Source organism: Pseudomonas fluorescens (genome assembly GCF_002837185.1).
GTDB lineage: Bacteria > Pseudomonadota > Gammaproteobacteria > Pseudomonadales > Pseudomonadaceae > Aquipseudomonas > Aquipseudomonas fluorescens_AM.
The window spans coordinates 52,195-105,350 of record NZ_KZ478002.1; the positions used below are offsets into that span (position 1 = coordinate 52,195).

Consider the following 53,156-nt stretch of genomic DNA (forward strand, 5'->3'; position numbering starts at 1 on the left):
GGACTTCTTGGCCTAACTATAGGTATCTATTTTAATCCTGAATCCACAATCACATTTGTCCCGGTCTGGGGGAGTTTGGGAGACTGGGCATCCGCTATAGGTGCCTTCTCCGCAGTTGCCTTTGCATTGTGGCAGTCTCATAGACAGCAACAAAAAGAACTTCCAAGAGTAAAAATAATCAATCAATTTACGCCTGATGAATGGCTACTTAGGGTTGTCTCAGAGGGGATTGTTCCTGAGAGTGTTCTGGGTGCTGAGCTGATATCCAAAAAAGATGGTTCTAAGATCGACCTGTTGACGTTTAGTCGAATCCCAAAAGGTGGCGCAACGACAAAACTTCAGAGGGGAGAATATCTTGATATCCTTGCTTTGAATAAGCACGACCTACTTCAGTTTATTGAGCAATGGGTTGCAAACCCCATAAATCAAATGCGTCGAAGTGAAATTCATCCAGGTAACGGCTATTTTAAGTTGAACAAGGTGTTCTTTGATCGGCTTGAGGATTTCTTTGAGCAAGAGCTAAAAATCCTAATTAGGCTGGTTAGCAAGGATGTAACAGTTGAGGTCTCTCCAGAGTTTTCATCGGTAGCTAAGAGCTACGTTATAAATACTAGGAAGACTGAAGAAACAGAGCGAGCGGCATCTAGGAATGGCGAGGCGCGAGCAAGATATGACGCAGGACTTCACCTTGAATACGGTGATCCAGAGACGTAAGTTTCAAGAGTGATTAATTAACCTCAAGCCGCCCAATGGGCGGTTTTTTTATGCCCGCAAAGCGGGCCGATCAAACCCAAGGGGTGCACCAAGTGGCAGTAGAAAACCAGATTGATCTTGAAGACCCAGCAGTTAAATCCGCGATCGCCGAAGCGGTGGAAGCGGCCACCCTGGGCCTCAAGAACAAAAACACCGAGCTGCTTGGCTCGCTCCGGACCACCAAAACCGAGCTGGACGGCTTCAAGTCCCAGTTCGAAGGCCTGGACATTGCAGCAGTGAAGGGGCTGCTGACCAAGGTTGGCCAGGATGAAGAGACCAAGCTGATTGCCGAGGGCAAGCTGGACGAGGTCATCACCCGCCGTACCGAGCGCCTGCGCACCGACTACGACACCAAGTTGGCAGCCGAGAAGGCCCGAGCCGACAAGGCCGAACAATTCGCCGCCAAGTACAGCGACAAGGTGCTTGCTGATTCAATCCGCGCCGCCGCCATAAAGGCCGGCGCGCTCCCCGAGGCCGCCGAGGACATTATCCTGCGCGCCCGGGGCACTTTCAAACTCAGTGAGGACGGCGAGGCGATTGCCACCGACCGTGACGGCGAGGTCGTTTACGGGAAGGACGGGAAGACCCCTCTGTCGCCGCTCGAATGGGCGGAATCGCTGCGCGAAACAGCAACACACCTGTGGCCAAGGGCTCAGGGTGCCGGGCAGACCGGCGACAACGGTGGCAAGGCCACGAAAAAGTGGGGTGAGTACACGGAAACCGAGCGTGCCGCGATCGCCCGTGACAACCCTGAGCTCTTCAAGAAAATCCAGGCCACCAAAGGAACCTAATCCATGGCAACTACCCAACTGACCGATATCTTCGTCGGCGACTACTACGCCTCCCTGGCGCCGGTTAACAGCCCGGAAAAGACCGCTGTATACGAGTCGGGCATCGTGACTCGCTCCCCTGTGCTGGACGCGATCGCCTCCGGCAGCCAGGGCACCGCCGAGATCAGCTACTGGCAGGATCTCAACGCCGATGAAGCGCCGAACATCAGCAACGACGACCCGAACGACCAGGGCGAAGTTGGCAAAGTCACCCAGGACAGCATGCGTGCCCGCGTCTTGTACCTCAACAAAGGCTACGGCGTGACTGACCTCACTGCTGAGCTGGCAAACAGCGAGCCACAGCAGCAGATTCGCAACCGCTTCGGCACCTACTGGACCCGCCAGTGGCAGCGTTACACCTTGGGCGCGGCTCGCGGCATCATCGCGTCGAACATCGCCAACAACGGCGGTGACATGGTCATCGACGCGGGCGCGACCATCAGCGCGAACGCCTTCCAGGATGCTGCATTCACCGCGGGCGATGCCGCTGACCAGTTCGGCGCGATCGGCGTGCACTCCGTGGTGATGAACCAGATGGTCAAGCAGGATCTCATCGAGTACCTGCGTGACTCCGACGGCAAGATCATCCTGGCAACCTACCTCGGCAAACCAGTCTTCATGGACGACGCCCTGGTGTACGGCGCTGGCAAGTACCTGTCCGTGTTCTTCGGCCAGGGCGCTTTCGGTTACGGCGAAGGCACGCCGAAGGTTCCGGTAGAACTGGAGCGTAAGCCCGGCGGCGGTAACGGCGGCGGTGCCGAAGTGCTGTGGGAGCGGAAGACTTACATCCTCCAGCCTGCCGGCTTCAGCTGGAAGGGCTCCGAGGCTCAGAACCTCAGCCCGACCGCGACCCAATACGCCGCTGCTGCCAACTGGCAGCGGGTGTTCAGCCGCAAGCAGGTTCCGTTCGCCGCTGTGATCAGCGGTACCACCACGCCGTAACTCGGCCCACACAGCCTGGCGCCCACATGGCGCCGGGATGCTTTTGAGGTGACTTATGAAAGTGATCTACACGGACAAGCCGGGCAAAGAGCGCGGCGTGTGCTACCGCCTGCTGAGCGAGTTTTTCGGCGTCATCGGTTCCGCGACGGAGGTAGTCGTTGATGGCGATGCACCGGATATCTCCGATGCTTACCAGGCCGCCGGCATCAAGGTTTCCGACGACAAGGAGCCAGAGAGCAAAGAAACCGACCCGCTGAAAATGAAGGTCCCCGAGCTGAAAGAATGGCTAACCGAGAAGGGCATTGCCTTCGACCCGTCCGCCAAGAAAGAAGACCTGCAGGCCCTAGTGCCGGCGGAATAAGGACAAGCATATGACCGACTTCATCACCGTTGCCGATGTTGACGCCTCGCTGGGTTCTGGTTGGGCTGGCACCGGTGATCCGGTCCGTGCTGTGACCATGGCAAACGCCTGGCTCACGGCCAAGATTAAGCGGGCTGTTCCCGATCCGGTTCCGGCCGAGATCAAAACAGCCGGTGCCCAGGTCGCCAAAGAGGCGGCGGCGGGCAAGCTGTACACAGCAACGCAGAAAGAAGTGCAGAGCAAGACGGTCTCGGCTCAGTCCGGTACATCGGTGAGCAAAACCTACGTGGCAGGCACTACCGATCAGTCGGCGGGCGTCAACTTCGCCCTGGCGCTGCTGGCGCCTTGGATTAAGCGCTCCGGCGTGATGATGCTGAAAAGGATCTGATCATGGGCATGCGCGAAGATATCCAGGCTGAATTGGCCGAGTCGTTCGATGATCCTGATGGGCTGGCTGACGCGGTAAAGACGGTGACAGGCGTGCGCAAGGTTGCGGGCGAGTATGACCCCGACCTAGGCGGCGAAACGCCGGAGACCATCGTGACGTACTCCGGGCGCGGTGTCCTCGGCAGCTACCTGTCCAAGGAAATCGACGGCTCCCTCATCCAGACGACCGACAAGAAGCTGCTGGTGCTGCAAAACGAGCTTTTCGTGTCGGAGGCCGGCGTTCCGACGGCGGTACTGGCTGCCCCGGCCATTGGCGATATCGTCAACGGGCTGCGGGTTATGAATGTGTCCGCCGATCCGGCAGATGCGACGTGGACAGCTCAGATGAGGAGGTGACATGGCTATCCAATCCGGCAGCTTCGCACTGAGCCTCGCCGAGTTTGCGGCCCAGACCGGCGAAGCCATCGACGCCAGCGTGCGCGAGATCATCATCGAGGTCGGCAGTAGCCTGATTCGGATGTCTCCCGTGGGCAATCCGGAGATCTGGGCGCAGAACGCAGTGGCCACCCAGTACAACAAGGCCGTCGACGACTACAACAGCGCGCTGCGCAGCGATCCAGCCAACCTTACCAAGGGCGGCAGGCTCAAGAAGGGCCGCAAGCTCAACGACGGCATGGATATCGTCGCGCCGGAAGGCTACGTCGGGGGCCGGTTCCGTGCGAATTGGCACATCTCGCTCGGCGTGGTCGAGAACGTCACCTTTGACGAGGTAGACCCGAGCGGCGCAGAAACCACTGCCGCGCTGGTCGCAGCAATGAGCGACTTCACCGCCGGCCAGATGGCCTACCTCATCAACAACTTGCCCTACGCGATCCCGCTGGAGTTCGGCCATTCCACCCAGGCCCCCGGCGGCATGGTCCGGGTAACCGTGGCTCGCTTCCAGCAGATCGTGCTGGAGGCCATCAGGAACAACCAGGTATGAGTCACGCAATCATCGCTTCGATCTACGAGGCAAAGCTGATCGCCTGGAACGCTGCCAGGTCGGAGAGGCTCAAGATCGTTTTCGAGAACACGGCCTACACGCCGGCGGAGGGCGAGACGTATCTGCGGGCTTTCACGATCCCGGGTGATACTGCGAGCAACACGCTCTGCGGCGATCACCGGCTGTTCACCGGAGTGTTCCAGGTGAGCATCATCGCGCCGGCCGGCACAGGCAAGACCATGACGAACCCGATAGCGGCCGAACTGACAGGCCTGTTCCTGTTGTACGCCCGGGACACGAAGGGCCAACTTACCGTGGTGACCATGTCGCCTGTTGATCCAGGACCTGGAATCACCAGCGACTCCACATACACCGTGCCGGTTTCGTTCTCGTACCGAGCAGACACCGACTGATCCCGACCATTGGGCAAAACCACGAACCCGCCATCGAGCGGGTTTTTTCATATCTGCAAAGGGGAAATACCCATGGGCTACAAAATTCCGGACGGCGGCACCTTTCAGCACGGCGCCACTTATGGCCCGGACGTCCCGTTTTCGGCGCTGAGCAACACGGCCGAAGCCGTGGCCACTGTAACGGGTGGCACGCTGTCGGCTGGCGACATTGTGATCGTCACTTCCGGCTGGACGCGCCTGGGTAATCGAGTTGTGCGCGTCAAGGCTGCGACCGCTACCGCAATCACACTCGAAGGCATTGATACCACCGACCTGCAGGTTTACCCAGCAGGCTCCGGCATCGGCTCGCTAAAGAAGGTGCTGACTTGGGTGCAAATTCCACAAATAACCAATATGGATTTCACTGGTGGTACCCAGAACTATCTGGATGTAGTGTTTCTGGAGGACAAGCAGGGCCGCCAGATGCCTACCGATAAAGCGGCGGCCAGCTTGGCTCTGACCATTGCTGATGACCCGGGCCAGGCGTTCAACGCCATTCTGCGCGCTGCAGATGCCAGCCAGGCAATTCAGGCGGCGCGCCTTAACCTGCCAGGCAACGACACTCTGTTCTACGGCGCTTTCACTTCGTTCTCAAACCAGCCGACGGTATCCCGCAGCAACTTGCTGACCCGCACTGTCAACTTGGCACTGCAGGGCGAGCCTACCCGCTACCTGACTGTTGTGGTGTAACTCATGGCCAAGATCCGTATCGCGCAGAACGCCACGTTCACCGCGCCGGTGTTGATCCCGATCGTCGGCAGCACGCCCGAAAAGGTCGAGTTCACCTTCAAGTACCGGGATCGCGCCGAGCTTGCCGCTCTGTTCGACGAATGGAACGAAAAGCGTAAGAAGGCACAGGCCGCACTGGGCGATAAACCGTCCTGGTCGGAAATTGTTGCTGTGGATACCGAGCAGCAAGCCCAGCAGATTAAAGACCTGGTGGTCGGCTGGGGCTTCGACGACGAATACAACGACGACAATATCGTCGCATTCGTGAAGTCCTGCCAGGGCGCCGCCGAGGCTGTCGTGAAGGCTCATGAGGGCGCATACAGCCAGGCCCGATTGGGAAACTGATCGACGCCGCCCGCGCCATGTATTCGCCGAGTGTGCCCGACGCGATTATCGGCATGTTCGGACTCTCCCCAGGTGATCTGGTTGAGGAAGTAGAGGTCTGGCCATGCAACTGGCCAGCCTTCCTCCTTTTCAACCGCATGTCCACCCAGTGGCGAGCAGGCGCCGGCGGAGCAATCGGTCTCGACTACAGCTGCATCCGCGACGTGGCCGGTTTCCTCGGTATCAAGAAAAAGAAACTCGCTGAAATCTTCCCTGACCTTCAGGTGCTGGAAGGCGAAGCCCTGCGCGTCATGGCGGAGGAAAGGGAAAACAGCCCGTAACCAAGGGCACTTATTCAAGGTGAGTCGATGAACATTGCAGAACTCGGCGTCAAGATCGACTCGGCCGATGCAATCCAGGCTAAAACGAGCCTGGATGAGATGGCGAAGGCCGGCGGCCGGGCCGAGCAGTCCGCCGTTTCGCTGATGAACGAAATGCAGGCGCTGGAGAAGTCGCTGTCCACCAGCGCCAAAACCACCCAGGACCTGGCAAAGCAGCGTGATGCACTCGCCAAGCTGACAAAGACCGGCGCCTATGGCGAGGCTGAGGCGGCAAAGATCTCGGCTCAGCTCGATAAGCAGCAAGTGGCCTTGGCCAAGTCCGCTATGGACGAGCAGAAGGCCCTCAACAGCCTGCTGGGGGCTATTGACCCTGCCCGTGCCGCGCTGGCTAAGCTGGACACGCAGGTCGAGCAACTGGGTAAGCATCTCGACGAGGGCCGAATCAGCCAGGACCAGTACAACAGCGCCCTGGCCAAGATCGACAAGGATTACGGAAAGCTCGAAAAGACCACCACCGGCTTCGACAAGCTGCGCCTCGGTACCCGCCAAGCCCAGGAAAACGTCGTGCAGTTGGGTAACGCGCTGTCGTCGGGTGACTGGGGTAGCGGCGTTCGCGCCGTGGCTCAATTGGGAGCGGGTGCTGGTGCGGGTGCTGCCGGATTGCTGGCTATCCTGGCGCCGTTGGCACTGGCCACCGCCGCGGTTGGTGGCCTGGCCGTTGCCTACTACAAGGGAAGCGAGGAACAGGACCGCTACAACAAATCGCTGATTCTGACCGGTAACTACGCCGGCGTGAGCTCTGGTCAACTGGGCGACATGGCGCGGCAGGTGAGCGCGACCGTGGGTTCCACAGGCCAAGCTGCTGCAGTTTTGGCCATGCTTGCAGACAATGGAAAGATCGCCGGCGAGAGCTTCGAAGGCATCACCCAGGCCGCCGTATCGATGCAGGAAGCCACGGGTAAGGCAGTAAGCGAGACGGTTGCCGAGTTCGTGAAGCTGGCCGATGACCCGGTCAAGGCATCCGCTGCGCTCAACGAGCAGTATCACTACCTTACTGCCTCGGTTTACTCGCAAATTGCCGCGCTGGAAGAGCAGGGCGACCACGCCGGCGCCGTAAAGCTGGCGACCGAGCAATATGCCGACGCGATCAACGAGCGCACGCCGAATATCCTGGAGAACCTGAGTTTCTGGGAGAAAGGCTACAACGCCGTCGCGCGGGCTGCCGACAGCCTCAAAAATATCGGCCGACCGGATATCGGCGCCGATATCGAGCAGGCCCGGCGCGACCTGGCGAGCGCTCAGTCTGGTGATGTTGGTCTGTTCCAAAACAAGCAGGTGATGGTTGATTACTACACTAACCAACTGAACATGCTGGAAGACCAGCGCGACGCTGAAGCCGACATTGCCAAGCAAGAGGGTGAGCGTGCCAAGGCTCAACAGTCCGCGATCACTTCGATGCAGAAGGTGGACGCGCTCACCAAGTCGTCGCTGACCAATGAACAGAAACGCGCCGAAGCCCTGAAGGATTATAAGCAGCAGCTCGAAGACATCCGCAAGGTAGCGCCGAACGATCCGCGCCTAGCCCAGGCGGTGATCGATAAAAATATCTCCAACATCAACGACAAGTTCAAGGATCCGAAAGCCGCTGGCACCCAGGTCGACCTGACCACCTTCAACAACGCTAAAAACGACTTGGCGGCGATCACCGATACCTACAAGAACTACCAGAAGGAGTTGGAGGCCGCGCAGAAAGCCGGTCTGCTATCCGAGGAAGACTACCTGCTTCGTCGCCAGGCCCTGATCGGCAACGAGCTTGATCAGGTGACAGCAGCCTACGAGGCCGAGATCACTGCCCTGGAAGCATCCAAGGCCAAGAAGACAACATCGGCCACGCAAAGCATCCAGCTGGATCAGAAGATCGCCGATGCGCGCGCGGGTATGGTCAAGGCGCAGAAGGATGCGGATAGCCAGCTTGAAGTACTAGCTACCAACGAGACCGGGAGGCTCGCCAAGCAGGAGCGCTCGATTAGTTCCTACGTGCAGGCACTGGGTCAGCAACAGCGCGCGCTGGAGCTTGCTGGGCAGCGCGCAGTATTGGGCGTGGGCCAGGGTGATCGTCAGAACGCATTGAACGGGCAACTGAACAGTCAGCAAGACCGGTTTGCTCAGCAGTCGCTGGAACTGGAAAACCAGCGATCCGACCCGTCGCGAAAAATGTCGGATGAGGAATTCACCCGCAAGTCGCAGGCGCTCGCTGACGCGAACAAGAAAGCCACCGACCAGATCAGGCAGAACTACGCGGACGTGGAAAGTGCCCAGGGCGATTGGACCAAGGGCGCTACGGCTGCCTGGGAAAACTACTTGGACTCGGCAAAGGACATTGCAGGACAGACGAAGAGCCTTTTCGGCAACGCTTTCAGCTCCATGGAGGATTCCATCGTCAACTTTGCCATGACCGGCAAGGCGTCGTTCTCGGACTTCGCCAAATCGATCCTGGCCGATATGGCGCGCATCGCCACCCGGCAAGCGGCATCGGGACTGCTCGGTTCTCTCGTGGGGCTTGGCGTTTCGGCGGCAGGCGCGTATTTCGGAGGAGGCGCGACACCAGCATCGGCTGGCTCAACCGCTGCAGGCTACAGCCCTGAAGTGCTGGCGGGCTGGTCTGGAGTCACCCAGGCCAAAGGTGGTGCATGGGCGAGCGGCGTCCAGATGTTCGCCGACGGCGGTGCGTTCACCAACTCGGTCGTAAGCAAGCCCACGGCATTCGGCATGGCCGGAGGCAAAACAGGCGTCATGGGCGAGGCGGGGGCGGAGGCGATTATGCCGCTGACTCGCACGTCGAGCGGGAAGCTTGGCGTCATGGCAATGGGTGGAGGTGGTGGATCCGGTGGCACGCAGATCAACGTTGAGGTGCATATCCACGGTGACGGCAACGCTTCCTCCACCGCTGACGCACCTGGTTACGACCTGTTCGGCAAAGAACTGGCGAACTTCGTAGAGCAGAAGTATCAAGAGCTGCGCTCGAAGGACATGCGCCAGGGCGGCGTCATCAACAAAGCAATCAAGGGGCGCTGATGGCAATCGAACGATTCACCTGGGCAACGGAGAAGGGCGCGGAGGGCGATATCACCCAGCGCGCTCGCTCCAAACAGTTCGGTGATGGCTACGAGCAGTCGGTCGAGGATGGCCTGAACAATCGATCGCAGTCCTGGCCGGTGACCTTTACCGGTCTGAAACCGCGAATCAAGGAAATCATGGCCTTCATCGACCGGCACAAAGGGGCGAAGGGCTTCCTGTGGGAGCCACCCCTTGGCGAGCTTGGCCTCTACAAGTGCAATGGCTACAAGCCGATTCACCGCGGGGGCCAGGTCTACGCCATCACCGCCACCTTCCAGCAAACCTTTCACCCCTGAGATAACCGCCCATGGCACTGATCACGGACATCCAGAAACTGGAGCCCGGCGGCGAGATTCGCCTGTTTGAAATCGACGGGACTGAATACGGCGCCGATTACCTGCGCTTCCATGGCCACGCCATTCCGCATACCGCGGAGGAACTGCTCGCCTACGAGCACTCAGAAGTCGAACTGCCCGCCAAGTCGATTATCTGGCAGGGCCAGGAGTACGCAGCGTGGCCCGTGCAGATTGAGGGGATTTCCTCGAGCAGCGACGGCACCGCCTCTCGGCCAACGTTCGCCGCCGGCAACGTCAACGGGCGTGTCACGGCATTGTGCCTGGCCTTCGAGGACATGCTGAAGTTCAAGCTGACGGTTCGCGAGACCCTGGCCCAGTACCTGGATGCGGCCAACTTCCCCGATGGCAACCCAACTGCTGACCCGACGCAGGAGGCGCTGGAAATTTGGTACATCGACCAAAAAACCAGCGAGGACGGCGAGGCTGTGGTCTGGGAACTGTCTTCCCCGGGCGAGATCGACAACCACGGGCTGCCTGGCCGGCAGATGACGACGTTCTGCCACTGGGCCATGACCAACGGTTACCGGGGGCCGGACTGCGGCTACACCGGCGCGGCCATGTTCGACGACGAGGACAATCCCACGGATGATCCAGCACTGGATCAGTGCAAGGGCTGCCTGTCGTCCTGCAAGTTGCGCTTCGGCGAGAACAACGAACTCTCCTTCGGTGGATTCCCCGCCGTTTCCCTGATAGCCCGGAGCTGACCATGCGCAAGCACATCATTGCGGCGGTCCAGGCGCATGCGGCAGCCGAATATCCGCGCGAATGCTGCGGCCTGCTGCTGGCCGTCGGCCGGGCGCAGAAGTATTTCCCCTGCCGGAACATCGCCACGGAGCCGAACGAAGAGTTCCGGCTCGATCCCGAGGACTACGCCGCAGCGGAGGACATGGGTGATGTGATCGGCATCGTTCACTCGCACCCGGACGCCACCAGCAGGCCGTCACCGCATGACCTTGCCATGTGCGAGGCCACGGCCTTGCCCTGGCATATTCTGTCCTGGCCAGAGGGCGACATGCGCACGATCACGCCCACGCGCATTACGCCGCTGCTCAATCGTCCGTTCGTGCATGGAGCATGGGATTGCTGGCAGGTCTGCGCTGACTGGTACGCCCGCGAATGGGGTTTGGAGTTCGAAGCCTTCCAGCGCACCGACGGCTGGTGGGAGAGTGCGGAGAACGCGAGCCTGTACGAGCAACATTACGACGCGGCCGGCTTTGTGCGAGTCGACCGGCCGCAGCGCGGCGATCTGATCGTTATGCATGTGGGCCGGACAGTTCACCCGAACCACGCTGGGATTTACCTCGGCACAGATCCGGCATTGCCTGGTGAAGATTCGGGCGCTTTCGGCCCCGGGCCGTTCCTGCTGCACCACCTTTACGGAAGGCCGTCGGAGATCATCGTCTATGGCGGTCCCTGGCATGACCGGACACGCCTGATCCTCAGGCACAAAGATGCAAAATAACCAACATGACGCGGCAGAGCCGCAGGATATGCCTATGAAGCATTCAATTGAGGTGACTACAGCTGAGAAAAGGAGCATTGCCGAGCCTGTAATCCTCGACAATGCCGCGTTCCGTTGGCGCGCAGTGATTTCGGTAGGTCCAAATCAGCGTTTACTGGGATTTATTTCCGGGCGTGCTCAATCCTTGAAATGAACAGGTCGATCAGATTTCCATAGAGAGTTGGCTCAACGCCCTGAGTGGGCAATGACTTCAGCTCAGTAAGATCTTTTTCCAATTGACTAACGTCTGTTTCAGGCAAATTGCATATCGCGGTAATAATGCTTGCTATAGCGTTGGTGTGTGCGGTAGCGGTGGTACTTACAGCGCTCTCAAGTGCAGCCAGTCGCTGATCGAGAGTTAGCATGCTGATGCCGCCTTTATTATCACTCATTTGACCTCCAGGTCATAGTCGCGCCGATATTGGCGCTGTCCCAGTCCTTGGGCTTGCAGGTGTAGGACTGGAGAGTCCCTCAGTTCTTCTTGTTGCCATCAGCAGGCGGTGGCGGTGGCGGAGTGGGAGCGGTAGTTGGCATTGGCTGACGGACGTTGGTCGGCATTAAATGCTCGTTTCCAACAAAAACTTCGCCGTCGAGAAACTGCTGTTGCAAGTCTTTATTTTCATCATTAGCCATTTGATTCTCCTTGTGTGAATTCTACCCAATTGACTTTGTCTGCGTTGATCATGAAAGAGGCGGTACCCTCGCATTTAAATATGTTTGAGCCATTTATCCAGTGCGGCTCATCTAATAGATAGAAGCTCTCTGGGTCAGTTGATGGATGAGCGGCTATGTAGCCCATGATTCGTCGGCCATCATTAAGCTGAAGAACAGCGGCGACCTCACCGTATTTTCTAAAAACGTGAATGTGGCTACTGTGAGACGCCTTAGGAGTGATTTTTAGCTTTCTGGCTAATGAGAAAAATATATCTTTGTTACACGCAAAAGCCAGAAGAGTACCGAAAACCAGTGATGTGCAAATTGAGTAATAAATAATATTAGATTCTTTCCAAACCCCAACTGAAACGAACTGGCCGATAAAAATCAAAATCCATCCAATCGTGCCCACGAGTAAGTTAATGATTGGGGTGCATACAAGAGCCTGCAAAATTCGCTCAAATTGAGATGGCTTAGGCACATCTGCAAACCAATAGAATATAATTGTGGCCAAGAAGCCAGGCAGCAGTAGTTGCAGCGTCGGCAAAAGTTCTTTTGTTGCTTCTTCCATTGAAATTTCAGATCCTTTTCTTGCTAGGTAGTGGCGAAATGCTACGCGATCCATGCCTCGATACGGTACTGGCATTCCATCCACGCTGGATGCTTGGACAGGGTGTCCTTGATAGTTAGCTAGGGATAGGGAATTATAGTCAGCCTCAGTTTCGGGCAGACAATGGAGAGGATAATGCCGAAGTCATATGAAAAAGGTCAGTGGGGAATTTATAAGGACCGCGTATCTACGACGGTAATCGGCCTTTTGGTCGATGGTAAGGGAAAAGAGATACGCTTTGGAGAGCGACCGTATGAGGTTAGGGATGGTGTTCTTTTTTGCCCTGAAGGAAAGAGACTAGGGACGCTGGCTGCATTACAGGATAGCTGGGTTGTGAATTATGGCGACCATGACATAGGGCACGTCCTGCGAGCTCTTCCGTAACTACCAAGCATTTTTCTGAGCTTTCTGCGTCAACCTCGCAGTGCTACAGTCCCGCCAAACCAAAGAGTGAACGACATGCGGATTTTGATAGCGGCGGCAGCGGTGGCGATGCTGGCGGGGTGCATGGCGCCAACGATGAATGAAGCTCGCAACGAAGGCCCATACAAGGTTCTTGCATCGAAGAAGACCGATGCTGCACTAGCTAAGTGTGTGCAGTACGAATGGCAGAACCAGTCGATCTTCGGCGGCACACCTGGCGCAACCCTTCAGCCCGGGCGTGACACCGGATACACGGTGTTCACTGAGGGGTCGCAGTACTTCGTTGACATCCAGCCCAAAAGCTCGGGGTCCGAAGCGAAGTATTACGTGGTGGTCGGCAACTGGATTGCGAATAAGCGATTAGCGGCGCTGCAAAGCTGCCTATAGGCCGCAACACTTCATCAAAGGCTCGCTTCGGCGGGCTTTTTTATTGTCCGGAGAAAACTCAATGGCAGCACTCGCTATTAACTATCAGCCAATGACCACGATCATGCTTTACGGCCAACTTCGGCAGTTTGGCCGGTCCTTCCGCATGGCTGTGAGGTCACCAGCGGAGGCGATCAAGGCGCTTTGTGTGCAGATCCCCGGATTCGAACGTTACCTGTCGAACGCCAAGTCTAGAGGGATTGAGTTTGCCGTATTCCGAGGGAAGACGAACCTGGCAGAAAAGGAGTTGGGGTTTGCTGGCGGCGGAGATATTCGAATTGCCCCGGTCATCACCGGCAGTAAGCGCGGCGGGGCGCTGCAAACCATCATCGGCGCCGTACTGATTGTTGTCGGTCTTGTCATCACCGGCGGCACGTTCGGTGCCGGTGCGCCTTTCGGTTCTGCCTTGGTAATGATGGGCGGCTCAATGGCTCTGGGAGGCGTAATCCAAATGCTCAGCCCACAGGCCGGCGGCCTGAAGACCAGCGCCGCGCCCGAGAACACCCCCGGCTACGCCTTCGGCAGCGCCAAGAACACCACGGCATCGGGTAACCCGGTTCCGCTCTGCATCGGCGAGCGCCGCTGGGGCGGCGCGATTATCAGCGCCTCTATCTACGCCGAAGATCAGATGTAGCTAATTCCCGCAGCAACGCAGCCGCCCATGAGGCGGTTTTTTATTGCCTGGAGAAAAGCATGGGCGCAGCACGCAAGATTGACATCCACGGCGCCAAGGGCGGCGAAGACAAGCCAAAAACGCCGACGGAAGCTCCGGACAGTCTTCGCTCTGTCGCCATTGCCAAGATGCTCATCGCCATTGGAGAGGGCGAGTTCGAGGGTACGCCGACTGCGCGCGATATCTACCTCGACAACACGCCTCTCCAGGATCCCCAGGGCAACATGAACTTCCCGAATGTGAAATGGGAGTGGCGCACCGGGGCGGTGGACCAGACCTACATCCAGGGTATACCGTCGGTTGAGAGCGAAACCACGATCAGTACCGAGCTGCGCAGTGGAACTCCGTGGGTTCGAGCTATCAGTAACACTCAGCTTTCCGCTGTGCGTGTGCGCTTTTCTTGGCCAGCAATTCAATCCGTTGATGCCGGCGGCAACATTAATGGCTACCGGATCGAATACAAGGTTGAGCTGGCCACCGATGGCGGCGCCTATCAGCAGGTGCTTAGCGAGGCTGTCGACGGGAAGAAAGCCAGTCTTTATGAGCGCACACGCCGAATTGATCTACCAAAGGCGACCACTGGCTGGCTGATTAAAATCACACGCCTGACCGTAAACCAGAACAACAACAAAATATCCGACACTATGCAGATCGCCGGCTTCACCGAGGTGATCGACGCCAAGATTCGATACCCGAACACCGCGCTGTTGTACATTGAGTTTTCTGCCGAGCAGTTCCGTAGCATTCCCGCCGTGACCGTGAGCTGCAAGGCTCGCAAGTGGCAGGTGCCCAGCAATTATGATCCAGTGTCGCGTACGTACAGCGGAATTTGGGACGGAACGCTTAAAGAGGCCTACACCAACAACCCCGTCTGGGCTACGTATGGGATCACCCTGAGCGACCGCTTCGGCCTGGGCCGTCGCATCAAGCCGTGGATGGTGGACAAGTGGGAGCTGTACCGCATCTCGCAGTACTGCGACCAGCTGGTGCCGGACGGTAAAGGGGGGCAGGAGCCGCGCTTCATCTGCAACCTGAACCTGCAGAGCAAGGCCGACGCCTGGTCGCTGCTTCAGGACATCTCGACCATCTACCGCGGCATGACCTACTGGGCCCAGGGCCAGGTATTCACGCTGGCAGATATGCCGCGCGCCACCGACTTCGACTTCGCCTATACCCGTGCGAACGTCATCGACGGCAAATTCACCTACTCCAGCGCGTCGGAACGCACCCGCTACACCCGAGCCCTGATCAGCTACGACAATCCGCTGAACAACTACGACACTGACGTCACGGCGGTGACCGACCAGAAGCTGCAGCGGCGCTACGGCGACAACCCGCTGGAGATCAGTGCCATCGGCTGTACCCGCGAATCCGAGGCCCAGCGCCGCGGCAAGTGGGCGTTGCTCACCAACTCCAAGGATCGGGCCGTCACCTTCAAGGTAGGCTTGGACGGGCGCATTCCGCTGCCTGGCTACGTGATCCCGATCGCTGACGAGCTCCTAGCCGGTCGGCCTGTGGGCGGACGCATCTCGGCAGTGAATGGCAAGGTCATCACTTTGGACCGCGACACTCAGGCCAAGCCCGGCGACCGGTTGATCCTCAATCTGCCTGACGGCAAGTGTGAAGGGCGCACCGTGCAGTTGGTCAGCGGCAGGCAGGTCACTGTGACGGTCGCCTATTCCGTGCCGCCTGAGCGCGAGCTGGTGTGGGCGCTGGATGCTGACGACTTGGCCATTCCGCTCTACCGCGTGGTGAGCGTGGCCCGGCCAGAGCCAGGCGTGTTTGAGATATCGGCAGTTCAGTACGACCCGAGCAAGTTTGCTCACATTGACACTGGCGCGCGTCTGGAAGAGCGCCCGATCAGCGTGATTCCGATCACGGTGGTACCGGCACCGGCCAGCGTCACGTTGACGTCGAGCTACTCGGTCAATCAGGGCGTCGCGATCACCACCATGAACATCACGTGGCCGGCCGTCACCGGCGCCGTCGCTTATGACGTGGAGTGGCGCAAGGACAGCGGAAACTGGATCAAGGTGCAGCGCACCGGCTCGACGAGCGTCGATGTCACCGGAATCTATTCGGGTGCCTACCTGGCCCGGGTGCGCGCGGTGAGTGCCTTCGACATTTCGTCGGTTTGGAAAAACTCCATCCTGACCAACCTGGAAGGCAAAACCGGTTTGCCGCCGGCGGTGTCTTTCCTGACCACCACCAGCCTGGTTTATGGCATCGGCATTCAATGGGGCTTTCCACCAGGTGCAGAGGACACCCAGCGGACGGAGATCTGGTACAGCCAGTCGGCCGACCTGACCACCGCGATCAAGCTGAGCGACTTCAGTTATCCGCAGGCGAAGCACGAGATGCACTCGCTGTTGCCTGGTGCGACCCTGTTCTTCTGGGCGCGCCTGGTGGATCGGACCGGCAACATCGGCCCGTTCTGGCCGGTACCAGGTGCAGTCAATGGACAGGCCAGCACCAAGCAGAGCGACTATGAGGCGTACTACGCCGACAAAATCGGCAAGGGTGCCCTGTACCAGAGCCTGCGCGAAGAGATAGAGCTGATCACCGGTGACGGGCCAGGCTCTGTAAATGAACGCCTCGAGGAAGCCAAGCAGGAACTGGAGGACCTGATCAAGCAGGTGAACGACGCGCTCGCCTACGACCCTGCGAAGCCTTATCTGAAGGGCGATATTGTCCGGCTCGATCAGCATCTGTACCAAGCAAAAGGCCCTGTCCCGGTTGGGGCAGCACCGCCGGACGCTGCGTATTGGATCGATATCGGAACCATTCTTGAGACCACTGATGCACTGGTGTCTCAGGTCAAGATCATCGAAACCACCATCGAAGAAATCGACGGCAGGGTGTTGGCCACCGCCACCTCTGTGGAGGCGTTGCGTTCTGCCGCTCGAGGTGACGATGGCGCGGGCGATCTGGCCGACGCAATCAAAGGGTGGACATCCACGGCAGATCTCGCCGTCGAGCGCAAAACGCGAGCCAGCGAGAATGAAGCGGCGGCCCAGCAGCTGCTCACCCTCAGCGCTCAGGTCGGCGACAACAAGTCGTCGCTGACCGTTCTGGAGCAAGTAGTGGCCAGCAACCGCGAGGTTTCAGCAGCGCAGATCAACCAGATCAAGAGCGATCTGTCTGTTGTCGAGCAGAAGGCGACCGGTAATGCCCAGGCGATCACGGGCCTCAACACCAAAGTCACAAACCTCGACGGAAAGATCACTTCCCAGGCTTCGAGCAACGAGGCGTTGCGCGCTTCCGTGCGCGGCGATGACGGGGCCGGGGAACTGGCGGGGGCTTTGAAAACGTATGAGTCCGTCGCGAGTATTGCCCAGCAAATTCGTGTAGAAGCATCCCGCGAATTAGCAACTGCTGAGCGTATCAACACCTTGCAAGCTGGGGTTGATAGCGCGAAGGGGCTTATCCAGCAGGAGGAGCTGGTCAGGGCCACTGCGATAGATGTTCTGTCCAAACGGACTGATACGGTCCAGTCGAGTCTCGGGCAGACAAACGCCTCGGTTCAGCAGGTGAGCCAGACTCTGGTTGGCCTGGACGGAAGGGTGTCCTCTCAGGTCACCTTGAAGGCCCAGACAATCGTGGATGGGCGCAGGGTCACTACGGGCATGGCATTCGGATCGAATGGTGAGCAATCAGAGTTTCTGATCATGGCTCAACGGATGGCGGTCGTGAACGAGATCGATGGAAAGGTCATTCCGATGTTTGTTATCGAGAACGGCCAGGCCGTGTTCAATACCGCGATCATCAGCAAGGCGATCATTCAGGAAATCATCCTGGGCATGGTGCTTCGTTCGCCGACGGTGGATTCGAAAGGGCGTCCATTGCTGGAAATCAACATTCCGGCAGGCACGCTCAATCTTCGTGGTGAGGGCACGGATGGCGCTAGCTTGCTCGATAACAGCGGTATCTCGGTGTTCGATGCGAACGAGAAACGCCGCGGCAAGTTCGGGAGACTTTCCTGATGGCTGAATACGGCTTGGCTACGTGGGACGAGAACGGGGTCCAGCAAATTGGCCCCGCTTCTTTCACTCTGCGCACTGTTTTCTCAACGCTCGTTACGTTCTCCGGTGCAGCAACTGGCACAGGTGCATCACAGACGTTCTCTGTACCAGGGGTTAATCCACAAAACTGCACCGCTGTCGTCGTACCGATTGGCCCATACACAACCGACCAACACATCTTGGTTCAATATGAGCCAGAAATACTAACGGATCAGATCAGGGTGTGGAGGGGGCATAGAACAGCTTTCGAAGGACAGTTCGGAACTGGCACTCAAAGGCTTATTGTTTCGAGGTTCAAATAATGAGTTGGGGATTTGAGTTTAAGAATAATGATGATGTGGTTATTCTCGATTCCGAGTACGCACGTCTTTCAATTTTGTCTAAAGGTCGCTTTGTCCCTACGCAAGAATCTGGCCTAGGGTCTGCGACGAATTTCGAGAGGGTCATAACTACTCAAGAACCGCCGCTGGTGTTTGTTAAACCTGACAATGTCGGAATCGTTGCTGGGCTTTGTAGGGTTCTTATCCTTGGATCGCCCGGCAATTGGACGGGGTTCTACGTTCGAGCGTATGACGTGAGAACCGCCCAGCCCCGAGGAAGTTACTTTGCCGCCGCATACGTTGCTAGCCCTACAGCTCTGTGGGGCGGTCGGCTCTACGATCAGAATGAGTCGCTGATCTTCGACACAGGCACACCCAGCGCGGTATTTAGCCGTTCGTTGCCATCTTGGAACTACGTTACATCGGGGCGGGACTCTCAAGGATTAACTATCGTTTATTTCAGCGTGCCCTTTGTTTTCTCCAGCGACGAATACATGCTAATAAATAACTTCGGTATGGACGTCGCCGGAAGTTCACGGCGCGCCGCCTCCATATATTGCTGGTGGGATTTTACCGGTAATAGGTTGTGGGCTCTTACAGCAGGCGCAACGCCTCAGAACACGTTTTACATACCGGCAGTTTTCGCAAAAATGCAGGCTTGATTCCCTGATTCAAGTAGTGATGCACATAAATTTAGACTGGAGGTAAACATGCCATCTTGGTTTTCAGAAGGAACGGTCACCGTTACTAATGGAAGTACCGTTGTAACAGGTGCAGGTACGAAGTTTTCAAATTGCCGATCTGGCGATATGTTTGTCGGGCCGGACAACGGTATATACCAAATCATCAATCCGGCGAACGACACGTCGGTGTCGATCTCGCCCGCGTACCGGGGTCCCACTTCAGCAGGCGCTGGTTATGGGATTGTTCCGGTGAACGGCTATCCCAAAGCGCTCGCTGACGCCGTCAACCTGTTGGTGCAGCAGTGGGGGGCGACTCTCGCGGGTCTGGGGTCAGTATCTGTTGAGAACATTGTGCCGGTCGCGAAGGGCGGTACCGGGAGCTCAACTCCAGCTGCTGCCCGCACCGCTCTGGGTTTGGGCAACGCTGCCATTGCCACCATCGGCGTTAACCCAGGCAACGTAATTGGCGTCGGCGCATTTGGCGACGGCGCCGACTACAACATGGGCCTGGTCCTTTGCACCGACATCAGTGGCAGCCAGGTATCCAAAACTGGCACCTATCGTTACTCGTCTACCACTGCTGGGCGGCCTGATTTTGGTTCGGGCTTTGGGGTGTTACAGCAATTTTCGGCGAACTTCGACGGCACCTACAATTACGGTGGGCAGTTGGCAATTGACTATGCGGCTACAGAAGCGGGCATGCGCAGGCTGACAGGTTCTGCCGGCTGGTCTGGCTGGGCGAAGTTCTACAGCACCGCAAACACCACTCGCGCCGCTGACGGCACACTGAAGGCGATCTAAATGAAAACTCGCGCAGCAGTAAACATCCTCGGCGCTACCGGCGCTGTCATCGACATCACTTCCCTGGGGGTCAACACCATCACCACGGAACACCCAGGTCCAGGACAGTACCTGGTCTACGGCACGCTTGGGATGGTGCCGGCTCCTGAAGGTTGGGGCTACGTCGTGAACCAGATCGATGCGGCCTGCTCGGTCGCGATCAGCTACCACGACGGGGTGCTGGCGGTCAGCATTGCCAAGGACGGCGAGCCTGCCGACCTGGTGCACAGCATCACCCTTCATGTGGCCGTCGAGGCCTTGCCCGTTCAGGAGATGCCCGAACTGCCCCCGACGTCAGCTGATCCTCTGGAAGTTGCCCAAGAAGAAATCGCCCGTTTACGCTCCGCCGCCGACTACGCGATCGTGCCTCTCCAGGATGCGGTTGATGTCGACGAAGCCACCGATGCAGGCATGGCCGCCCTGAAGGGGTGGAAGAAATACCGCGTGGCGCTCAGCCGGGTTCCCGACCAAGCGGATTACCCTCAAACGATTGAGTGGCCAGCCGTTCCCGCGTAAACGCTGAAGCAGACCACCGCCCGCCTTGTGCGGTTTTTTTTCGCCTGGAGAAAGCCATGCCTATCACCGAGCAGCAGTTGCTGCAGATACTCCCGAACGCCGGCCGCGATGCCGGCGTTTTTGTTCCTGTGCTGAATACGGCCATGCGCCGGCACGCGATCGTGACCCAGCTGCGCATGGCGGCATTCATCGCCCAGGTCGGGCATGAGTCGGGGCAGTTGCGATATGTGCGTGAGATTTGGGGGCCAACGAAGCAACAGGCCGGGTACGAAGGTCGGGCCGATCTGGGCAACACCGTGAAGGGGGACGGTTCCAAGTACCGCGGGCGTGGCCTGATCCAGGTCACCGGGCGCGCGAATTATGCCGCGTGCGGCGAAGCCCTGGGCCTGGACCTGATCAACAAGCCTGAGCTGCTGGAGATGCCGCAGCACGCCGCCATGTCAGCGGCTTGGTTCTGGTCGACCAAAGGACTGAACACGCTGGCGGATCAGCGGCAGTTCGAGAAGATCACCAAGCGCATCAATGGTGGGCCCACCGGACAGGCCGACCGCCAGGCGCTGTACGACAAAGCGCTGAAGGTGCTTGCATGACGCCGGTGCAGAAGCTGGTCGGCCTGGTCGTGCTGATTTTGGTGCTGATGGCCAGTGCCGCCGGCGGCGCCTGGCAGATTCAGGACTGGCGCCTGGGCAAGCAGCTGTCTGAACAGCTATCCGCGCAGAGCTCTGCGCACCAGGGGCAGCTCGACGCCATCACCAACGAGGCCAGGCGGCTGCAGAAGGCCGAGCAGGACAAGCGCCTGGTCACCGAGCAGCGGATCGCAATGCAGGACCAACAACACACCAAGGAATTGACCGATGCCCAACGTAACCAAGCTGCTCTGCGCGATCGCCTTGCCACTGCTGATGTCCGGCTGTCAGTCCTCCTCGACGCCACGGACACAGCCAGTCGCTGCGACGTGCCTGCCACCCCCGGCGCCGCCTGCGTGGTTCATGCAGCCCGTCGAGCCCAACTTGACCCAGCGCATGCGCAACGAATTGTCGCCATCACCGATGACGGAGACAACGCCATAATTGCTTTGCGTGCGTGCCAGGCATATGTCAGGGCTATTGCGCGCTGATCGCGCTGAACTACTCTTTCACGGCACGTTAGTATCGCGATCATCGGGGGTTTCGACAGGGCATCATGGATAAGCGGCTCGCAGGTCTTTCATTTCTGCTCACCCTTGGCTGGGTGGTCGCCGTCATATCTGTGATTTGGTATTTCTCCTAAAGCTAGGCGATAGGCACTATCAGTTCGCTGCCTTTGTTTCTGACGTTACCAACGGCTGTGTCAACCTTGAACCACTCAAACACCTCAGTCGGCTCGCCCTGGTGCAACACCATCTGTTCGGCGCGCTCTTTAGGCGTGGCAGGATTCAGCCACTCCCAAGCGAGGTCAGCCGTCAGCACTATGGGCCGTCGGTCGTGAATGTCCACCATGCCCCCGGCGCTGTCCGCGGTGATGATCACAAAACCGTCATGCTCGCCTGGGCCTTCATCGGCATCCGGCAGTTGGCCGATGGCAGCACAGAATATCGGTCCACCATCCCGCCGGCGGATCAAGTAGGGCTGCTTCTTGGGGCCTCCTTCATCCACCCACTCAAACCAGTTGTCGATAGGCGTGATTGCTCGGTGCGGCCAGATCGCCCGAAAGAATGGGCCGTGGGCGACCTTTTCCACACGCGCGTTGATCGGCGCGGCGCGGTCCTTGGCCCAATGCGGTCGCCACCCCCAGCGCACCGGGTCGGCGTGGAGCAAGTCGTCTTGCAGATGTAGCAGCGCAACTGCGGTCGTCGGCGCCACGTTGTATCGCTCTATCGGCTCGTCGCCCAAGGAGTTCGCCAGAGCATGGGGCATGCTTAGCGCCGCAACGAAGTCATGAATCCCGCTGTATTGTGAAAGCCTTCCGCACATAGGCGCCGCTCCGTCTGTCGAAATCCCCTACAGAAAAATTGACCACAAGCCTTCTGCAAAGTTAACTGTACATTCATACAGTTCGTGTAAAGGCTGCATCATGAGCTTCACCATTTTAGGCCCTATATCCGAAGGCGGCACGAAGCTGCCTTTCTGCTCGTTTCGGGTGCCAGCTGGGTTTCCATCACCAGCAGCCGACCATATCGAGCAGCACATCTCATTGGATGAGGTCCTAAATATCCGCGCGCCTCACGTTTACTTGATCGCCATTACCGGCGAAAGCATGCAAGGCGCTGGCATTTTCGAGGGCGACCTGGCTGTTGTGGACCGCTCTATTGAGCCAGCTCACGGGCATATAGTCGTGGCCCTGCTCAATAACGACCCGATGTGCAAGCGCCTGTGCAAGCGTGGGGCCGAGGTTATCCTGCTGTCAGAAAACCCTAAGTACCCAGCGCGCTACATCCTCGAAGGTGACGAGCTATCGATCTGGGGCGTGATCACCAGCACCGTGCGCAGTCATGTCTAACCCGCCGGTCTTTGCCCTTATCGATTGCAACAGCTTCTATGCAAGTTGCGAGCGGGTATTCCGGCCCGACCTGGCCAAAACCCCAATCGTCGTGCTGAGCAACAACGATGGCTGCGTGATCGCCAGGAGTTATGACGCCAAGCCATTTATCAAAATGGGCGAGCCGTACTTCCAAATCAAGCACAAGCTGAAGCAGCACGGCATCGTGCCTTTCTCGTCGAATTATGCGCTTTACGGCGATATGAGCGAGCGCGTGATGACGCTGATCGAGACCTTGGTGCCCGCGGTTGAGATTTACAGCATTGATGAAGCGTTCGCCGACCTCACGGGTATATCGGGGCTCGATGCCCTGGGGCGCCAGATCAGAACAAAGGTGCTGCGCGGCACCGGTATCCCCGTCGGCGTCGGCATTGCAAACACCAAGACCCTGGCCAAGCTGGCCAACCACACCGCAAAGCGCTTACAGGCGCAGACCGGCGGGGTGGTGAATATCACCGACCCGGTCAAGCGCGATTGGGTGTTGCGCAATACCGACGTCGCGGAAGTGTGGGGCGTCGGGCGGAAAATGAAACTGCACCTGGACGCAATGGGGATCAAGTCGGCAATGGACTTGGCCAAGGCCGATCCTCGGACGCTCCGCAAGAAATTCAGCGTAGTGATCGAAAAGACGGCGCGGGAGCTGGCCGGCACATCGTGTCTGGAACTGGACGAGCCCGACCCACCCAAGCAAGAAATATGCTGCAGCCGAATGTTCGGAAGACGCCTGACCGAGCTACCCCCCATCAAGGAAGCGGTGGCCACCTACATGATGAGGGCATCCGAAAAGCTGCGCGCCCAGAACTCTCTCTGCAAGAAGGTCCGCGTCTGCATTCGCACCGGGATGTTCAATCCCGAGGAGGCGAAGTATGCCAACGGCGTGGTGGTCGATATGCCGTACCCTACCGATGACGTGCGCCTGCTCACGAAAGCCGCTGTCGATGCGCTCGACAGGATCTTCCGACCGGGCTTCAAATACAGCAAGGCCGAGGTAATGCTGCTCAACCTGTATCAGCCAGGAGAATACACGGACGATCTGTTCGCGATATCGCAGGCGGCCGAGGCAACCCGTGTAATGACTGTGCTGGATCAGATCAATGAGCGGTGGGGCAGAGGTACGCTTCGGTCTGCCAGCGTGCCGACCAACCCCGACTGGGGGATGCGTCGAGAGATGATGAGCCAGAGCTATACCACCAAACTGGACCAGCTCTGGACGGTGGCATGCAAGTAGAGCTCAGTCCTGCGTCATAAGGACGGCCAGAGACATTTTGATGAATTCTTCATTGTCGCCGATCGTGAAAAGGGCGCCGCGCACATTGTCTGCCACTTCAGCGGAGCCGCGCTGCTCCACCCAGTTGGACAGTTCCATGATTGAGGCTTCGAGGGCGAGTTGGTTCTCGTAGAGTTTGGATAATAGGGAAGGGATCAGGTCAGAATTTGGCATCGTTGTTCCTCCTTGGAGTGGACAGCGTAGCAGGCAAATTATGGAGTTGGGAGATCGGTTGGCAGGACGCCGGAGGAGGGGGGTATGCAGTTTCGGCATGAGCTTGAATTTACCCGTTGGGACCAGTCTTGGAACCAACGGGTGCATTTCGGTGCGTTATTGTTGCTTACTCATGACGACTTGGCCCAGTAAACACTGATCACCAGTAATCACCATTATGCGTTTCATACCGCATGGTGATGTTAGCTGTGGAGATCAATTACTTTACCTATCAATGGGTTGCGAGCGTGACGGCAGGTGCCTTCAGGCATGCGTCAACAGCGACATCAAGGCGCGAAACCCGGTCGCTGAGCGGAAAATTCGGGATGTGTGTTGGAATTTGGCGCGCCTTTTCGCATATGTCAGGCAACAGTTGTATGGCCAGCGAAGGTTGGTTTGGCCAATGTCTCCGGCATGGCCAGCCACAGCAGCAGCAATGCGGCGGCGGCCACCCCGGCCAGGGTCAGGAAGGCGGCGTTGTAGCCGGCCATTTGCACCACGAAGCCGGCCAGGCTGCTGCTCAGTGCCGCGCCCAGGCCGAATACAGTCGACAGTGCGCCAAGGCTGACGTTGAAGCGGCCGGTGCCTTGGGTCAGGTCCTTGACGATCACCGGGAACAACGCGCCGAAAATGCCTGCGCCGATGCCATCGAGCATCTGCACGGCAACCAGCCAATAGGGGTCGTTGGAGAAGGTGTAGAGCACGCCGCGCAACGGCAGAATCATGAACCCGGCCAGTAGCAGCGGCTTGCGTCCCCACACGTCGGCCTTGATCCCCACCAGCATCGCCGTTGGCACCATCACCAACTGCGCAGCGACGATGCAGGCCGAGGTCAACGGCGTGGCCATCTGCAGGTTGATCTGCGACAGCTTCTGACTGACCAACGGCAACATCGCAGCATTGGCCAAGTGAAACAGCGCGCAGCAAATGGCGAACAGCAGCAACGGGCGGTTGGCGAGCAGCACGCTCAGCCCCGAGGGCTGCTCATGGTCAGTGTGATGAGCCGGGTCGAAGCCACGGGCCACTTCGTGGTCGATGGCCTTGGCCGGGACGCAACTGACGGCGATGACACTGGCGACGGCCATAAACGCCATGAGGTAGAACACCACTACCGGCCCGAACAGATACGCCAGGCCGCCGGCCAGCAATGCCGCTGCGGCGTTGCCGGCGTGATTGAAGGTTTCGTTGCGCCCGGTACGCCGGGTAAACGCACGCGGCCCGGTGATGCCCAGGGAAATCGCGGAAATCGCCGGGGCGAACACCGAGGCGGCGATGGCGCTGGCGGCCTGGGTCAGCGCCACCCAGCCGAATGAACTGACGAAAGGCAGCATCAGGCAGCTGAGCGTGACCAGCAGCGCAGCAATCGCAATCACCGCGCGTTTGCTGCGGGTACGGTCGATCAACGCACCCGCCGGGCCCTGGGTGAGCAACGCGGCGACCCCGGCAAGGGTCATGACCACGCCGATACTGGCCGGATCCCATTGGTGTACCGCCAGCAAGTAAATCGCCAGGTACGGACCCAGGCCGTCGCGCACATCCGCGAGAAAGAAATTCAGGCTGTCCAGGGACAAGGCAGTGCGCAGGTCTGAGTGATGGGCCACGATGCTATCTTCCAGAGCGCAGTCCGGGGCTGGACACGCGTTGGGGTAGTGACCTGCACGCCGGGTCATTAGTTCGCTGTTGCCTGGCAATTGCAGGCGCAAAAAAAAGCCCGCAAGCAGAGGCGGGCCAAGGGATTCACTGGAGTAGGTAGGCTTCACCTTAGAGGTCGGAAAGTGAAGGCCTTGTGAAAATGCTGTGATCAAACCGGATAAGCAGGCCGTTCATGCCCGACGCACGAAGGTGCGCATGGTCTGCCCCGGGCCTGTGCTGAATACAGTGGGCCGGGGCATGCCTTCATCGGCGGCGATGAACACAAAATGATCGCCCTCGAGGCGGTAGCTGGCCGGTAGCGACTTGCCGGCGTCCGCGCCGATGGCGTCCACCCAGGTAATGCTCTTGGGCGTGGTGTCGGCGTCCAGTACAAAACGGCCTGACAGCAAGATTTCCCCCTCGACGGTGACGACTTCGAATGTATCCGCGCTGATAGTGGTAATGGCACCTGGCGCGCTGTGCGCGTCGGGAGGGTTGAGCACGCCATTGTCTTCCAGGGCGATTTGCTCCCAGGCACCTTGCAGGGCGCGATAGTCCGTGGCTGAAGGGGATGGCATGCAATTTCCTTGTGCTGGGGTGGGGAGGCGGGCAGTGGTACTGGCAATGTAACAGCACTGCAGATAACGGGATTTTTTTCTTTATGGGACAGCCATTTGACAGCTTTTTCATGTTGTATTGACTACGCTTGTAGCGTGATTAGTCCCACATCGAAATATGTTTGTGACTACACGTCGACATGAAGCAGAAATAATCCTTAAAGCAGTGGGATTTTTCATCAGCCTAAGTGGTCAGACTGCCATTGGTCGGCCGTGTTCAGGGCGTTGTCCCTGACTTGAAGCCGCTAGGGCTTCCGCTAAGTGATGGCCTTTTAGTATTAATTTAAGGTGTTCTTATTTTGAATCGAAGTTCCTCGCTTACGCCTGCTGTAGCGTCTGATGAAATGGATCTGTTTGAATTGTTTAATGCCATATGGCGGCAAAAGAAGCTGATCGTGGGGTGTACGGTTCTGGCGGGGATTCTGGGTGCGGGATATGCCTTTCTCGCGCCCAAGACGTACGAGGTCAGCAGTGTGCTGCGACCTGCGGCAATCAATGAGTTGGACGCGCTGAACCGCTCGGAAGTGTATAAGTTGCCGCCCGCTGATGCGTTGCTCAAAGTGGGCGCGCAGTTGGACTCGTACGAGGCGCGTCTGGGCTTCTTCAAGGACCATGAAGAATTGTTCAAGGCGTTCAAGAAGCCAGGGCAGACCCTGGAGCAGAGTTTTGAAGACTTCAATCGCAATTCGGTCAATCTGATCCTGCCGGACCCGAAAAAATCCGACTCGCTGAGTAACTATATCCGCCTGGAATTGCAGTACCCGACCGATGTCGACGGGGTGAAGATTCTCAACGGGTTTGTCGACTACGCCATTGCCGCAGAGCGTCAGCAGGTGGGGGCCGACCTCAAAGTGATCGTGAACAACCGCCTCAATGAGCTCAAGGGCAAGATCGGCGCGGCCCGTGCCAACTACGACACCGACAAGGAATCTAAGATCGCCAAGCTGCTCGAAGCCGACCGGCTCAAGCGCGCCCAATTGGAGGATGAGCTCAGCGCCCTGCGCTTGCAGATGAAAATGGAGCGGACCAACCGCCTGGCCGAATTGGCTGAAGCAATCGGCATCGCCCAGTCCATGGGGATCAGGACACCGACCACGCCATCCTCGATGGCCGACTCCACGCGAACCGGCTCAAGCCAGGTGATGCGCACTGAGGTCAACAATCAGAAGATTCCGCTGTACTTCATGGGTACCGAGGCGCTGGAGGCTGAGCGCGTCGCGCTGCAAAAGCGCACCAGCGATGACTTCACCAACCCGCGTATTGCTGAAATCGGCAAGGAACTGCGGTTATTGGACGCCAACCGGGAAGTTGAAGTGCTGCGCAAACGTGGCAATGAAGACATTTTCCTGCAGGACGTAGAGCCACTGCGCGCCGAAGTCGCCAGGCTGCGTGGTTTGAACATCGACATGAGCAACCTGAAGCTGGTGACGATCGACCGCCGCGCCCAAGAGCCACTGTCACCGATCAAACCGAAAAAAGCCCTGGTCATTGCATTGAGCCTGGTGGGCGGTCTGCTGCTGGGCCTGATGGTCGCGCTGGTCCGCCACCTGGTGCTGACTCGACGCGACGTCGTGCCTTTCTCGGCATTGGAAGACAGCAGTTTTTCCCGCCGTGAGCGTAAGGACGATCAACTGTAAGCCATGGCACTGCCCTCCAGTGGGCGGGTCTTGAGGCCCGCCTGCTCATCCCCCCAGCACACTCAGTAGACAGCTTTTCACAATTCTTAGTTAACCTTTGGTTACAAAGTATGGCTAAATAACCGCCAATGGTCACACATCGCATGGTCCTCCAGCCGGTCGTGTCACCTGTATGTGAATTGTGATTTCAGGTGCTGCTATCCATCCTCGGCCGTTGTGGGCACGCAGGAGCAGCCTGTTTTCTCCCAGACGTGTGACGAATCCCTTGAAACTCATCATTGTTGCTCTCTACGTTGCCTCCATCGCGTATGTACATCTGCGTGGCCGGGTGCGACACAAGCTGGGCCGCCAACTTAGCGACCATTCGACGTTCCTGGCGCCGATCAACTGCTTCCTGTACCTGTTTTCCAGGCAACCCAGCCGCCCCTTTCTGTCGCCCAGCGACTTTCCGGACCTGAGCCCGTTGCAGGAGCACTGGGAAGAGATCCGCCAGGAAGGCCAGAACCTGATGCGGGCCGGAGAAATCAAACGTTCGCAGCAGTACAACGATGTGGGGTTCAACTCGTTCTTCAAGTCCGGCTGGAAGCGCTTCTATCTGAAATGGTATGGCGACAGTCACCCTTCAGCGATGAAGCTGTGCCCGCGCACCACCGAACTGGTGCAAAGCATCGGCTCGATCAAGGCCGCGATGTTCGCCGAGCTGCCGCCGGGCTCCAGGCTCGTGCGTCACCGTGACCCTTACGCCGGTTCCTATCGTTATCACCTGGGGCTGGACACGCCGAACGATCCGGGCTGCTATATCAATGTGGACGGCGAAAGCTATTACTGGCGCGACGGCGAGCCGGTGATGTTTGACGAGACCTACATTCATTATGCGCAGAACACCACATCGCATAACCGCATCATTCTGTTCTGCGACATCGAACGACCGATGAAATACCGCTGGGCAGCCGCATTCAACCGTTGGTTCAGCCGCAATGTGATGGCCGCTGCGGGGTCGCCCAATGACGAGGGCGACAAGACCGGCGCCCTCAACCGCGCCTTTACCCGATTGTATAAAATCAGGTTGCGTGGCAAGGAACTCAAAAAGCGCAATCGCACGCGCTATTACCTGGAAAAATGGGCAATCTTCGCCGGGTTGGCACTGATCTTCATCCTTATCTGAGCTGCGCGGGCGCGAATCACTTCGGTGGCTTCGCGCCTAGCTTGTCCCACATCTGCTTGCTGATCTTCTGACGATTGGCATAGCCGGCCCAAGGGTCGGCCTTCAAATCCCGCAACCGTTCGTGCAGATTGGCCACCGTCCATTGCTGGGCGCCGCGCAAGCTACTCAGTTCATCCCGACTGATGGGCACCGACACCGGCAGGCCTGGCCGTGCCCGCACGGAGTAAGCCGCTACGGTGCTGGCGCCGCGGGCGTTGCGCAGATAATCGATGAAGATTTTGCCTACGCGGTTCTTCGGGCCGCTGGTGGCGGTAAAGCGCTCCGGCAGTTGTTGGGTCATGAATTGGGCGATGGCTTTGGCGAAGGCTTTGACGGTGTCCCAGTTATCCCGTCGCGCCAGCGGTACGATCAGGTGAAAGCCTTTGCCACCGCTGGTTTTGACGAAGGCCTGCAAACCTATTTCATCCAGTACCGACAGCGTCAACTGCGCAGCTTCCAGCATGGACTTCCAGGGCAGGGCGGGGTCCGGATCCAGGTCAAGGACGAACAGGTCGGGGGTTTCGATCTTGTCCGTGGTCGCGCCCCAGGTGTGCAGTTCAACCGTGCCCATTTGCACCGCGCCGATCAGGGCATCGGCGCTGTCTATTTCCATCAGGCGGGCGTGGCCGGGGTCAAGTGTCGGGTCCAACTGCTTGATGTGCGGGATGGTCATGCGTTCGGAATGCTTCTGGAAGAACTGTTCGCCTTCGATGCCCTCTGGCGCCCTGAGCAGCGAGACAGGCCGGTTGCGCAGAAAGGGCAGGATGGATGCACTGATATCGGCGTAGAACTGCGCCAATTCCTGCTTTTGCGTGCCGCTCTGCGTGTCGATGACACGATCAGGGTGGGTGATTTTCATGGCTTTCACGGTTTTCACCGCCTTCCCGGGTTTTTTCGTCTTTGGCGCCTTCACCGATTTGGCCGTACGCGGCTGTTCATGAATGATCTGCGCAGCCGGCTTGTCGGTGCGCATGCCCACAAATGCAGCCTGGCGCACCACGCCTTCTCGGGTCCACTCGGCAAACTGCACCTCACCCACCAGACTCGGCTCGACCCAGTGCACGCCGCGCGCCTGGGCACTGGTCAACGGCTTTTGCAGCGGCGAGTCCGTGCGCTCAAGCGCGGTGAGCTTGGCATAGATGGCGTTGAGCGACGCCTGGTCGAAACCGGTGCCCACACGCCCCGCATACACCAGCCCGGCGTCGTCGTTGACCGCCAGGAGCAGCGCGCCAAACCCGGTGCGCGAGCCTTGGGGGCGGGTATAGCCGACAATCACGAATTCCTGGCGCAAACGGCATTTGAGCTTGATCCAGTCGGCACTGCGGCTGGACACATAAGGGCTGCCGGCACGCTTGCCGATGACACCCTCCAGGGCCAGGTCGCAGGCGCTTTCGAAAATGTCGCGGTGGTCGGCGGCAAAGGCTTCAGAGAAGCGCAGCAGCTTGCTCTTGCTGGCAGACAGGGCGGATTTAAGTGCCGCGCGACGGCTTTCTACCGGCTCTTGGCGCTGATCGCGACCGTCAAGAAACGGCGCATCGAACAGGTAGTAAACGATGTCGAGGCTGCGGCCGATATCGAAGGCATTCTGCAAGGCGTGGAAATCCGGCAAGCCGTCGCTGTTGAGGCTGACCACTTCGCCATCCAGCCAGCTGTCCTTGAGCTTGAGCGCTTGCAAGGCTTTGGCCTGGCGCGGCAGGCGCTCGGTCCAGTCGTGGCCGTTGCGGGTGAACAGGCGGACTTCACCGTCGCGAATGCGCGCGAGGATGCGGTAACCGTCGAATTTGATCTCGTAATGCCAGTCACCTTCGGGTGCCCGGTCGACCAGGGTTGCCAGCTGTGGGGAGAATGCTTCGGGGACGGCGGTTGCTCGCTTGCGCGTGCTCGCCTTGGGGGCTGTCTTGGGTGCCGCTGCAGTTTTGGCCTTGCCCTTGGCCTTACCCACCACCGCGTTGCTGAGCACGCTGGCGGGTTCGGCCTCGACGACATCGTATTGCGCCGAGGGGCGCGCCTGTTGATCCTTTTCCTTGATCAGCAGCCATTGCTCCTTGTCACCGCTGCCTTTGAGCCGCGTGCGCACCAACGTCCAGTCCCCTGCGAGTTTTTCGCCGACGAGGCTGAATTTCAGTTTGCCGGCGGCGTAGGCCTTGTGCGGATCGTCATGGGGTTGCCAGATGCCGCGGTCCCACACGATGACATCCCCGGCGCCATATTGCCCGGCAGGAATACTGCCTTCGAAGCCGCCATAACTCAGGGGATGGTCCTCGACGTGCACCGCCAGGCGTTTCTGGCTCGGGTCCAGGCTCGGGCCCTTGGGCACGGCCCAGCTCAACAGCACGCCGTCCAGCTCCAGGCGAAAGTCGTAGTGCAGGTTGCGCGCAGCATGCTTCTGAATCACAAAACTCAGGGCCGAAGCGTTGCGCTTGCCGGCCGCTGACTTGCCGGCCGGCTCGGCGGTGATCTCGAAGTCGCGTTTGCGGTTGTACTCGCTCAGGGGCTTTGCCATGTCGTTCTCCAGCCTATGGCAGGCTCAAGAGGCCTTTTTATTGGATTTTTTTGCCGCTGGTTTTTTCGCCGCAGGTTTACCCGCCAGGCTGCGCTTGAGCAATTCGGTCAAGTCGATCACATCGGCGGATTTGCGCTCTTCGCTGCCTTCGCTCGATTCGACGTCCTCGATCTTGCCGGCCTTGGCCTTCTTCTCCACCAGCGCCATGATCTTTTCCTGGAAGCTGTCGCGGTATTCCTCGGGTTGCCAGTCTGCGCTCATGTCTTGCACCAGACGCTTGGCCATGTCCAGCTCACCCTTGGCCAGGGTCGGCTTGGTCACGTCGCTGCCCAATTCCAGTTCATCCAGGCTGCGCACTTCGGCGGGCCAGCGCAGCATCACCAGCACCAGGGCCGATTCGAGCGGCATCAGTGCAGCCAGGTGTTGCTTGGTGTGCAACACCACATTGGCCAGGGCAACTTTGCCGGTTTTTTTCAAGGTTTCGCGCAGCAGCGCGTACACCTTGCCGCCGCGTTTATCTGGCGCCAGGAAGTAGGGCGTGTCGATGTTCTGCAGGGGAATCTGGTCGCTGGCGACAAAGGCGATGATTTCGATGGTCTGGGTCGACTTCGGGTGGGCCGAGCGGATTTCTTCTTCGCTGAGCACCACGTAGCGGCCCTTCTCATACGCCACGCCCTTGACGATATTCTCTTTGTTGATCTCTTTCCCGGTCGCCTTGTTGATGCGCTTGTAGCCCACCGGGTCCATGCTGCGTTTATCCAGCCAGTCGAAATCAACGCCTTGGGAGGCTGTCGCCGACACCAGCGAGACCGGGATGTGAACCAGACCGAAGCTGATGGCGCCTTTCCAGATTGCCCGGGGCATAGATACCTCTCCTTCAAAGAATAAGCCTGTGTTCTGGTGACTCATGGGCCCGGGCAAAAGTTTCGGCGGCTGGATGCTCGGACAGATCCTGTTACACGTGATGAGAAACAATTTGATGTCCCCAGCCGAACCCCTGGGGTAGCGTGTTATCGAAAGCACGAGCACTACTCGACATAGCACTACTCGACAGAGAGAGGCAGAGTCATGAACAGTTGTATGCGTTATCTGGCAGTGCTGGCATTGGGGCTCATCCTGGCCCCCGTAGCGCTGGCGCAAAACTTGCCGGGCCAATACGATTCCAACAACAGCCCCATTCATCGGGCCAACCCCAACAGCATGCAGGGCACCCAGCCCAATGCGCCGGCCGTTCGCGGTATCCAGACCGCCCCGAGCAACCCTCGGCCTACGGTGCAAAACGGCGGGATCGGCAATAGCTATCCCAAGCGCGACACCGCGCCCAGTCGCCCGACCACCGAGACCCAAGCGCCCACCTATGATGCCAACGGCAATCGCCGGTAAGGATCCGTCTTATGTTTCTACGCAAAACCCTGCTAGCCGCCCTGTGCGCAACTACGCTGCTGCCATTGGCCGCAGTCCATGCCGCCGAGGTCCGACAGTTTCCCAGTGAGCAAGGCAGCATCACAGCGACGCCGGTCGCCAAGGGCCTGCATCATCCCTGGGCGGTCGCTTTCCTGCCGGACAGGCAAGGCTTCCTGGTGACCGAGCTTCCCGGCCAGCTGCGTTTTGTCAGCCAGGACGGCAAGCTTTCCGCGCCGTTGACGGGCGTGCCGCAGGTGTGGGCCAAGGGGCAGGGCGGTTTGCTTGACGTGGTGCTGTCGCCCGACTTCAAGCAAGACCGTCTGGTCTACCTGTCCTACGCCGAAGGGGGCGGTAAGGATGGCCAGGCCGGGACCGCCGTAGGGCGAGGGCGCCTGGCCGATGACTTGAGTGGCTTGAAGGACTTTACGGTGATCCTGCGCCAGGAGCCCAAGCTGTCCACCGGCAATCACTTTGGCTCGCGCCTGGCGTTTGACCGTGACGGCTACCTGTTCGTGACCCTGGGCGAAAACAACGACCGGCCCACCGCACAGGACCTGGACAAGCTGCAAGGCAAGGTCGTGCGCATCTACCCGGACGGTCGCGTGCCCGACGACAACCCGTTTGTCGGCCAACCCGGGGTACGCCCCGAAATCTGGTCCTACGGCCAGCGCAACCCGCAGGGCCTGGCGCTGAATCCGTGGAGCGGGACGATCTGGGAAAACGAACACGGGCCACGTGGCGGGGATGAAATCAACATCATCGAGCGCGGCAAGAACTACGGTTGGCCGTTGGCCACGCATGGCATCAACTACTCCCTGACGCCGATTCCCGAGGCCAAGGGCAAGACCGTCGAAGGCACCGTGGCGCCGCACCATGTGTGGGAGAAATCACCGGGGATCAGTGGCATGGCGTTCTACGACGCCGACCGCTTCAAGGCCTGGCAGCACAACCTGTTTATCGGCGCATTGGCCAGCCAGGAGCTGATCCGGTTGCAGTTCGACGGTGACAAGGTTGTCCATGAGGAGCGTTTGCTGGGTGATTTGAAAGCACGCATTCGCGATGTGCGGCAGGGGCCGGATGGGTATCTGTATGTGCTGACGGATGAAGATGATGGCGTGCTGTATCGCGTCGGGCTGGATCAGGACTAGGCAATCAGGACTAGGCAGATATAGCTGACGTTCCGAGATCCAAATGTGGGAGGGGGCTTGCCCCCGATGGCGGTGTATCAGTCACTGATGGACTCACTGACCGGTCCTCATCGGGGGCAAGCCCCCTCCCACAGGTTACAGGCCCAGCTCGGACAAACCCGGATGATCATCCGGACGCCGCCCCAACGGCCAGTGGAACTTGCGCTCGCTTTCCTTGATCGGCAGGTCGTTGATGCACGCAAAACGGTTGGCCATCAGGCCGTTCTCATCGAACTCCCAATTCTCGTTACCGTATGAGCGAAACCAGTGGCCGGAGTCATCGTGCCATTCGTAGGCATAGCGCACGGCAATGCGATTGTCGGTAAACGCCCATAACTCCTTGATCAGTCGATAGTCCAGTTCCCTGGCCCATTTGCGCGTGAGAAAAGCCTTGGCTTCTTCGCGGTTGTGGGCGAATTCGGCGCGGTTGCGCCATTGGGTGTCCAGCGTATACGCCAGTGAAACCCGGTGCGGGTCGCGGGAATTCCAGCCGTCTTCGGCCAGGCGCACTTTTTCGATGGCCGATTCGCGGGTAAAGGGCGGCAATGGCGGGCGTACTTCTGCGTCAGTGGACATAGAGCAACTCCTGAAAACAGTAGAGCGGATCGAAAGTTGCCAAAAGCGTGCGGTTCAAAGTGCCAATAACGTTCGCGCCATATCCTGCGCATTATCGGCGGCCGTTGAATCGCCCATCACCAGGGCAACGGTAATGGCGCCATCGATCAGGATCAGCAGTTGCGCGGCCTGCCGCTCCGGGTCGGGGGTGCCATGTGCGTGACACAGCTCGAGTGCGTACTCGAACAGTTTTTGTTTGTGGGTCTTGGCCAGCAGGCGTACCGGGTCTTGCGCATTGCCGGTCTCGCCACTGGTATTGATAAAGGCGCAGCCGCGGAAATCCGCCGAGCCGAACCAGCTTTTCAGCGCGCTGAACAGCGCCAGCAGGCGCTCGCCACTGTCGTCGCTGCGCTCCACTTGCGTGCGCAGCCAGTGCATCCAGCGTTCGTCGCGGCGCTGCAGGGCGGCAATCACCAGCTCATCCTTGTTGGCGAAATAGCGATAGATGCTTTTTCTCGAGACACCGGCAGTTTTCACCAGCAAGTCCACACCGGTGGCCGCGATGCCATGGCGATAAATCAGCTTCTCGGCAACGTCGAGAATGATATCGCGTGTTTCGTTAGAGGTCATATCGTTCATGGCTGGAACAGTAGAACGATCGTTCTTCTTGGTCAAGGGGCTTTTTCGGTTCGCGCTGACGAGACCTGAGCATCCTCATGGTGTAAGCTTTGGGCCTCTTCGGATTCGACCCTCTGCGAGCCTTATGCCGTCGTTCTTCAAACGCTCCCTGTTGCCTAAACTGCGCGGTTTCCCGGTGTCCATCGATGCCATCGAGGTGCTGTCCGGCGCCGATGCCTATCGGCGTTGCCTGCTGGAGAACATTGCGCAGGCCACCCGGCGCATTTACATCGTTGCGTTGTACTTGCAGCAGGATGAAGCGGGGCAGGAGATCTACGACGCACTGCACGCCGCGAAGGCGGCACGGCCGGAGCTGGACATCGTGGTGATGGTCGACTGGTTGCGCGCCCAGCGTGGGCTGATTGGCGCCGGCAAGCAGCCGGGCAACAGCGCCTGGTACCAGGCCATGACCCAGAGCCATGCCAGTGAAGTGCCGGTGTACGGCGTGCCGGTGCAAACCCGCGAATTGTTCGGCGTATTGCACCTCAAGGGCTTTGTGATCGATGACACGGTGTTGTACAGCGGCGCCAGCTTGAACAACGTGTACCTGCACAAGTTCGACAAGTACCGCTTCGACCGCTATCACCTGATCCACAGCCAGCCGCTGGCCGATTCCATGCAACATCTGGTGGAGCATGGCCTGGTGGCGTCCAAGGCGGTGCACCGCCTCGACCTGCCCAACCCGCCCACCACCCGCAGCCTGCGCAACGATATCGGTGACCTGCGCAGCCGGCTCAAGCATGCGACGTATGACACCAGTGCCGGGCAGTTGCCCAACGGGCACTTGCAGGTCAGCCCGCTGCTCGGTGTCGGCAAGAACAACCCGCTCAGCCGGGTGATCCTGGAACTGATCGCCAGCGCCCAGCAGCAACTGACGATCTGCACGCCGTATTTCAACCTGCCGCTGCCGGTGACTCGGGAGATCAACCGGGCCCTGGCGCGCGGCGTGAAGATCGACATCATCGTCGGCGACAAGACCGCCAACGACTTCTACATTCCGCCCAGCGAACCTTTCAAGGTGATCGCAGCGCTGCCTTATCTGTATGAGATCAGCCTGCGTCGCTTTGCCAAGCGCCACCAGCCGATGATCGACAGCGGCCAGTTGAACCTGCACCTGTGGCGCGACGGTGACCACAGCTACCACCTCAAGGGCATGTGGGTCGACGAGCGCTACACCTTGCTGACCGGCAACAACCTCAACCCGAGGGCTTTCCGGCTCGACCTGGAAAACGCCTTGCTGATCGACGACCCCAAGGGCGAATGGCTGGCGCCGCGAGCGCAGGAGTTGGCGCATATTTTCCAGCACGCCACGCGCATTGCCGGTTACCAGCAATTGCAGACGCTGGTGGATTACCCGGCGGCGGTGGGCAAGTTCCTGCGGCGGGTGAGCAGGGTGCGTATCGAGCGGTTGCTGTACCGGATTCTGTAACTCACCCGGCCCATAAAAAAACACCCAGGCTCCCGACGGGGACTGGGTGTTTTTTTGCGCGGTCGGCTTGGCTCAGGCCCAATCAGTTCAGGCCCAACTTGCCACGCAGCATCGACAGGTCTTCGGCCAGGGTGTTGACCGGGCCCACCAGGGCTTTGCGGTCGTTGTCCTTGACCTTGTCGTAGGTCTCGAACCCGCCGTCCGGGGTCTTGTACTTGGCGAGGATTTTGTCCACGGTGGCAAAGTTCTTGTCGACCTTGGCCAGGAATGCCTTGTCTTGCTTGGCGATCTGGCCACGGAACAGGTCGACGATCTTCTTCGCACCGTCGATATTGCCCTGGAAGTCATACAGGTCGGTGTGGCTGTAGCGGTCTTCTTCGCCGGAAATCTTGGTGGCGGCCACTTCTTCAAGCAGCGCTGCCGCACCGCCGACGACTTTTTCCGGTGGGAAGGTCAGGCCGTCCACGCGGGTTTTCAGGTCCAGCACGTCGCTGTTGAGTTTGTCGGTGAGCGCGTCGAGGCCCTGGGTGGTGTTCTCGGAAAACAGGCTGTATTCGATGCGGTGAAAGCCGGTGAAGTCGTCGGCCTTCACGCCTTTTTCGTGGTCGTCGACACGTGAGTCGATGGAGGCGTCGAGGTCGCTGAACAGCTCGGCGATCGGCTCGATGGACTCGTAGTGCACCCGGGTCGGCGCATAGAGTTTCCTGGCGGTGGTCAGGTCGCCTTGTTTCACGGCGGCGGTGAAGGCCTGGGTCTGGGTGACCAGTTCACCGATCTCTTCGGTGACGTAGATCTTGTAGTCGGACACCGGCCCTACCAGGTCCAGTGGCGCCGTGGCGGCGAAGGCGGCCAGTGGCGAAAGGGTGATCAGCAACGACAACGCGAGGGTCGACTTTTTCATGGGACGGTATCCGCTCTGAGTTTGTTTCAGGTTTTGGCAGTAGTTTGAAGGGGCGTTGCCGCGAGCAGCGTGCGCCCGATGAAATCCTCAGCGCCCGTGACGCCCGGCAGGGTAAAGAAATAGCCGCCGCCGACCGGCTTGAGGTATTCCTCCAGAGGCTCACCGTTGAGCCGGGTTTGCACGCTGATAAAGCCTTTCTCCAGGTCAGCCTGGTAGCAGATGAACAGCAGCCCCATGTCCAGCTGACCGTTTTTATTCACGCCGTTGGAATAGTTGAACGGCCGGCGCAGGATCAGGTTGGCCTGGGTCTCTGGCGTGCGCGGATTGGCCAGGCGGATGTGGGCATCGAGCTTGGTCACCTTGCCTTCCGGGTCCTTGCTGTAATCGGGCACCTGGGATTCCTTGGCGCCCCCCATCGGCGCGCCGGTGGGTTTGACCCGGCCAATGATGCTTTCCTGTTCCTGCAGCGGGGTACGGTCCCAGCGCTCGACGAAGTTGCGGATGATGCGCACCGCCTGGTAGCTGCCATGGGCGGCCCAGGCGGGTTCGTCACTGCCGGGCTGGACCCAGACGATGCGGTCCATGGCCTTGGCGTCGTTGGAGTCCGGGTTGGCCGAACCATCACGAAAACCCAGGAAATTGCGCGCACTTTGCGCCGGTTCACCGGCTTTGGCCGGCGCCTGGGGCGGTACGCTGCCTTCCTGTTTCCAGCGCACCAGCAACAGGTCCGGCAGGTTTTTCACAATGTCGCGCAGGGCGTGGATATTGGTGTCTGGCGTATTGGAGCTGAACTGCAGGCTCAGGTCGCCGTGGCACTGTGCCGGTTCCAGCGCATCGTTGGGAAAGCCGACCATGCGAGTCAGGCGCTTGGGTTTGGCTGCACCGAGGCCGAAGCGCTCATCGAACAACGACTCGCCGACCGAAACCGTGATGGTCAGGTTATCCGGCGTTACCACCGGGCCGAGGATGCCGGAGTCGGTGGGCGGCAGTTTGGGGTCGACCTGCGGCACGGTGCCGCCGCTCATCAGGAACGCGATGCGCTCGTTCAAGGTACGGAACAGACGTTCCAGGTCTTCCCGGTCGCTGGCCAGCACATCGAAGGCCACCACCATGCCGCAGGCCGGGCGCGGGGTGACGATACCGCTCTGATGCTGGCCAAAGAATGCGTGGTGGTCCTGGGTCTTGTCGCTGCGCGGCGCGGTGGTGACTTGTTCGGCGGCCGCAGCCATGGCCGGGCAGGTCAAGGTGCTGCCGGCGATGGCTGCGCCGGTGGCGGCCATGCCCAACAGGACTCGGCGACGCTGAAGGTTGAATTGTTGTGGATCACTCATGTCTGCGTTCGTCTCACTGCAGGCCGGAAAGGCCGAGGGCGGGGTCGATTCCATCGAGTGCGGCGGCCAGTGCCTTGGCCTTGTCGGCGATCTGCTTGCGCTGATCGGCCGTGACGCTGTCGTACGTGCTGTAGCGGCTGCCGACTTTGAAACCGGCAAGTTCGGCGTCCAATTGCGCCAGTGCGCTGTCGATGGTCGGCAGCAGATCCGCCGCCGACTGGGTCAACAGTGGGCGCATCAGGTCGACCACTTTGTGCGCCACCTGCAGGTTGGCGGCGAAACCGTTGAGGTCGATATGGCTGTAGCGTTCCTCTTCACCGCTGGCGGCACGCACATCTGCCAGGCTGTTGAGGTTGCGCACCACAATGCTCACCAGTTGCTCCGGCGGCAGGGATTGTGCGAGCAGCTGTTGCTTGAGCGTGGTGACGTCGTTGACCAAACGCTGCGCAATGGGCGCCAGGCCATCGAGGCTGCGCTGCTGGAACAGGCTGTATTCCAGGCGGTGGAAGCCGCTGAAGGCCGGGTCCTGCTCACGCTTTTCGAAGTAGTCGGCGCGGGCGTTGATCGCGTTGTCCAGCTCGGCCAGGCGTTGCGAGGCCGGCGCCAGGCGTTGGTAGGCTTCGCGGGCCGGTACGTACAAAGCCTGGGCCTGGGTGAGGTCGCCGGCATCGATTGCCTGCTGCAACGCCGTCACAGCCTTGACCAGCGCACTGCCCTGGCTGCTCAGGTACACGCGAAACTCCGACAGCGGCCCGATAAATGCCACCATCGACGGCTTGGCCCTGGCCTGGGCGTCGGACTCAGCGGTGGGCGTCACATGCAAGGTACCGCGTGGGTTACTCAGCAGGCCGCAGGTGATGGCGTAGTCGCCGGGCAGCAGGTTGGCGTTGATCACCTGGCTCAAGCCTGGGGCAATATTTTCCCGCTCTTCGACGACCAGCACGCCGTCGAGGATTTCCCATTCCACCGCGCGATCGGAGCGGTTGATGATGCGAAAGCTCGCACGCCCGGCCGGCACCGTCAGTGCGTTGGGCTCGCAGGCATGGCCGTGGATGGTCACCGCGATTTCATTGTGGTTGGCCTGGCGCTTGCCGGCGGCCAGCTGCGAGGCGTAATAAAACAGGCCACCGGCGGCGATCATCACGACCACCGAGCCGGCCAGGGCCCAGCGCAGCGCGCGGGATGGCGCAGCCGGTTGAGGGGTTGGGTTGGACAAGGGGCGGTCCTTACTGGCTGGAGACGGAAGAAGGGTGGGTAACTGACTTGGCGGAAGGCGAGGGCAGGAAGAACATCACCAGGGCCACCACCAGGTAAATCAGATAGGCACCGAGCGTGCTGACCGTCGGTGCTTCCTGATACCCGAACATACCGGCCAGCACTGAGCCCAGCGGGCTGTCCATCGGCAGCGCGGCGCTGAAATCGAACAGCACGGTTTGCAGGTGATTCCACACGCCCGCTTCATGCAGGGCCTGCACCGAGTTGGCGAGAATGCCGGCCGCCACCACGAGAATGAACAGGCCGGTCCAGCGGAAAAACGCGCCGAGGTTCAGGCGCATGCTGCCGGAATAGATCAGAAAGCCCACGACAATCGCGAGGATCAGGCCGAGCAGGGCGCCCATCGGCGCGCCGGGGCCTTCGCTCTGCTGGAACACGGCGAGCAGAAAGAACACCGTTTCCAGGCCTTCGCGGGCCACGGCGAAAAACACCATGGCGATCAGCGCAAACACTTGATGCCTGGAACCGGCCAAGGCATGGTCAAGGGACTCATGCAGCGAATGTTTGATGGAGCGCGCCACCTTGCGCATCCAGAACACCATGGAACTGAGGATGCCCACCGCGACCAGTCCGACGATGCCCTCGAACAATTCCTGCTGTTTCTGCGGAAATTCGGCGCTGACCAGTTCCAGCCCACCGCCCACCAGCAAGGCCAGCGCAGCGGCGAGAAATACACCGATCCACACGGCGGGCATCCACTGGCCGCGCCCGGTCTGTTGCAGGTAACTGGCGATGATGCCAACGATCAACGCCGCCTCAATGCCTTCGCGCAGCATGATTAAAAAAGGAACGAGCATCGGGCACCACGGCGTAACTAGATAGGAAGCTAAGTTGTAACATAATGATACTCATTGCTAAACAAGAAATATTGACCTTTGCTGAACCTGGGCTGAACGGTGGTGGCGACGCGCAACCGCCCTTATGATGCAGGCCACCTGGTTTGAAGTCGGATAACTCAACATCCCATGTCGGAAAAAGACACCATCTCCATCCACCTCGTGCGCGAAGCCTTGCTGCAAAGCTGTGCGCCTGGTGCGGCCACTGTCGAGGCATTGAGCAAAGTCGGGATTGATCCTGCGTTGCTTGAGCAGCCCAATGCTCGTGTCCCGGCCACGGCCTATGCGCGCCTTTGGCGTTTGCTGGCGCGGCGCAGGGATGACGAGTTTTTTGGCATGGACCCGCGCACACTCAAATCCGGTAGCCTGGCGTTTCTGTGTCGCGCCGCCATGGCGCAACCGAGCCTGGCGGCGGGCCTTGAAACCGGCCTGGGGTTTCTGTCGCTGATGCTGGAGCACATGCCGGCCCAGTTGGTTCGCCAACAGAGCCTGGCGGAAATCGTCCTGCTCGAACCCGATGAGCCCAAGCGTGCGTTCACGTATTTCACTTATTGGATGATCGTCCACGGCGTTGCGTGCTGGCTGGCGGGGCGTCGCATCCCGATACTGGCCATTGAGCTGCGTTGCGCACAGCCGGACTTCTGTGACGACTACCAGGTGATGTTTTCCGATAACCTGCGCTTTGATCGACCCCGTACCCGCATGATCTTTTCCGCCGAGTGCCTGGACCTGCCGATCAAGCGCAGCCCGCAGGAGCTCCAACGTTTTCTCGCCCATGCGCCGGCTAACATCCTGGTCAAATACCGCGATCCCGAAAGCCTCGCCACGCGCATCAAGCACGACCTTCGGCAGATGCCTCCCGATACCTGGCCGGAAACGGAGGGCCTTGCCGGCACGCTATGTATTTCCGCGTCCACCCTGCGCCGGCGCCTGGCGGAAGAAGGGCAGACCTACCAGGGCCTCAAGGACAGCGTGCGCAAGGAACTGGCGATTGTATGGCTGGCAGAGCCGCAGATCAGCTTTGCCCAGATTGCCGAGCGGTTGGGGTTTGCCGATGCGAGTTCGTTTTATAAGGCGTTTCGTAAATGGAGCGGGTCGAATCCGGGGCATTACCGTAGGCTGATTTTAAACTTAGGTGCGGCTGAGTACTCAGCGCCAAGGCCTTTTTAACGGATGGGTTACTCAATAGTCATCCTCGTCCTCGTCCTCGTCCACAGAGGTGGTGTGAAGGTATCGAATGTCTATGTATTCATAATTGCTGTCTATAACAGTATTTAAAACGCTCATTCCTAATGCGGGATCGTTTGATCTTAACGCGGTGTTGCCATTTGCGTATTCTTTTTCAAGCTCCTCATATAGCGCCTTCTCAAATATGCCCCACGCCTCAAATGAGATCAAGGTCGAAAAATTTGTCATGAACTCTTTGAGGGCTGGCCAACTGTGAAACCCTTCGGGTTGTGCAGAGCAAAATGTGCCAAGAAACTTCAATGAATCTTCGTATTGTTCGCCAATGGATGCTCCATGCCCCTCAGGAAAGTAATCAATCGCGACATTTTTAATGATCCTGTCCAGCAGGCAATCGTCTTCGATAGGAAGCGCGCGAACAAAGCGCTCAAGCATTTTAAAAGGCGCGACGTTGACCACAGTGATGAAATACGGAGCTAACGTTTCTGTCCGTTCATTTTTCCACAAAAAAGCAAAGCCATTGTTACTCTGGGCTCGTCCCTTGGCGGCGATATACTTAGTCGCTGTCTGCATCTGCTCGATGTATGCTGAAATGCGCTCTCTCGGCCCTCCGGAATAAAGTTCCATATCATAAAGAGAGACGTTAAAGCCACCCAGGTGCTCATCGCTCAACAAGACGTTAAGATTGCCCTCAACAAGTTCTTCAGGGGGGACCAGCTCTAATTTGATCTGATCGTCTTTTTGTATGGGTCTTAGGCATACAACCCGTTTGTTGCCCCATACGATTTCGTTGAAAACATAGTGCCTGAGCAATACCGGCCAGTCAGGCGAGACCACAATACTGATAACATCAGATCCTGCGATAAAAGGGAGATACTGTTTTAGCTCAGCGGTGTAAGCACCCAATTCTGTGCCCGCTTGTCGCGTGGGTCCGGACTGGTTTTTTAGCTCCACCACCACGACTGCTTCATTTTCAGAAGAGTAGAGAAGAAAATCGGGTTTCAGTATGTCGCCTGGGTCAAGCGATATGTTTTCATTGGCAGAGATCACGATGTTGAAATTCAGGGCGTCCAAGCAGAATTTATAGCTCTTAGTTATGTATCCTTCTTCGACAGAGTTGGGATCTGGTACGTCACTCGATTCCAACAGTTCCCCGAAGCCGTCCGCCCCCTCCAACTGCTCTGCCATCCATTTTTGCATTGCTGCTTCATTCGCAAAAATCGCCATAAACCTTCCGTTGTTCAGCGCTAATTTTTAATAAAGGGTGCATCAATTTTTAAGTGCGGCTGATAGTTTGCCATAGACAAGTTGCTTGATGCCATGATGATGGCGCTTCGGAGACGTCAAAAAAAAGCCCCGCGACCGAATGGATCGCAGGGCTAAAAATTGGCTGGATGCGACCAACCAAAGGAGCTCTTTACATCACTTGGCGGTAGCGACCACCGTATCCGGCTGCCAGCCACCCCCCAGCGCCTTGTAGATCGCGACTATCCCGCGATACAGGTCCACTTCGGCCTGGGCCTGGGCGTCTTCGGCGGCCAGGCGTTCGCGCTGGGCGTCGAGCAGTACCAGGAAGTCGACGGTGCCTTCGCGGTAGCGGATCGCTGCGAGGTCGGCGGCGGCGCGGCTGGATTCGCTTTGGCGGATCAGCGAGACCAGGCGTTGCTGGCGCTTGCCGTAGTCGCTGAAGGCGTTTTCGGATTCCTCCAGTGCCAGCAGCACTTGCTGTTCATAGGTTGCCAAGGCGCCATCGGCCTCGGCATTCGCACCGCGCAAGCGTGCGCGCACGCTGCCCAGGTCGAACGCGGCCCAGGTAATGCTTGGGCCCAGGGACCAGGCATTCGCTGCGGCCGAACCGATCTGCGAGCCGCGCCCGGCGGTAAAGCCGAGGAAGCCACTGAGGCTGACCCGTGGGAACAGGTCGGCCTTGGCCACGCCGATCCGCGCGGTGGCGGCGGCCAGTTTGCGTTCGGCGCTGAGGATGTCCGGGCGGCGTTGCAGCAGTTGCCCCGGATCGCCAATCGGCAATGCCTTGGCAATCGCCGGCAGGTTTTTGGGGCTCAGGTCCACACTCAGTTTGTCCGGGCGCTGGCCGAGGAGGGTGGCGATGCGGTTACGCTCGCGCACTTGCTCGGCCTGCAGTTGCGGCACGCTGGCTTCTACCGCCGCCAGGCGCGCATCGGCACGTTCCACGTCAAGCTGATCACCCACACCGGCATCGCGCAGGCTCACGGTGATGCTGCGCGAATCCTGCTGGTTCTTCAGGTTGTCCAGGGCGATGCGCTCACGCAGCTGTGCACCGCGCAGTTGGCCGTAGGCGTCCACCAGTTCGGCAATCATGGTGACTTGCAGTTGGTACAGGTCGGCTTCGGCCACTTGTTGGTCGGCGTCGCTGGCTTCCAGGTTACGGCGGATGCGCCCGAACAGGTCGACCTCCCAGGCCATGTCCAGGCCCAGGTCGTAGCGCTCGCTGTTGACACGCCTGGTGGTCTGGCCCGGAATCTGGCCTTTGCCCACGTCACTGCTGGCGCGGGAGGTGACCACCGGCATGATGTCGTTGGCCGCGTCATCACGAATCGCACGTGCCGCCCGCAGGCGGGCCAACGCTACGCGCAAATCACGGTTGCCGCTCAATGACTGGGTCACCAGCTGGTTAAGTGTCGGGTCTTCGAACTGCTGCCACCAGATACCTTCGTATTTGGCGTGGTCGTAGCTTTTGCTGTCGGCGGCGGCCGTGATATTGGCCGCCTCCAGCTGTTGGGTCTTGTAGTCCGGGCCTACGGCACAGGCGGCGAGCGCCAGTACCAGCAGGCTCGGCAGGAATATTTTCACACTCATTGCTGTGTCTCCAGCTTCAGGGCCTTGGCCGCTTTGCGCGCTTCCTGGCGCTCCACATAGCGCCGGATCAGTACGTAGAACACTGGCGTCAGCAACAGACCGAAGAAGGTCACCCCGATCATCCCGGAGAACACCGCCACGCCCATGGCATGCCGCATCTCGGCACCGGCACCGCTGGACAGCACCAGCGGCACCACACCCATGATGAACGCGAACGAGGTCATCAGGATCGGCCGCAGACGCAGGCGGCAGGCTTCCAGTACCGCGGCCAGTGGGTCGAGGCCTTCCTGCTGTTTATCCTTGGCAAACTCGACGATCAGGATCGCGTTCTTGCAGGCCAGGCCCACCAGTACGATCAGGCCGATCTGGGTAAAGATGTTGTTGTCGCTGCCCGAGAGAATCACCCCGGTGATGGCTGACAGCAGCGTCATCGGTACGATCAGGATCACCGCCAGCGGCAGGCTCCAGCTTTCGTATTGGGCGGCCAGTACCAGGAACGCCAGCAGCACGCAGAGCGGGAACACGAACAGCGCGGTATTGCCCGAGAGGATTTGCTGATAGGTCAGGTCGGTCCACTCATAGGTCATGCCGTTGGGCAGTTCATCTTTCAACAGCTTTTCAATGGCTATCTGGGCCTGGCCGGAGCTGTAGCCCGGTGCGGCGTTGCCGTTGATTTCAGCGGTGATAAAGCCGTTGTAGTGCATCACGCGATCGGGACCTGAGGTGTCGCTGACCTTGATGAAGGTTGCCAGCGGGATCATCTCGCCTTTGTTGTTGCGCACTTTCAACTGGCCGATCTGGTCGGCGTCCTGGCGGAACTGCTGCTCGGCCTGCACGTTGACCTGATAGGTCCGTCCGAAGCGGTTGAAGTCGTTGGCATACAACGAGCCCAGGTAGACCTGCAGGGTGTCGAAGATGTCGCTGATCGCCACGCCATGGGTCTTGGCCTTTTCACGGTCGATGGCCGCGTCGACTTGCGGCACGTTCACCGTGTAGCTGGTGAACAGGCCGAACAGCTCAGGCACGTTGTGGCTCTTGGCGATGACGTTCTGCACTTCTTTGTACAGCTCGTCATAGCCGAGGTTGCCACGGTCTTCGATCTGCAGGCGGAACCCGCCGATGGTGCCCAGGCCTTGTACCGGTGGCGGCGGGAAGATCGCCATGTAGGCTTCTTCGATATTGGCGTATTGACCGTTCAGTGCACCGGCAATCGCACCGGCAGACATGCTCGCGTCCTTACGTTCGTCGAAAGGCTTCAAGGTCACGAACACGATGCCGCTGTTCGGGCTGTTGGTGAAGCCGTTGATCGACAGGCCGGGGAAGGCAATCGCGGCTTCCACGCCAGGTTGTTTCAGGGCGATCTCCGACATGCGCTTCATCACGCTTTCGGTGCGATCCAGGCTCGCGGCGTCGGGCAGTTGGGCGAAGGCCACCAGGTATTGCTTGTCCTGGGCCGGTACGAAACCGGTCGGGGTATGGGCAAACCCGAAGAACGTCAGCACCATCAGGCCGGCGTACACGAACAGGGCAATGCCGCTGCCGCGAATCACCCGGCGTACGGTCCCCACGTAGCCATGGCTGGCCTTTTCGAAGAAGCGGTTGAACGGACGGAACAACCAGCCGCCGAAGACCTTGTCGAGGAACCTGGAGAAACGGTCCTTCGGCGCGTCGTGGGCACGCAGCAGCACGGCAGCCAGGGCAGGGGACAGCGTCAGCGAGTTGAACGCCGAGATCACCGTCGAGATGGCAATGGTCAAGGCGAACTGTTTGTAGAACTGTCCGGTCAAGCCGCTGATGAAGGCGGCCGGGATGAACACCGCGCACAGCACCAGCGCCGTGGCGATGATCGGGCCGGTCACTTCGCTCATGGCCTTTTCAGTGGCCGGGAACGGCTCCAGGCCCAGCTCGATATTACGCTCGACGTTCTCCACCACCACGATGGCGTCGTCCACCACGATGCCGATGGCCAGTACCAGGCCGAACAAGGACAGCGCGTTGAGCGAGAAGCCGAACAGGTGCATCACCGCAAACGTACCGATCAAGGAGACCGGGACCGCCACCAGGGGAATGATCGAAGCGCGCCAGGTCTGCAGGAACAGGATCACCACCAGCACCACCAGAATCAGTGCTTCGAACAGGGTATGCACCACCGCTTCGATGGAGCCGCGCACAAAGATGGTCGGGTCATAGGCGATGCGGTAATCCATGCCCGCCGGGAAGCTCTTTTTCAGCTCGGCCATTTTTGCGCGTACATCGTTGGAGATGTCGATGGCGTTGGAGCCGGGACGCTGGAAAATCGGAATCGCCACGGCCGGCTGGTTATCGATCAGCGAGCGCAGCGCATATTGGCTGGAGCCCAACTCGACCCGGGCGATGTCCTTGAGCCGTGTGATTTCACCGTTGGCACCGGCGCGAATCACAATGTTCTCGAACTCTTCCTCGGTGACCAGGCGGCCTTGGGTGTTAACCGACAGCTGGAAGCTGGTATCACTCGGCGCAGGCTGGGCGCCCAGGGCACCGGCGGCCACCTGACGGTTCTGCTCGCGAATCGCCGTGACCACATCGGTCGCGGTCAGGTTGCGTGAGGCGGTCTTGTTCGGGTCGAGCCACACGCGCAGGGAATAGTCGCCCATGCCGAACAGCTGCACGTCGCCGACGCCGCCCAGGCGGGCCAGCTCGTCCTTGATATTGAGGATGGCGTAGTTGGACAGGTACAGCATGTCGTAACGCTGATCCGGGGAGGTCAAGTGCACCACCATGGTCAGGTCGGGGGAGGCCTTGTCCACGGTGATGCCGATGCGTGTCACTTCCTCAGGCAGTTTTGGTTGAGTGCGCGTCACCCGGTTTTGCACCTGCACCTGCGCATTGTCCAGGTCGGTGCCCAGGGCGAAGGTGATGGTCAGGGTCAGCTTGCCGTCGGCGGTCGACTGCGAGGACATGTACAGCATGTTCTCGACGCCTGTAATGGCTTGCTCCAGCGGAGCCGCCACGGTTTCGCCGATGACTTTGGGGTTCGCACCCGGGAAGTTGGCGCGTACCACGACGGTCGGCGGCACCACTTCCGGGTATTCACTGATCGGCAGCTGGAACAGCGAGATTGCGCCTGCGATCAGGATCAACAGCGACAGCACCGCTGCGAAGATCGGCCGCGAAATGAAGAACTTGGAAAAATTCATCTTGAGTCGTATCCCTTAACCGCGTGGAGTCGCGCTGCTGGCAAGCTTGGGCGCGGTTTTGTCCGGCGCCACTTGCTCCAGGTTGCTGGCTTCAAGCGCTTGTCGTTGTTGGGCCAGGGCGGCGAGGGTTTCCTGGCTGGCCATCGGAATGGTTTCCGGCGCCACCGGTGAGCCCGGGCGCACGCGCTGCAGGCCCTTGACGATAATGGTGTCGTCCTTGTTCAAGCCGCTGCGCACGATGCGCAAGCCTTCGATCTTCGGGCCCAGTTCCACGGCGCGATAGGCCGGCTTGTCGCCTTCCATCACCAGTACGAACTTCTTGCCCAGGTCGGTGCCCACGGCTTCGTCGTTGATCAGCACGGCGGAGTAGGTGCCGCTGCCCACCAGCTTCAGGCGCGCATACAGGCCAGGGGTGTATTCGCCCTTGCTGTTATCGAACACTGCACGTCCGCGGATGGTGCCGGTGGCCGGGTTGACCTGGTTGTCGACGAAGTTCATCTGGCCCAGGTGCGGGTTGCCGGTTTCATTCGACAGGCCCAGGTATACCGGCGTGGTCGCGCCGCGACGGCCTTGGCGGGCCAGCTCGGTGTACTTGAGGAACACACGCTCATCGGCATCGAAGTAGGCGTAGACCTTGTCGGTGGAGACCACACTGGTCAGCGCGGTGGTGTCGGCGGTGACCAGGTTACCGGCGGTGATCTCGGCACGGCTGACGCGGCCGCTGATGGGCGAGGTGACGCGGGTAAAGCTCAGGTTCAACTTGGCCAGGTCCAACTGCGCCTGGATCCCGGCCATCGCGGCGCGGGCTTCCTGGGCCGCAGTGGCGCGCGAGTCGGCGAGTTCGGCGGAGATCGCATTGCTCTGGCGCAGGCGTTCGCCGCGTTGTGCTTCGTTTTCACTGCGGGTGGCCGCGGCCTTGGTCTGCGCAAGCTGAGCTTCAAGGCGGCGCACTTCGGCCTGGAACGGGCGCGGATCGATCTGGAACAGCAGGTCGCCTTTCTTGACCAAAGCGCCTTCGGTGAAAGCGACTTGGTCAATCTGGCCAGAAACCCGCGGACGAATCTGTACGGTTTCCGGAGCTTCCAGGCGCCCGGTGAATTCATCCCACTCGTTGACCGGCTGTTCCAGCACCTTGGCCACGCTGACTTTGGCAGCAGGCATGGCGGCCGCTTGTTCCGGGGTCTTGCCGCACGCGCTCATCACCACCACGGCCAATATCGCCAGGGGCAAGCGCAAATGTTTGAGTGACTGTTCCATGAGGTGCATCCGCCAATGTATTTGAGATGGGCGGATCATGCGCGGGGAGGCGGTATGTCACGAATCGAATGAAGCAAAGGTAACTATCATTCGGAATGATATAAGCGCCGGGGACAGCCCCCTAGTGTGCAGTTTTAGTTAGGGAGCTATCAATGTGATTGATGGCAAATACTGTTATTGCTGGCGTGTTTGAACTCACCGGTATTGTCCCAGCCTCGCAGGCCGGGACAACTGGGTGACTTTTACGGCTGAGACTGAGCGGGCTCTCCGCTCAACGCATCGACCATGGGTGGGTGCTCCTGCACCGCCTGGCGCAAGTCCTCGGTGACTCGCAGCTCGGCGCCCGTCGGCGAGAACGTCGCCGCTGCCGCAAACGGCGCGGGATTGGCCGGCACGGGGCGTTTGCCGCGTCGCCACAGGAAGAAGGTGACCATGCACAGGTTCACCAGCGCAAATACCCAGAACAGGCCGTTGGCGCCGAACGAATTCATCACCGGCGAAATCATCATCGGGCTGATGGCCGAGCCCAGCGAGTTGATCAGCAACAGCCCCTGGATCATCGGCACCAACGCGTCGGCGGGGGCGCGGTCGGCGGCATGGCTGACGGCGACCGGGTACAGCGCGAACACCGCGCCGCCGAGCAGGAACAGCAGCACCGCCAGCAGCATCGACGACAAGGGCAGCAGTACGATCAGCAGTGACAATACGCTGCATGCCACCGCCAGAATGGTCAGCACCTGCAAGCGATCCTTGTGATCGGACCAGCGTCCGACCGGGTATTGCAGGAGCATGGCGCCGAGGATCGTCCAGGCCATCATGCTGCCGACTTCGCCCACGTTCAGGCCGGCGCGTTGCAGGTACAGCGGCAGCAAGGTGTAAACCGCCGCGATGCTGACCCCCGAGCCGAAACACCCGACCAGCCCGGTCGGCGTCACGCCCAGCAGTTGCCGTGGTTTGAGCGGCTCAACCTGATCCAGCAGGGGCGAGACCCGTGGCAGGATCACAATTGGCAATACCGACAACGAAGCGAGCATGCCGGCCACCATGAACGGCGCGCTGTCGCTCAGGCCGGCGATTCTGCCCAGCGCCGCCTGGCCCAGCACGCCGGCGCCATACAGCACAATCATGTACAGCGCGAGCAAGCGCCCGCGAATCTTGGCATCGCCGGCCAGCAGCAGCCAGCTTTCGATCACCAGAAAGACCCCGACCGTGGCCCAGCCGTTGACCAGGCGCAGCGCGAACCAGCCCCAGCTGTCGTAGAACAAGCCCTGCAGCAGGATGGTCACCGCGATCAACGAGGCAAAGCTGCCGTAGGCGCGGATATGGCCGATGCGCAGAATCAGCCGGTCATTGAAGACGGCGCCGAGCGTCAGGCCGATGAAGTAGGCCGATGACACGATCCCGATCATCGTGGCCGATGCGCCGGCCGCGTCGAGTCGAAGGGTGGTCAGGGAGGAAAGAAAGCCGTTGCCCAGCGCAACAATGAACAGCCCCAGCAAGGGCGCCAGCGCCATGGCCAGCAAACGCGCAGACATAAAGACCTCTGGAAAATCGAACGGCGAAACAGGCGGTCGCCTGCAAACGAGCGCGGGATTCTACGGCTTGCGCGTGATTTTCCAAGCGCTGTCTGCTGCGACGTTAGGTCGCAGGTGTAATAGGGTCGACCACATAAAGCGCAAGAAAATTTTTTCCATCCATCCTCTCCCGCAAAGCTCCCGTCCGGTCGAGCAAAGACCCTGGCGGGCCTGCGCCTTGATAATCGCTGCACTCAACTCCACCGCAGCAACGAGCACCGCGTCCCGCCATGAACCTGCGCACCTTCATCCGTAGCCACTGCCTTAACTGCGCGCTCGCTACGAAGGCACTGACCCGACTGCATAAGTCGCTCTCTGTGCTTGTCACTCACCTGGCCATGCGAGGCTTCGACTCCACAGCCTGTCCGGCCACCCGTGACGAGGCCGCACTCGACCGTCGCCTCAGTACCCTGTGCCCGGAGCTGGCCGCCACCGTGTTCAGCCATGCCCGCGACGGGATCATCCTGGTCGACCCGTTCGGCCGCGTCATCGCCGTGAACGAGGCCTTCAGCCGGCTCACCGGCTACGGGCGGGACGAGGTGCTGGGGCGAGCGTTGAATTCACATCGCATGGTGCGTCGGCTGGCGACGTTTTATGCGCCGATGAAGAACGCACTGGATTTCCACGGGCACTGGTCCGGTGAGATCCAGAGCAGCCACAGGGATGGACGGCAGATGACTTCGCGAATCAGCGTCAGCGCGGTGCATGACCGTCACGGGAATGTTCAGCACTACGTGGCGCTGTTCAGCGACATGACGCAGATGAAGCAGCGCCTGCAGTTGCTGGAACGTGATGCCCGGTATGACGCGCTCACCCAGTTGCCCAATCGGTTGCTGTTGGCCGAGCGGATGCGCCAGGCACTGGGCAAGGCGCGCATTGAGCAGCAGAAAGTGGCGATCGCGTTTATTGACCTTGATGGGTTCAAGGCGCTTAACGACAGTTACGGCCATGATTGGGGCGATCGGGTGTTGCAGATTGTCGCGGCGCGGATCAACGCGACGTTGCGCGAAGGCGACACATTGGCGCGGCTCGGTGGCGATGAGTTTGTGGCGGGACTGGTGGGTTTGCAGGCAGCGGAAGACAGCGAGCCTTTGCTCCAGCGAATGTTGCAGGCCGCCAACGCGCCGATTCTGATTGGCACGCAGACGGTGGAGATTGCCGCGAGTATCGGCGTGGCGTTTTACCCGGAGCATGGGGCGCAGGTCGATGGGCTGATCAGCAAGGCGGATCAGGCGATGTACCTGTCGAAAAAGGCCGGCGGTAACCGTTTGGCGTTTTGTCCGATGCGGTGTGTTTCGGCTATCGGGGCATAGGTATCTACACAACGTTGGCGTGACGCCGAGCTTGCTCCCCCGTTGGGCCCGTCCGCCTATGACTATCTTACTGATACCCCACAACTCCAAATGTGGGAGGGGGCTTGCCCCCGATGGCGGCCTGCCAGTCGACAGCTATCCAACTGACACGCCTCGGCTCAATGTGGGAGGGGGCTTGCCCCCGATGGCGGCCTCTCAGTCGACAGCTACCCAACTGACACGCCTCGGCCCAATGTGGGAGGGGGCTTGCCCCCGATGGCGGCTTCCGGGCCGACCAGGATGCTGGATCAGATTGAGTACATATCCGTTTCTGCGGTCACGGCCACTATGGGTTCCGCTTTTACAGCGGGTCACTTTTGGAAAAGAGCCCCAAAAGTAACCAAAA

The 53,156-nt window shown here is 59.5% G+C and carries 52 protein-coding genes (1 of these 52 running past the window's edge); 32 read left to right on the top strand and 20 right to left on the bottom strand.

The window, feature by feature from the left end; genetic code table 11:
• From CIB54_RS17425 to CIB54_RS17495, 15 genes are all read left to right on the top strand, one after another.
• A protein-coding gene (locus CIB54_RS17425) for a hypothetical protein (RefSeq protein WP_101220441.1) crosses the window boundary here: on the top strand, nt 1-714 show its 3' portion. Its footprint begins 57 nt before the window's first position; 714 of the gene's 771 nt are visible here — the last part of the coding sequence; its start codon lies off the left edge, out of view; its stop codon occupies nt 712-714.
• Nucleotides 715-806: 92 nt separating this feature from the next.
• Nucleotides 807-1,544: a hypothetical protein gene (locus tag CIB54_RS17430; protein WP_178084438.1), complete on the top strand. Its 738-nt coding sequence runs from the start codon at nt 807-809 to the stop codon at nt 1,542-1,544.
• Between the two features lie 3 nt (nt 1,545-1,547).
• On the top strand, nt 1,548-2,525 hold the full coding sequence (locus tag CIB54_RS17435; protein WP_012724055.1) for a major capsid protein: 978 nt from the start codon (nt 1,548-1,550) through the stop codon (nt 2,523-2,525).
• Nucleotides 2,526-2,580: 55 nt separating this feature from the next.
• Complete coding sequence (locus CIB54_RS17440) at nt 2,581-2,886, top strand: HeH/LEM domain-containing protein (RefSeq protein WP_101220443.1); 306 nt, start codon at nt 2,581-2,583, stop codon at nt 2,884-2,886.
• A 10-nt stretch (nt 2,887-2,896) separates the two neighbouring features.
• Complete coding sequence (locus tag CIB54_RS17445; protein WP_101220444.1) at nt 2,897-3,274, top strand: hypothetical protein; 378 nt, start codon at nt 2,897-2,899, stop codon at nt 3,272-3,274.
• A 2-nt stretch (nt 3,275-3,276) separates the two neighbouring features.
• Nucleotides 3,277-3,669 carry a hypothetical protein gene (locus tag CIB54_RS17450; protein ID WP_101220445.1) on the top strand — a complete coding sequence of 131 codons (393 nt, stop codon included), beginning with the start codon at nt 3,277-3,279 and terminating at the stop codon, nt 3,667-3,669.
• Nucleotide 3,670: 1 nt separating this feature from the next.
• The gene (locus CIB54_RS17455) at nt 3,671-4,255 is read left to right on the top strand and encodes a hypothetical protein (RefSeq protein ID WP_101220446.1); all 585 of its coding nucleotides are present in this window, start codon (nt 3,671-3,673) and stop codon (nt 4,253-4,255) included.
• Entirely contained in the window at nt 4,252-4,668 is a 417-nt protein-coding gene (locus CIB54_RS17460) for a phage tail terminator-like protein (protein WP_101220447.1), read from the top strand. The genes CIB54_RS17455 and CIB54_RS17460 overlap by 4 nt, the downstream gene beginning before the upstream one ends.
• A gap of 72 nt (nt 4,669-4,740) precedes the next feature.
• Nucleotides 4,741-5,397, top strand: a complete 657-nt coding sequence (locus CIB54_RS17465) for a phage tail protein (RefSeq protein WP_101220448.1) — start codon at nt 4,741-4,743, stop codon at nt 5,395-5,397.
• Nucleotides 5,398-5,400: 3 nt separating this feature from the next.
• Entirely contained in the window at nt 5,401-5,781 is a 381-nt protein-coding gene (locus tag CIB54_RS17470) for a phage tail assembly chaperone (protein ID WP_101220449.1), read from the top strand.
• 17 nt (nt 5,782-5,798) lie between these two features.
• A complete protein-coding gene (locus tag CIB54_RS17475) occupies nt 5,799-6,101 on the top strand; it encodes a DUF1799 domain-containing protein (protein ID WP_101220450.1) in 303 nt (100 codons plus the stop codon).
• 27 nt (nt 6,102-6,128) lie between these two features.
• Complete coding sequence (locus tag CIB54_RS17480; RefSeq protein ID WP_101220451.1) at nt 6,129-9,176, top strand: phage tail tape measure protein; 3,048 nt, start codon at nt 6,129-6,131, stop codon at nt 9,174-9,176.
• On the top strand, nt 9,176-9,514 hold the full coding sequence (locus tag CIB54_RS17485; RefSeq protein ID WP_101220452.1) for a phage tail protein: 339 nt from the start codon (nt 9,176-9,178) through the stop codon (nt 9,512-9,514). Before CIB54_RS17480 ends, CIB54_RS17485 begins: the two co-directional genes overlap by 1 nt.
• An 11-nt stretch (nt 9,515-9,525) precedes the next feature.
• Nucleotides 9,526-10,278 (top strand): phage minor tail protein L, encoded by a 753-nt coding sequence (locus tag CIB54_RS17490; protein WP_101220453.1) that lies wholly within the window; start codon nt 9,526-9,528, stop codon nt 10,276-10,278.
• Between the two features lie 2 nt (nt 10,279-10,280).
• Complete coding sequence (locus CIB54_RS17495; RefSeq protein WP_101220454.1) at nt 10,281-11,036, top strand: C40 family peptidase; 756 nt, start codon at nt 10,281-10,283, stop codon at nt 11,034-11,036.
• Nucleotides 11,037-11,197: 161 nt separating this feature from the next.
• Here CIB54_RS17495 and CIB54_RS17500 read toward each other — a convergent pair whose 3' ends face one another.
• From CIB54_RS17500 to CIB54_RS17505, 3 genes are all read right to left on the bottom strand, one after another.
• Nucleotides 11,198-11,467, bottom strand: a complete 270-nt coding sequence (locus CIB54_RS17500; RefSeq protein WP_101220455.1) for a hypothetical protein — start codon at nt 11,465-11,467, stop codon at nt 11,198-11,200.
• A 79-nt stretch (nt 11,468-11,546) separates the two neighbouring features.
• Nucleotides 11,547-11,708, bottom strand: coding sequence for a hypothetical protein (locus tag CIB54_RS27355; protein WP_157829738.1), 162 nt, complete (start codon nt 11,706-11,708; stop codon nt 11,547-11,549).
• Entirely contained in the window at nt 11,701-12,354 is a 654-nt protein-coding gene (locus CIB54_RS17505; RefSeq protein ID WP_157829739.1) for a DUF6338 family protein, read from the bottom strand. The genes CIB54_RS27355 and CIB54_RS17505 overlap by 8 nt, the downstream gene beginning before the upstream one ends.
• A 444-nt stretch (nt 12,355-12,798) precedes the next feature.
• Between CIB54_RS17505 and CIB54_RS17515 the strand changes: the two genes are divergently transcribed.
• From CIB54_RS17515 to CIB54_RS17555, 8 genes are all read left to right on the top strand, one after another.
• On the top strand, nt 12,799-13,149 hold the full coding sequence (locus CIB54_RS17515; protein ID WP_101220458.1) for a hypothetical protein: 351 nt from the start codon (nt 12,799-12,801) through the stop codon (nt 13,147-13,149).
• A 61-nt stretch (nt 13,150-13,210) separates the two neighbouring features.
• Nucleotides 13,211-13,822, top strand: coding sequence for a tail assembly protein (locus CIB54_RS17520; RefSeq protein WP_101220459.1), 612 nt, complete (start codon nt 13,211-13,213; stop codon nt 13,820-13,822).
• Between the two features lie 59 nt (nt 13,823-13,881).
• A complete protein-coding gene (gene gpJ / locus CIB54_RS17525) occupies nt 13,882-17,844 on the top strand; it encodes a TipJ family phage tail tip protein (RefSeq protein ID WP_101220460.1) in 3,963 nt (1,320 codons plus the stop codon).
• Nucleotides 17,845-18,184: 340 nt separating this feature from the next.
• Entirely contained in the window at nt 18,185-18,865 is a 681-nt protein-coding gene (locus CIB54_RS17535) for a hypothetical protein (protein ID WP_101220462.1), read from the top strand.
• Between the two features lie 48 nt (nt 18,866-18,913).
• Nucleotides 18,914-19,687 (top strand): hypothetical protein, encoded by a 774-nt coding sequence (locus CIB54_RS27475; RefSeq protein WP_198557198.1) that lies wholly within the window; start codon nt 18,914-18,916, stop codon nt 19,685-19,687.
• Nucleotides 19,688-20,242, top strand: a complete 555-nt coding sequence (locus CIB54_RS17545; protein WP_101220463.1) for a tail fiber assembly protein — start codon at nt 19,688-19,690, stop codon at nt 20,240-20,242. It begins immediately after the preceding gene.
• Between the two features lie 56 nt (nt 20,243-20,298).
• Nucleotides 20,299-20,832 carry a glycoside hydrolase family 19 protein gene (locus CIB54_RS17550; RefSeq protein WP_101220464.1) on the top strand — a complete coding sequence of 178 codons (534 nt, stop codon included), beginning with the start codon at nt 20,299-20,301 and terminating at the stop codon, nt 20,830-20,832.
• The gene (locus CIB54_RS17555) at nt 20,829-21,359 is read left to right on the top strand and encodes a lysis system i-spanin subunit Rz (protein ID WP_101220465.1); all 531 of its coding nucleotides are present in this window, start codon (nt 20,829-20,831) and stop codon (nt 21,357-21,359) included. Before CIB54_RS17550 ends, CIB54_RS17555 begins: the two co-directional genes overlap by 4 nt.
• A 154-nt stretch (nt 21,360-21,513) precedes the next feature.
• Here CIB54_RS17555 and CIB54_RS17560 read toward each other — a convergent pair whose 3' ends face one another.
• A complete protein-coding gene (locus CIB54_RS17560; RefSeq protein ID WP_101220466.1) occupies nt 21,514-22,194 on the bottom strand; it encodes an SOS response-associated peptidase family protein in 681 nt (226 codons plus the stop codon).
• A gap of 100 nt (nt 22,195-22,294) precedes the next feature.
• Between CIB54_RS17560 and CIB54_RS17565 the strand changes: the two genes are divergently transcribed.
• Both CIB54_RS17565 and umuC read left to right on the top strand, forming a co-directional pair.
• Complete coding sequence (locus CIB54_RS17565) at nt 22,295-22,720, top strand: LexA family protein (protein WP_065936683.1); 426 nt, start codon at nt 22,295-22,297, stop codon at nt 22,718-22,720.
• Entirely contained in the window at nt 22,713-23,987 is a 1,275-nt protein-coding gene (umuC, locus tag CIB54_RS17570; protein ID WP_101220467.1) for a translesion error-prone DNA polymerase V subunit UmuC, read from the top strand. Before CIB54_RS17565 ends, umuC begins: the two co-directional genes overlap by 8 nt.
• Nucleotides 23,988-23,990: 3 nt before the next feature.
• Here the strand turns inward: umuC and CIB54_RS17575 are convergent, their stop codons facing one another.
• The 3 genes from CIB54_RS17575 to CIB54_RS17585 all read right to left on the bottom strand — a co-directional run bounded on the left by CIB54_RS17575 (nt 23,991) and on the right by CIB54_RS17585 (nt 26,449).
• On the bottom strand, nt 23,991-24,200 hold the full coding sequence (locus CIB54_RS17575; RefSeq protein WP_065887146.1) for a hypothetical protein: 210 nt from the start codon (nt 24,198-24,200) through the stop codon (nt 23,991-23,993).
• Between the two features lie 401 nt (nt 24,201-24,601).
• The gene (locus CIB54_RS17580) at nt 24,602-25,840 is read right to left on the bottom strand and encodes an MFS transporter (protein WP_101220468.1); all 1,239 of its coding nucleotides are present in this window, start codon (nt 25,838-25,840) and stop codon (nt 24,602-24,604) included.
• Nucleotides 25,841-26,062: 222 nt separating this feature from the next.
• The gene (locus CIB54_RS17585) at nt 26,063-26,449 is read right to left on the bottom strand and encodes a TIGR03067 domain-containing protein (RefSeq protein WP_101220469.1); all 387 of its coding nucleotides are present in this window, start codon (nt 26,447-26,449) and stop codon (nt 26,063-26,065) included.
• Nucleotides 26,450-26,832: 383 nt separating this feature from the next.
• On the opposite strand from CIB54_RS17585, the gene CIB54_RS17590 reads away from it, so the two are divergent.
• Both CIB54_RS17590 and lpxO read left to right on the top strand, forming a co-directional pair.
• On the top strand, nt 26,833-28,125 hold the full coding sequence (locus CIB54_RS17590) for a Wzz/FepE/Etk N-terminal domain-containing protein (RefSeq protein ID WP_101220470.1): 1,293 nt from the start codon (nt 26,833-26,835) through the stop codon (nt 28,123-28,125).
• Nucleotides 28,126-28,390: 265 nt separating this feature from the next.
• A complete protein-coding gene (gene lpxO, locus CIB54_RS17595; RefSeq protein WP_065950798.1) occupies nt 28,391-29,290 on the top strand; it encodes a lipid A hydroxylase LpxO in 900 nt (299 codons plus the stop codon).
• A 16-nt stretch (nt 29,291-29,306) separates the two neighbouring features.
• Here the strand turns inward: lpxO and ligD are convergent, their stop codons facing one another.
• Both ligD and CIB54_RS17605 read right to left on the bottom strand, forming a co-directional pair.
• The gene (gene ligD / locus CIB54_RS17600; RefSeq protein ID WP_101220471.1) at nt 29,307-31,832 is read right to left on the bottom strand and encodes a DNA ligase D; all 2,526 of its coding nucleotides are present in this window, start codon (nt 31,830-31,832) and stop codon (nt 29,307-29,309) included.
• 24 nt (nt 31,833-31,856) lie between these two features.
• Nucleotides 31,857-32,696 carry a non-homologous end joining protein Ku gene (locus tag CIB54_RS17605; RefSeq protein ID WP_101220472.1) on the bottom strand — a complete coding sequence of 280 codons (840 nt, stop codon included), beginning with the start codon at nt 32,694-32,696 and terminating at the stop codon, nt 31,857-31,859.
• Nucleotides 32,697-32,900: 204 nt separating this feature from the next.
• Here CIB54_RS17605 and CIB54_RS17610 point away from each other — a divergent pair, with 204 nt between their 5' ends.
• Together CIB54_RS17610 and CIB54_RS17615 are read left to right on the top strand one after the other, a co-directional pair.
• Nucleotides 32,901-33,215 (top strand): hypothetical protein, encoded by a 315-nt coding sequence (locus tag CIB54_RS17610; protein ID WP_065950795.1) that lies wholly within the window; start codon nt 32,901-32,903, stop codon nt 33,213-33,215.
• 11 nt (nt 33,216-33,226) lie between these two features.
• Nucleotides 33,227-34,384, top strand: coding sequence for a PQQ-dependent sugar dehydrogenase (locus tag CIB54_RS17615; protein WP_101220473.1), 1,158 nt, complete (start codon nt 33,227-33,229; stop codon nt 34,382-34,384).
• A gap of 135 nt (nt 34,385-34,519) precedes the next feature.
• Here CIB54_RS17615 and CIB54_RS17620 read toward each other — a convergent pair whose 3' ends face one another.
• A complete protein-coding gene (locus tag CIB54_RS17620; RefSeq protein WP_101220474.1) occupies nt 34,520-34,999 on the bottom strand; it encodes a nuclear transport factor 2 family protein in 480 nt (159 codons plus the stop codon).
• A gap of 54 nt (nt 35,000-35,053) precedes the next feature.
• Nucleotides 35,054-35,617 (bottom strand): TetR/AcrR family transcriptional regulator, encoded by a 564-nt coding sequence (locus CIB54_RS17625; protein WP_101220475.1) that lies wholly within the window; start codon nt 35,615-35,617, stop codon nt 35,054-35,056.
• Between the two features lie 124 nt (nt 35,618-35,741).
• Here CIB54_RS17625 and pssA point away from each other — a divergent pair, with 124 nt between their 5' ends.
• The gene (gene pssA / locus CIB54_RS17630) at nt 35,742-37,085 is read left to right on the top strand and encodes a CDP-diacylglycerol--serine O-phosphatidyltransferase (protein WP_101220476.1); all 1,344 of its coding nucleotides are present in this window, start codon (nt 35,742-35,744) and stop codon (nt 37,083-37,085) included.
• Between the two features lie 82 nt (nt 37,086-37,167).
• Here the strand turns inward: pssA and efeO (CIB54_RS17635) are convergent, their stop codons facing one another.
• The 4 genes from efeO (CIB54_RS17635) to efeU are packed head-to-tail and all read right to left on the bottom strand — an operon-like array spanning nt 37,168 to nt 41,389.
• Nucleotides 37,168-37,986, bottom strand: coding sequence for an iron uptake system protein EfeO (efeO, locus tag CIB54_RS17635; RefSeq protein ID WP_101220477.1), 819 nt, complete (start codon nt 37,984-37,986; stop codon nt 37,168-37,170).
• A 26-nt stretch (nt 37,987-38,012) separates the two neighbouring features.
• A complete protein-coding gene (gene efeB, locus CIB54_RS17640) occupies nt 38,013-39,317 on the bottom strand; it encodes an iron uptake transporter deferrochelatase/peroxidase subunit (protein WP_101220478.1) in 1,305 nt (434 codons plus the stop codon).
• 13 nt (nt 39,318-39,330) lie between these two features.
• Entirely contained in the window at nt 39,331-40,533 is a 1,203-nt protein-coding gene (gene efeO / locus CIB54_RS17645) for an iron uptake system protein EfeO (RefSeq protein ID WP_065950788.1), read from the bottom strand.
• 10 nt (nt 40,534-40,543) lie between these two features.
• A complete protein-coding gene (gene efeU / locus CIB54_RS17650; RefSeq protein WP_065950787.1) occupies nt 40,544-41,389 on the bottom strand; it encodes an iron uptake transporter permease EfeU in 846 nt (281 codons plus the stop codon).
• A 168-nt stretch (nt 41,390-41,557) separates the two neighbouring features.
• On the opposite strand from efeU, the gene CIB54_RS17655 reads away from it, so the two are divergent.
• Nucleotides 41,558-42,598, top strand: a complete 1,041-nt coding sequence (locus tag CIB54_RS17655) for an AraC family transcriptional regulator (RefSeq protein WP_101220479.1) — start codon at nt 41,558-41,560, stop codon at nt 42,596-42,598.
• 12 nt (nt 42,599-42,610) lie between these two features.
• Here CIB54_RS17655 and CIB54_RS17660 read toward each other — a convergent pair whose 3' ends face one another.
• The 5 genes from CIB54_RS17660 to CIB54_RS17680 form a co-directional block, all read right to left on the bottom strand.
• On the bottom strand, nt 42,611-43,840 hold the full coding sequence (locus tag CIB54_RS17660) for a hypothetical protein (protein WP_101220480.1): 1,230 nt from the start codon (nt 43,838-43,840) through the stop codon (nt 42,611-42,613).
• A gap of 195 nt (nt 43,841-44,035) precedes the next feature.
• On the bottom strand, nt 44,036-45,451 hold the full coding sequence (locus CIB54_RS17665) for an efflux transporter outer membrane subunit (RefSeq protein ID WP_101220481.1): 1,416 nt from the start codon (nt 45,449-45,451) through the stop codon (nt 44,036-44,038).
• Nucleotides 45,448-48,627, bottom strand: coding sequence for an efflux RND transporter permease subunit (locus CIB54_RS17670; RefSeq protein ID WP_065950784.1), 3,180 nt, complete (start codon nt 48,625-48,627; stop codon nt 45,448-45,450). The genes CIB54_RS17665 and CIB54_RS17670 overlap by 4 nt, the downstream gene beginning before the upstream one ends.
• A gap of 15 nt (nt 48,628-48,642) precedes the next feature.
• A complete protein-coding gene (mexE, locus tag CIB54_RS17675) occupies nt 48,643-49,884 on the bottom strand; it encodes a multidrug efflux RND transporter periplasmic adaptor subunit MexE (RefSeq protein ID WP_065950882.1) in 1,242 nt (413 codons plus the stop codon).
• A 242-nt stretch (nt 49,885-50,126) separates the two neighbouring features.
• Nucleotides 50,127-51,419 (bottom strand): MFS transporter, encoded by a 1,293-nt coding sequence (locus CIB54_RS17680; RefSeq protein ID WP_101220482.1) that lies wholly within the window; start codon nt 51,417-51,419, stop codon nt 50,127-50,129.
• Nucleotides 51,420-51,688: 269 nt separating this feature from the next.
• Between CIB54_RS17680 and CIB54_RS17685 the strand changes: the two genes are divergently transcribed.
• The gene (locus CIB54_RS17685) at nt 51,689-52,771 is read left to right on the top strand and encodes a sensor domain-containing diguanylate cyclase (protein ID WP_101220483.1); all 1,083 of its coding nucleotides are present in this window, start codon (nt 51,689-51,691) and stop codon (nt 52,769-52,771) included.
• Nucleotides 52,772-53,156: the final 385 nt, after the last annotated feature.

What these genes read in the sequence shown, in the direction of transcription:
- CIB54_RS17520 (WP_101220459.1), top strand. Translation starts at nt 13,211, where the DNA reads ATGGCAGCACTCGCTATTAACTATCAGCCAATGACCACGATCATGCTT.
- pssA (WP_101220476.1), top strand. Translation starts at nt 35,742, where the DNA reads ATGCCGTCGTTCTTCAAACGCTCCCTGTTGCCTAAACTGCGCGGTTTC.
- umuC (WP_101220467.1), top strand. Translation starts at nt 22,713, where the DNA reads ATGTCTAACCCGCCGGTCTTTGCCCTTATCGATTGCAACAGCTTCTAT.
- CIB54_RS17465 (WP_101220448.1), top strand. Translation starts at nt 4,741, where the DNA reads ATGGGCTACAAAATTCCGGACGGCGGCACCTTTCAGCACGGCGCCACT.
- CIB54_RS17445 (WP_101220444.1), top strand. Translation starts at nt 2,897, where the DNA reads ATGACCGACTTCATCACCGTTGCCGATGTTGACGCCTCGCTGGGTTCT.
- CIB54_RS17555 (WP_101220465.1), top strand. Translation starts at nt 20,829, where the DNA reads ATGACGCCGGTGCAGAAGCTGGTCGGCCTGGTCGTGCTGATTTTGGTG.
- CIB54_RS17545 (WP_101220463.1), top strand. Translation starts at nt 19,688, where the DNA reads ATGAAAACTCGCGCAGCAGTAAACATCCTCGGCGCTACCGGCGCTGTC.
- CIB54_RS17500 (WP_101220455.1), bottom strand. Translation starts at nt 11,467, where the DNA reads ATGAGTGATAATAAAGGCGGCATCAGCATGCTAACTCTCGATCAGCGA.
- gpJ (WP_101220460.1), top strand. Translation starts at nt 13,882, where the DNA reads ATGGGCGCAGCACGCAAGATTGACATCCACGGCGCCAAGGGCGGCGAA.
- CIB54_RS17435 (WP_012724055.1), top strand. Translation starts at nt 1,548, where the DNA reads ATGGCAACTACCCAACTGACCGATATCTTCGTCGGCGACTACTACGCC.
- CIB54_RS17515 (WP_101220458.1), top strand. Translation starts at nt 12,799, where the DNA reads ATGCGGATTTTGATAGCGGCGGCAGCGGTGGCGATGCTGGCGGGGTGC.
- CIB54_RS17685 (WP_101220483.1), top strand. Translation starts at nt 51,689, where the DNA reads ATGAACCTGCGCACCTTCATCCGTAGCCACTGCCTTAACTGCGCGCTC.
- CIB54_RS17475 (WP_101220450.1), top strand. Translation starts at nt 5,799, where the DNA reads ATGTATTCGCCGAGTGTGCCCGACGCGATTATCGGCATGTTCGGACTC.
- CIB54_RS17485 (WP_101220452.1), top strand. Translation starts at nt 9,176, where the DNA reads ATGGCAATCGAACGATTCACCTGGGCAACGGAGAAGGGCGCGGAGGGC.
- CIB54_RS17470 (WP_101220449.1), top strand. Translation starts at nt 5,401, where the DNA reads ATGGCCAAGATCCGTATCGCGCAGAACGCCACGTTCACCGCGCCGGTG.
- CIB54_RS17655 (WP_101220479.1), top strand. Translation starts at nt 41,558, where the DNA reads ATGTCGGAAAAAGACACCATCTCCATCCACCTCGTGCGCGAAGCCTTG.
- CIB54_RS17565 (WP_065936683.1), top strand. Translation starts at nt 22,295, where the DNA reads ATGAGCTTCACCATTTTAGGCCCTATATCCGAAGGCGGCACGAAGCTG.
- CIB54_RS17450 (WP_101220445.1), top strand. Translation starts at nt 3,277, where the DNA reads ATGGGCATGCGCGAAGATATCCAGGCTGAATTGGCCGAGTCGTTCGAT.
- CIB54_RS17490 (WP_101220453.1), top strand. Translation starts at nt 9,526, where the DNA reads ATGGCACTGATCACGGACATCCAGAAACTGGAGCCCGGCGGCGAGATT.
- CIB54_RS17505 (WP_157829739.1), bottom strand. Translation starts at nt 12,354, where the DNA reads ATGGATCGCGTAGCATTTCGCCACTACCTAGCAAGAAAAGGATCTGAA.
- efeO (WP_101220477.1), bottom strand. Translation starts at nt 37,986, where the DNA reads ATGAAAAAGTCGACCCTCGCGTTGTCGTTGCTGATCACCCTTTCGCCA.
- CIB54_RS17590 (WP_101220470.1), top strand. Translation starts at nt 26,833, where the DNA reads ATGGATCTGTTTGAATTGTTTAATGCCATATGGCGGCAAAAGAAGCTG.
- CIB54_RS17440 (WP_101220443.1), top strand. Translation starts at nt 2,581, where the DNA reads ATGAAAGTGATCTACACGGACAAGCCGGGCAAAGAGCGCGGCGTGTGC.
- CIB54_RS17620 (WP_101220474.1), bottom strand. Translation starts at nt 34,999, where the DNA reads ATGTCCACTGACGCAGAAGTACGCCCGCCATTGCCGCCCTTTACCCGC.
- efeU (WP_065950787.1), bottom strand. Translation starts at nt 41,389, where the DNA reads ATGCTCGTTCCTTTTTTAATCATGCTGCGCGAAGGCATTGAGGCGGCG.
- mexE (WP_065950882.1), bottom strand. Translation starts at nt 49,884, where the DNA reads ATGGAACAGTCACTCAAACATTTGCGCTTGCCCCTGGCGATATTGGCC.
- CIB54_RS17585 (WP_101220469.1), bottom strand. Translation starts at nt 26,449, where the DNA reads ATGCCATCCCCTTCAGCCACGGACTATCGCGCCCTGCAAGGTGCCTGG.
- CIB54_RS17660 (WP_101220480.1), bottom strand. Translation starts at nt 43,840, where the DNA reads ATGGCGATTTTTGCGAATGAAGCAGCAATGCAAAAATGGATGGCAGAG.
- CIB54_RS17615 (WP_101220473.1), top strand. Translation starts at nt 33,227, where the DNA reads ATGTTTCTACGCAAAACCCTGCTAGCCGCCCTGTGCGCAACTACGCTG.
- CIB54_RS17665 (WP_101220481.1), bottom strand. Translation starts at nt 45,451, where the DNA reads ATGAGTGTGAAAATATTCCTGCCGAGCCTGCTGGTACTGGCGCTCGCC.
- CIB54_RS17550 (WP_101220464.1), top strand. Translation starts at nt 20,299, where the DNA reads ATGCCTATCACCGAGCAGCAGTTGCTGCAGATACTCCCGAACGCCGGC.
- CIB54_RS17460 (WP_101220447.1), top strand. Translation starts at nt 4,252, where the DNA reads ATGAGTCACGCAATCATCGCTTCGATCTACGAGGCAAAGCTGATCGCC.
- CIB54_RS17480 (WP_101220451.1), top strand. Translation starts at nt 6,129, where the DNA reads ATGAACATTGCAGAACTCGGCGTCAAGATCGACTCGGCCGATGCAATC.
- CIB54_RS17575 (WP_065887146.1), bottom strand. Translation starts at nt 24,200, where the DNA reads ATGCCAAATTCTGACCTGATCCCTTCCCTATTATCCAAACTCTACGAG.
- CIB54_RS27355 (WP_157829738.1), bottom strand. Translation starts at nt 11,708, where the DNA reads ATGGCTAATGATGAAAATAAAGACTTGCAACAGCAGTTTCTCGACGGC.
- CIB54_RS17535 (WP_101220462.1), top strand. Translation starts at nt 18,185, where the DNA reads ATGAGTTGGGGATTTGAGTTTAAGAATAATGATGATGTGGTTATTCTC.
- CIB54_RS17670 (WP_065950784.1), bottom strand. Translation starts at nt 48,627, where the DNA reads ATGAATTTTTCCAAGTTCTTCATTTCGCGGCCGATCTTCGCAGCGGTG.
- CIB54_RS17625 (WP_101220475.1), bottom strand. Translation starts at nt 35,617, where the DNA reads ATGAACGATATGACCTCTAACGAAACACGCGATATCATTCTCGACGTT.
- CIB54_RS17560 (WP_101220466.1), bottom strand. Translation starts at nt 22,194, where the DNA reads ATGTGCGGAAGGCTTTCACAATACAGCGGGATTCATGACTTCGTTGCG.
- CIB54_RS17455 (WP_101220446.1), top strand. Translation starts at nt 3,671, where the DNA reads ATGGCTATCCAATCCGGCAGCTTCGCACTGAGCCTCGCCGAGTTTGCG.
- CIB54_RS17495 (WP_101220454.1), top strand. Translation starts at nt 10,281, where the DNA reads ATGCGCAAGCACATCATTGCGGCGGTCCAGGCGCATGCGGCAGCCGAA.
- efeB (WP_101220478.1), bottom strand. Translation starts at nt 39,317, where the DNA reads ATGAGTGATCCACAACAATTCAACCTTCAGCGTCGCCGAGTCCTGTTG.
- CIB54_RS27475 (WP_198557198.1), top strand. Translation starts at nt 18,914, where the DNA reads ATGCCATCTTGGTTTTCAGAAGGAACGGTCACCGTTACTAATGGAAGT.
- ligD (WP_101220471.1), bottom strand. Translation starts at nt 31,832, where the DNA reads ATGGCAAAGCCCCTGAGCGAGTACAACCGCAAACGCGACTTCGAGATC.
- CIB54_RS17605 (WP_101220472.1), bottom strand. Translation starts at nt 32,696, where the DNA reads ATGCCCCGGGCAATCTGGAAAGGCGCCATCAGCTTCGGTCTGGTTCAC.
- CIB54_RS17610 (WP_065950795.1), top strand. Translation starts at nt 32,901, where the DNA reads ATGAACAGTTGTATGCGTTATCTGGCAGTGCTGGCATTGGGGCTCATC.
- CIB54_RS17680 (WP_101220482.1), bottom strand. Translation starts at nt 51,419, where the DNA reads ATGTCTGCGCGTTTGCTGGCCATGGCGCTGGCGCCCTTGCTGGGGCTG.